At 41.2% G+C, this 55,137-nt stretch carries 71 protein-coding genes, 1 pseudogene and 2 other annotated features (1 of these 74 only partly in view); of the genes and pseudogenes, 69 read left to right on the top strand and 3 right to left on the bottom strand.

Annotated features, from left to right (window positions below; genetic code table 11):
• The 62 genes and pseudogenes from disA to rpsI all read left to right on the top strand — a co-directional run.
• Positions 1-364: the 3' end of a DNA integrity scanning diadenylate cyclase DisA gene (disA, locus tag J7I90_RS19230; RefSeq protein ID WP_063595517.1), read on the top strand. It extends 710 nt beyond the left edge of the window; 364 of the gene's 1,074 nt are visible here — the last part of the coding sequence; its start codon lies off the left edge, out of view; it ends in the stop codon at positions 362-364.
• A 226-nt stretch (positions 365-590) separates the two neighbouring features.
• On the top strand, positions 591-1,688 hold the full coding sequence (locus J7I90_RS19225) for a PIN/TRAM domain-containing protein (RefSeq protein WP_214773331.1): 1,098 nt from the start codon (positions 591-593) through the stop codon (positions 1,686-1,688).
• 21 nt (positions 1,689-1,709) lie between these two features.
• Positions 1,710-2,399 carry a 2-C-methyl-D-erythritol 4-phosphate cytidylyltransferase gene (gene ispD, locus J7I90_RS19220; RefSeq protein WP_214773330.1) on the top strand — a complete coding sequence of 230 codons (690 nt, stop codon included), beginning with the start codon at positions 1,710-1,712 and terminating at the stop codon, positions 2,397-2,399.
• A gap of 14 nt (positions 2,400-2,413) precedes the next feature.
• The gene (ispF, locus tag J7I90_RS19215) at positions 2,414-2,893 is read left to right on the top strand and encodes a 2-C-methyl-D-erythritol 2,4-cyclodiphosphate synthase (RefSeq protein ID WP_057276469.1); all 480 of its coding nucleotides are present in this window, start codon (positions 2,414-2,416) and stop codon (positions 2,891-2,893) included.
• 89 nt (positions 2,894-2,982) lie between these two features.
• Entirely contained in the window at positions 2,983-4,440 is a 1,458-nt protein-coding gene (gene gltX / locus J7I90_RS19210; protein ID WP_095394230.1) for a glutamate--tRNA ligase, read from the top strand.
• Between the two features lie 42 nt (positions 4,441-4,482).
• Positions 4,483-4,731 (top strand) — a binding site (T-box leader).
• A gap of 94 nt (positions 4,732-4,825) precedes the next feature.
• Complete coding sequence (gene cysE / locus J7I90_RS19205) at positions 4,826-5,467, top strand: serine O-acetyltransferase (RefSeq protein WP_194719511.1); 642 nt, start codon at positions 4,826-4,828, stop codon at positions 5,465-5,467.
• Position 5,468: 1 nt separating this feature from the next.
• On the top strand, positions 5,469-6,866 hold the full coding sequence (gene cysS, locus J7I90_RS19200; protein WP_214773329.1) for a cysteine--tRNA ligase: 1,398 nt from the start codon (positions 5,469-5,471) through the stop codon (positions 6,864-6,866).
• A 3-nt stretch (positions 6,867-6,869) separates the two neighbouring features.
• Positions 6,870-7,292 (top strand): Mini-ribonuclease 3, encoded by a 423-nt coding sequence (locus tag J7I90_RS19195; RefSeq protein ID WP_034305071.1) that lies wholly within the window; start codon positions 6,870-6,872, stop codon positions 7,290-7,292.
• Positions 7,289-8,032, top strand: coding sequence for a 23S rRNA (guanosine(2251)-2'-O)-methyltransferase RlmB (rlmB, locus tag J7I90_RS19190; RefSeq protein ID WP_034305069.1), 744 nt, complete (start codon positions 7,289-7,291; stop codon positions 8,030-8,032). Before J7I90_RS19195 ends, rlmB begins: the two co-directional genes overlap by 4 nt.
• Before the next feature lie 4 nt (positions 8,033-8,036).
• Positions 8,037-8,546 (top strand): NYN domain-containing protein, encoded by a 510-nt coding sequence (locus J7I90_RS19185; RefSeq protein WP_034305067.1) that lies wholly within the window; start codon positions 8,037-8,039, stop codon positions 8,544-8,546.
• Positions 8,547-8,631: 85 nt separating this feature from the next.
• The gene (gene sigH, locus J7I90_RS19180) at positions 8,632-9,264 is read left to right on the top strand and encodes an RNA polymerase sporulation sigma factor SigH (RefSeq protein ID WP_094246690.1); all 633 of its coding nucleotides are present in this window, start codon (positions 8,632-8,634) and stop codon (positions 9,262-9,264) included.
• Between the two features lie 194 nt (positions 9,265-9,458).
• Complete coding sequence (gene rpmG, locus J7I90_RS19175) at positions 9,459-9,608, top strand: 50S ribosomal protein L33 (RefSeq protein WP_072273931.1); 150 nt, start codon at positions 9,459-9,461, stop codon at positions 9,606-9,608.
• Positions 9,609-9,658: 50 nt separating this feature from the next.
• Positions 9,659-9,841: a preprotein translocase subunit SecE gene (secE, locus tag J7I90_RS19170; RefSeq protein ID WP_034305062.1), complete on the top strand. Its 183-nt coding sequence runs from the start codon at positions 9,659-9,661 to the stop codon at positions 9,839-9,841.
• A 257-nt stretch (positions 9,842-10,098) separates the two neighbouring features.
• Positions 10,099-10,632 (top strand): transcription termination/antitermination protein NusG, encoded by a 534-nt coding sequence (gene nusG, locus J7I90_RS19165; RefSeq protein WP_048677866.1) that lies wholly within the window; start codon positions 10,099-10,101, stop codon positions 10,630-10,632.
• 174 nt (positions 10,633-10,806) lie between these two features.
• Positions 10,807-11,232, top strand: coding sequence for a 50S ribosomal protein L11 (gene rplK / locus J7I90_RS19160; RefSeq protein WP_034305057.1), 426 nt, complete (start codon positions 10,807-10,809; stop codon positions 11,230-11,232).
• Positions 11,233-11,336: 104 nt separating this feature from the next.
• The gene (rplA, locus tag J7I90_RS19155; protein WP_048677868.1) at positions 11,337-12,029 is read left to right on the top strand and encodes a 50S ribosomal protein L1; all 693 of its coding nucleotides are present in this window, start codon (positions 11,337-11,339) and stop codon (positions 12,027-12,029) included.
• A 50-nt stretch (positions 12,030-12,079) separates the two neighbouring features.
• Positions 12,080-12,230, top strand: a sequence feature (ribosomal protein L10 leader region).
• Positions 12,231-12,269: 39 nt separating this feature from the next.
• The gene (rplJ, locus tag J7I90_RS19150) at positions 12,270-12,770 is read left to right on the top strand and encodes a 50S ribosomal protein L10 (protein ID WP_048677870.1); all 501 of its coding nucleotides are present in this window, start codon (positions 12,270-12,272) and stop codon (positions 12,768-12,770) included.
• 62 nt (positions 12,771-12,832) lie between these two features.
• Positions 12,833-13,192: a 50S ribosomal protein L7/L12 gene (gene rplL / locus J7I90_RS19145; RefSeq protein WP_048677872.1), complete on the top strand. Its 360-nt coding sequence runs from the start codon at positions 12,833-12,835 to the stop codon at positions 13,190-13,192.
• A 193-nt stretch (positions 13,193-13,385) separates the two neighbouring features.
• On the top strand, positions 13,386-13,991 hold the full coding sequence (locus J7I90_RS19140; protein ID WP_214773336.1) for a class I SAM-dependent methyltransferase: 606 nt from the start codon (positions 13,386-13,388) through the stop codon (positions 13,989-13,991).
• Between the two features lie 238 nt (positions 13,992-14,229).
• Complete coding sequence (gene rpoB / locus J7I90_RS19135) at positions 14,230-17,799, top strand: DNA-directed RNA polymerase subunit beta (protein WP_048677874.1); 3,570 nt, start codon at positions 14,230-14,232, stop codon at positions 17,797-17,799.
• Positions 17,800-17,984: 185 nt separating this feature from the next.
• Positions 17,985-21,581, top strand: coding sequence for a DNA-directed RNA polymerase subunit beta' (gene rpoC, locus J7I90_RS19130; protein ID WP_053537043.1), 3,597 nt, complete (start codon positions 17,985-17,987; stop codon positions 21,579-21,581).
• 292 nt (positions 21,582-21,873) lie between these two features.
• Entirely contained in the window at positions 21,874-22,122 is a 249-nt protein-coding gene (locus J7I90_RS19125; RefSeq protein WP_034305040.1) for a 50S ribosomal protein L7ae-like protein, read from the top strand.
• A 104-nt stretch (positions 22,123-22,226) separates the two neighbouring features.
• Positions 22,227-22,649 carry a 30S ribosomal protein S12 gene (gene rpsL / locus J7I90_RS19120; RefSeq protein WP_034305038.1) on the top strand — a complete coding sequence of 141 codons (423 nt, stop codon included), beginning with the start codon at positions 22,227-22,229 and terminating at the stop codon, positions 22,647-22,649.
• Between the two features lie 41 nt (positions 22,650-22,690).
• Positions 22,691-23,161, top strand: a complete 471-nt coding sequence (gene rpsG, locus J7I90_RS19115; RefSeq protein ID WP_048677878.1) for a 30S ribosomal protein S7 — start codon at positions 22,691-22,693, stop codon at positions 23,159-23,161.
• Between the two features lie 44 nt (positions 23,162-23,205).
• The gene (gene fusA, locus J7I90_RS19110) at positions 23,206-25,284 is read left to right on the top strand and encodes an elongation factor G (protein ID WP_048677880.1); all 2,079 of its coding nucleotides are present in this window, start codon (positions 23,206-23,208) and stop codon (positions 25,282-25,284) included.
• 121 nt (positions 25,285-25,405) lie between these two features.
• A complete protein-coding gene (gene tuf, locus J7I90_RS19105; protein ID WP_054398381.1) occupies positions 25,406-26,593 on the top strand; it encodes an elongation factor Tu in 1,188 nt (395 codons plus the stop codon).
• A 410-nt stretch (positions 26,594-27,003) separates the two neighbouring features.
• On the top strand, positions 27,004-27,312 hold the full coding sequence (rpsJ, locus tag J7I90_RS19100) for a 30S ribosomal protein S10 (protein ID WP_019244375.1): 309 nt from the start codon (positions 27,004-27,006) through the stop codon (positions 27,310-27,312).
• Positions 27,313-27,352: 40 nt separating this feature from the next.
• A complete protein-coding gene (gene rplC / locus J7I90_RS19095) occupies positions 27,353-27,982 on the top strand; it encodes a 50S ribosomal protein L3 (RefSeq protein ID WP_048677885.1) in 630 nt (209 codons plus the stop codon).
• Positions 27,983-28,007: 25 nt separating this feature from the next.
• Complete coding sequence (gene rplD, locus J7I90_RS19090) at positions 28,008-28,631, top strand: 50S ribosomal protein L4 (protein ID WP_034305025.1); 624 nt, start codon at positions 28,008-28,010, stop codon at positions 28,629-28,631.
• Positions 28,628-28,915, top strand: a complete 288-nt coding sequence (gene rplW, locus J7I90_RS19085) for a 50S ribosomal protein L23 (protein WP_170946989.1) — start codon at positions 28,628-28,630, stop codon at positions 28,913-28,915. The genes rplD and rplW overlap by 4 nt, the downstream gene beginning before the upstream one ends.
• A gap of 26 nt (positions 28,916-28,941) precedes the next feature.
• Positions 28,942-29,772 carry a 50S ribosomal protein L2 gene (gene rplB / locus J7I90_RS19080; RefSeq protein ID WP_034305021.1) on the top strand — a complete coding sequence of 277 codons (831 nt, stop codon included), beginning with the start codon at positions 28,942-28,944 and terminating at the stop codon, positions 29,770-29,772.
• A 60-nt stretch (positions 29,773-29,832) separates the two neighbouring features.
• Positions 29,833-30,111 carry a 30S ribosomal protein S19 gene (rpsS, locus tag J7I90_RS19075; protein ID WP_034305018.1) on the top strand — a complete coding sequence of 93 codons (279 nt, stop codon included), beginning with the start codon at positions 29,833-29,835 and terminating at the stop codon, positions 30,109-30,111.
• 17 nt (positions 30,112-30,128) lie between these two features.
• The gene (gene rplV / locus J7I90_RS19070; RefSeq protein ID WP_034305017.1) at positions 30,129-30,470 is read left to right on the top strand and encodes a 50S ribosomal protein L22; all 342 of its coding nucleotides are present in this window, start codon (positions 30,129-30,131) and stop codon (positions 30,468-30,470) included.
• A gap of 3 nt (positions 30,471-30,473) precedes the next feature.
• Positions 30,474-31,130, top strand: coding sequence for a 30S ribosomal protein S3 (gene rpsC / locus J7I90_RS19065; RefSeq protein ID WP_034305014.1), 657 nt, complete (start codon positions 30,474-30,476; stop codon positions 31,128-31,130).
• Position 31,131: 1 nt separating this feature from the next.
• Positions 31,132-31,566, top strand: a complete 435-nt coding sequence (gene rplP, locus J7I90_RS19060; RefSeq protein ID WP_034305012.1) for a 50S ribosomal protein L16 — start codon at positions 31,132-31,134, stop codon at positions 31,564-31,566.
• Positions 31,556-31,759: a 50S ribosomal protein L29 gene (gene rpmC, locus J7I90_RS19055; protein WP_034305010.1), complete on the top strand. Its 204-nt coding sequence runs from the start codon at positions 31,556-31,558 to the stop codon at positions 31,757-31,759. The genes rplP and rpmC overlap by 11 nt, the downstream gene beginning before the upstream one ends.
• An 18-nt stretch (positions 31,760-31,777) precedes the next feature.
• Positions 31,778-32,041, top strand: a complete 264-nt coding sequence (gene rpsQ / locus J7I90_RS19050; protein WP_048677887.1) for a 30S ribosomal protein S17 — start codon at positions 31,778-31,780, stop codon at positions 32,039-32,041.
• Between the two features lie 41 nt (positions 32,042-32,082).
• Positions 32,083-32,451, top strand: coding sequence for a 50S ribosomal protein L14 (rplN, locus tag J7I90_RS19045; RefSeq protein ID WP_034305005.1), 369 nt, complete (start codon positions 32,083-32,085; stop codon positions 32,449-32,451).
• 43 nt (positions 32,452-32,494) lie between these two features.
• Positions 32,495-32,806 carry a 50S ribosomal protein L24 gene (gene rplX / locus J7I90_RS19040; protein ID WP_034305002.1) on the top strand — a complete coding sequence of 104 codons (312 nt, stop codon included), beginning with the start codon at positions 32,495-32,497 and terminating at the stop codon, positions 32,804-32,806.
• Between the two features lie 29 nt (positions 32,807-32,835).
• Entirely contained in the window at positions 32,836-33,375 is a 540-nt protein-coding gene (gene rplE, locus J7I90_RS19035) for a 50S ribosomal protein L5 (protein ID WP_048677889.1), read from the top strand.
• A 25-nt stretch (positions 33,376-33,400) separates the two neighbouring features.
• Positions 33,401-33,586: a type Z 30S ribosomal protein S14 gene (locus tag J7I90_RS19030; RefSeq protein ID WP_034304998.1), complete on the top strand. Its 186-nt coding sequence runs from the start codon at positions 33,401-33,403 to the stop codon at positions 33,584-33,586.
• A 30-nt stretch (positions 33,587-33,616) separates the two neighbouring features.
• Positions 33,617-34,015: a 30S ribosomal protein S8 gene (rpsH, locus tag J7I90_RS19025; protein ID WP_034304995.1), complete on the top strand. Its 399-nt coding sequence runs from the start codon at positions 33,617-33,619 to the stop codon at positions 34,013-34,015.
• A 30-nt stretch (positions 34,016-34,045) separates the two neighbouring features.
• Entirely contained in the window at positions 34,046-34,582 is a 537-nt protein-coding gene (gene rplF / locus J7I90_RS19020) for a 50S ribosomal protein L6 (protein ID WP_048677892.1), read from the top strand.
• A gap of 32 nt (positions 34,583-34,614) precedes the next feature.
• Positions 34,615-34,977, top strand: coding sequence for a 50S ribosomal protein L18 (gene rplR / locus J7I90_RS19015; RefSeq protein ID WP_034304989.1), 363 nt, complete (start codon positions 34,615-34,617; stop codon positions 34,975-34,977).
• A 22-nt stretch (positions 34,978-34,999) separates the two neighbouring features.
• The gene (rpsE, locus tag J7I90_RS19010; protein WP_034304987.1) at positions 35,000-35,500 is read left to right on the top strand and encodes a 30S ribosomal protein S5; all 501 of its coding nucleotides are present in this window, start codon (positions 35,000-35,002) and stop codon (positions 35,498-35,500) included.
• Positions 35,501-35,516: 16 nt separating this feature from the next.
• Entirely contained in the window at positions 35,517-35,699 is a 183-nt protein-coding gene (gene rpmD / locus J7I90_RS19005; RefSeq protein ID WP_034304984.1) for a 50S ribosomal protein L30, read from the top strand.
• Between the two features lie 32 nt (positions 35,700-35,731).
• Positions 35,732-36,172 carry a 50S ribosomal protein L15 gene (gene rplO, locus J7I90_RS19000; protein WP_034304982.1) on the top strand — a complete coding sequence of 147 codons (441 nt, stop codon included), beginning with the start codon at positions 35,732-35,734 and terminating at the stop codon, positions 36,170-36,172.
• Entirely contained in the window at positions 36,172-37,467 is a 1,296-nt protein-coding gene (gene secY / locus J7I90_RS18995; RefSeq protein ID WP_034304981.1) for a preprotein translocase subunit SecY, read from the top strand. The genes rplO and secY overlap by 1 nt, the downstream gene beginning before the upstream one ends.
• 58 nt (positions 37,468-37,525) lie before the next feature.
• Positions 37,526-38,179, top strand: coding sequence for an adenylate kinase (locus tag J7I90_RS18990; RefSeq protein ID WP_048677894.1), 654 nt, complete (start codon positions 37,526-37,528; stop codon positions 38,177-38,179).
• A 71-nt stretch (positions 38,180-38,250) separates the two neighbouring features.
• Positions 38,251-38,702, top strand: a pseudogene (locus J7I90_RS27505) (M24 family metallopeptidase); the annotation flags it as partial.
• A 42-nt stretch (positions 38,703-38,744) separates the two neighbouring features.
• Positions 38,745-38,963, top strand: coding sequence for a translation initiation factor IF-1 (gene infA / locus J7I90_RS18980; protein WP_028390440.1), 219 nt, complete (start codon positions 38,745-38,747; stop codon positions 38,961-38,963).
• A gap of 40 nt (positions 38,964-39,003) precedes the next feature.
• Positions 39,004-39,117, top strand: a complete 114-nt coding sequence (rpmJ, locus tag J7I90_RS18975) for a 50S ribosomal protein L36 (protein WP_003156543.1) — start codon at positions 39,004-39,006, stop codon at positions 39,115-39,117.
• A gap of 22 nt (positions 39,118-39,139) precedes the next feature.
• Complete coding sequence (rpsM, locus tag J7I90_RS18970) at positions 39,140-39,505, top strand: 30S ribosomal protein S13 (protein WP_034304978.1); 366 nt, start codon at positions 39,140-39,142, stop codon at positions 39,503-39,505.
• Positions 39,506-39,527: 22 nt separating this feature from the next.
• The gene (gene rpsK / locus J7I90_RS18965) at positions 39,528-39,917 is read left to right on the top strand and encodes a 30S ribosomal protein S11 (RefSeq protein ID WP_028390438.1); all 390 of its coding nucleotides are present in this window, start codon (positions 39,528-39,530) and stop codon (positions 39,915-39,917) included.
• A gap of 177 nt (positions 39,918-40,094) precedes the next feature.
• Positions 40,095-41,039, top strand: a complete 945-nt coding sequence (locus J7I90_RS18960) for a DNA-directed RNA polymerase subunit alpha (RefSeq protein ID WP_034304976.1) — start codon at positions 40,095-40,097, stop codon at positions 41,037-41,039.
• 83 nt (positions 41,040-41,122) lie between these two features.
• Positions 41,123-41,485, top strand: a complete 363-nt coding sequence (gene rplQ, locus J7I90_RS18955; RefSeq protein ID WP_034304973.1) for a 50S ribosomal protein L17 — start codon at positions 41,123-41,125, stop codon at positions 41,483-41,485.
• Positions 41,486-41,850: 365 nt separating this feature from the next.
• Entirely contained in the window at positions 41,851-42,690 is an 840-nt protein-coding gene (locus J7I90_RS18950; RefSeq protein WP_034304970.1) for an energy-coupling factor ABC transporter ATP-binding protein, read from the top strand.
• Positions 42,666-43,532, top strand: coding sequence for an energy-coupling factor ABC transporter ATP-binding protein (locus tag J7I90_RS18945; RefSeq protein ID WP_214773327.1), 867 nt, complete (start codon positions 42,666-42,668; stop codon positions 43,530-43,532). Before J7I90_RS18950 ends, J7I90_RS18945 begins: the two co-directional genes overlap by 25 nt.
• A complete protein-coding gene (locus J7I90_RS18940) occupies positions 43,532-44,329 on the top strand; it encodes an energy-coupling factor transporter transmembrane component T family protein (protein WP_048677921.1) in 798 nt (265 codons plus the stop codon). The genes J7I90_RS18945 and J7I90_RS18940 overlap by 1 nt, the downstream gene beginning before the upstream one ends.
• A 14-nt stretch (positions 44,330-44,343) precedes the next feature.
• Entirely contained in the window at positions 44,344-45,084 is a 741-nt protein-coding gene (gene truA / locus J7I90_RS18935) for a tRNA pseudouridine(38-40) synthase TruA (protein WP_251025378.1), read from the top strand.
• A 267-nt stretch (positions 45,085-45,351) separates the two neighbouring features.
• The gene (gene rplM, locus J7I90_RS18930; RefSeq protein WP_034304960.1) at positions 45,352-45,789 is read left to right on the top strand and encodes a 50S ribosomal protein L13; all 438 of its coding nucleotides are present in this window, start codon (positions 45,352-45,354) and stop codon (positions 45,787-45,789) included.
• A gap of 20 nt (positions 45,790-45,809) precedes the next feature.
• Positions 45,810-46,202: a 30S ribosomal protein S9 gene (gene rpsI, locus J7I90_RS18925; RefSeq protein WP_034304957.1), complete on the top strand. Its 393-nt coding sequence runs from the start codon at positions 45,810-45,812 to the stop codon at positions 46,200-46,202.
• 125 nt (positions 46,203-46,327) lie between these two features.
• On the opposite strand, the gene J7I90_RS18920 is transcribed toward rpsI, so the two are convergent.
• Positions 46,328-47,776 (bottom strand): DHA2 family efflux MFS transporter permease subunit, encoded by a 1,449-nt coding sequence (locus J7I90_RS18920; protein ID WP_214773326.1) that lies wholly within the window; start codon positions 47,774-47,776, stop codon positions 46,328-46,330.
• Positions 47,777-47,946: 170 nt separating this feature from the next.
• On the opposite strand from J7I90_RS18920, the gene J7I90_RS18915 reads away from it, so the two are divergent.
• The 5 genes from J7I90_RS18915 to J7I90_RS18895 all read left to right on the top strand — a co-directional run bounded on the left by J7I90_RS18915 (position 47,947) and on the right by J7I90_RS18895 (position 52,230).
• A complete protein-coding gene (locus tag J7I90_RS18915; RefSeq protein ID WP_214773325.1) occupies positions 47,947-48,495 on the top strand; it encodes a TetR/AcrR family transcriptional regulator in 549 nt (182 codons plus the stop codon).
• Between the two features lie 231 nt (positions 48,496-48,726).
• The gene (locus J7I90_RS18910) at positions 48,727-49,257 is read left to right on the top strand and encodes an ECF transporter S component (protein ID WP_214773324.1); all 531 of its coding nucleotides are present in this window, start codon (positions 48,727-48,729) and stop codon (positions 49,255-49,257) included.
• 550 nt (positions 49,258-49,807) lie between these two features.
• Positions 49,808-50,233, top strand: a complete 426-nt coding sequence (locus tag J7I90_RS18905) for a DUF2521 family protein (RefSeq protein WP_034304952.1) — start codon at positions 49,808-49,810, stop codon at positions 50,231-50,233.
• A gap of 82 nt (positions 50,234-50,315) precedes the next feature.
• On the top strand, positions 50,316-51,032 hold the full coding sequence (gene cwlD / locus J7I90_RS18900; RefSeq protein ID WP_214773323.1) for an N-acetylmuramoyl-L-alanine amidase CwlD: 717 nt from the start codon (positions 50,316-50,318) through the stop codon (positions 51,030-51,032).
• A gap of 139 nt (positions 51,033-51,171) precedes the next feature.
• Positions 51,172-52,230 (top strand): Mrp/NBP35 family ATP-binding protein, encoded by a 1,059-nt coding sequence (locus J7I90_RS18895; RefSeq protein WP_214773322.1) that lies wholly within the window; start codon positions 51,172-51,174, stop codon positions 52,228-52,230.
• Positions 52,231-52,273: 43 nt separating this feature from the next.
• On the opposite strand, the gene gerD is transcribed toward J7I90_RS18895, so the two are convergent.
• A complete protein-coding gene (gene gerD, locus J7I90_RS18890) occupies positions 52,274-52,834 on the bottom strand; it encodes a spore germination lipoprotein GerD (protein ID WP_214773321.1) in 561 nt (186 codons plus the stop codon).
• Positions 52,835-52,971: 137 nt separating this feature from the next.
• On the opposite strand from gerD, the gene J7I90_RS18885 reads away from it, so the two are divergent.
• Positions 52,972-53,652, top strand: coding sequence for a KinB-signaling pathway activation protein (locus J7I90_RS18885; RefSeq protein ID WP_214773320.1), 681 nt, complete (start codon positions 52,972-52,974; stop codon positions 53,650-53,652).
• A 92-nt stretch (positions 53,653-53,744) separates the two neighbouring features.
• On the opposite strand, the gene pdaB is transcribed toward J7I90_RS18885, so the two are convergent.
• Entirely contained in the window at positions 53,745-54,497 is a 753-nt protein-coding gene (gene pdaB, locus J7I90_RS18880; RefSeq protein ID WP_214773319.1) for a polysaccharide deacetylase family sporulation protein PdaB, read from the bottom strand.
• Positions 54,498-54,629: 132 nt separating this feature from the next.
• Here pdaB and J7I90_RS18875 point away from each other — a divergent pair, with 132 nt between their 5' ends.
• Positions 54,630-54,854: a hypothetical protein gene (locus J7I90_RS18875; RefSeq protein ID WP_214773318.1), complete on the top strand. Its 225-nt coding sequence runs from the start codon at positions 54,630-54,632 to the stop codon at positions 54,852-54,854.
• Positions 54,855-55,137 lie beyond the last annotated feature (283 nt).

The following is a 55,137-nucleotide window of genomic DNA, read 5'->3' as shown; positions in this document are numbered from 1 at the left end:
TATCAAGGATTATACCTCCAGTAACGATGAAAATCCCGAGGAAATCATTTTTAGGCTTCAAGAGTTGGCCATGCAGGAAAAATTGGATGAAAGCATTCTACTTAAGGTGTTGGGCTATCATGGATATATACATCTTGATGAGTCAGTACATCCCCGTGGTTACCGTATTCTTCATAAAATCCCACGCTTGCCGGGTTTGATCATCGAAAATTTGGTGAAACAGTTCGGAAGCTTTAGTGAAGTCAATAAAGCTACGGTTGAAAACCTTGACGATGTGGAGGGTATAGGTGAAGTCCGGGCCAATAAAATTAAAGAAGGACTCCGGATTTTGAAAAATCAGCTGGTCACAAATAGAAGGATGTAAGGTTCGGCCGGCTTTTATAAAACTCCTGAATGGGCTTGAAATTGATTGGTGTTTATTTTTGACACTCAAAACTCAGGGTGCTAGGCTAATATTACGAAAAAGAGATGAATTCATATTTGTAAATCCACTAATTCCTTAAGTGAATTTAACGTATATAGTGAAAACGAATTTTCGAAGGTTTCATTTTATTTTATTGGTCAATAATGAGTAGAAGGAGGTGAAAGGGATGTTAAAACGCATTATACAAGCATGCTTCTTAATAGTCGGCGGAACACTTGGTATGTTGCTTATTCCGGAATTATTAATTGTTTTACATGCAGACGATATTGCTTTATTAAACAATCCTTATGTAAGTGTACTGTTGGGTGCCATTATCTTTTATCTTATAACTTTTTGGGCAGTAGATCACGTGATCTATTTTATGAAATGGCTGGAGGAACAGCTTGTAAAGATACCAATTACGGATATAATCTTTGGCAGCGTAGGTCTTTTAGTTGGACTGCTGGCAGCGTTCCTGGTTGGATACGCATTCAGTGCCATCAAGGTTCCCTTTTTGAATACAGTGGTTCCTATCATCCTTACGCTTTTATTTGGATATCTTGGTTTTCAGGTAGGCTTTAAAAAACGTGATGAGCTATTGAGTTTATTCACGAAAAGCAATAAGAAAAAGAACACGGATGGTGAAGTCAGCGAAGAGGATGAAGAGGGGTATAGCAAGCGCCTGAAGATTCTTGATACAAGCGTCATCATTGATGGCAGAATTGCGGATATTTGTCAGACAGGCTTTTTGGAGGGTACCATAGTCATTCCTCAATTCGTATTGAACGAATTGCAGCACATTGCCGATTCATCTGATGCTTTGAAAAGGAATCGTGGAAGGCGGGGTTTGGATATCTTGAATCGGATTCAAAAAGACCTACCGATTAAAGTGGAGATGTACGAGGGGGATTTTGAAGACATTCAGGAAGTGGACAGTAAACTGGTGAAGCTTGCCAAAATATCCGGCGGAATGGTCGTTACCAATGATTTCAATTTAAACAAAGTATGCGAGTTTCAAAATGTGGCGGTACTTAATATCAATGACCTGGCCAATGCCGTAAAACCTGTTGTACTTCCTGGGGAAGAGATGAACGTTCAGGTCATAAAGGACGGGAAAGAGCAGAACCAGGGAATCGCTTATTTGGACGATGGAACCATGATCGTTGTCGAGGGTGGCCGTGACCATATCGGGAAACGGATCGATGTACTTGTCACAAGTGTATTGCAAACCTCTGCAGGCCGGATGATATTCGCTAAACCGAAACTATTAGAAAAAGCATTATAAAGAAGAGTAGGAGAAACCGTTATGTTTTATGAAGTAGTGATCCCTGCAGCAGGACAAGGCAAAAGAATGAAAGCGGGCAAGAATAAACTTTTTATTGAACTATCTGGTATCCCGATCATTGTTTATACACTGCGTGTCTTCGAAGAAGATCCTGACTGTCGGGGGATTATCCTTTCGATAAACCCGGCAGAAAAGGAATATTTCAATCAATTGATAGCAGCGTATGGTCTTAAAAAGATCAAGAAACTGGTCATGGGTGGCAAGGAGCGCCAACAAAGCGTTTATAATGGACTGCAACATGCAGAAGAAGACATCGTTCTGGTCCATGACGGTGCCCGCCCTTTTATTACCCTAGGTCAAATCGGTGAATTGACTACTGCCGCCTCCCTTCATGGAGGTGCCGTAATTGCAGTGCCCGTTAAGGATACGATTAAAAAAGCGGCAAACAAAAAGGTATTGGAAACAGTGGAACGATCAAGCTTGTGGGCGGTGCAAACTCCACAAGCTTTTCGTGTATCCATATTAAAAAGTGCGTATGAACAGGCAGAAGCAGAAGAATTTTTAGGGACGGACGATGCAAGTTTACTAGAGCGGATCAATGAACAGGTAGTTATTATTGAGGGCAATTATGATAATATTAAGATTACGACTCAAGAAGACCTTTATTTTGCAGAAGCGATTTTACATAAACAACAACATGGAAAACGATGATTGGGGAGAATGATATGTTTAGAATAGGACAAGGATATGACGTTCATCAACTAGTGGAAGGCAGGCCTTTGATAATTGGCGGGATTACGATTCCGTATGAGAAAGGGCTGCTGGGTCATTCGGATGCGGATGTCCTTCTGCATACTGTTGCCGATGCCTGCTTGGGGGCAATTGGTGCAGGGGATATCGGTAAGCATTTTCCGGATACCGACCCTGAATTTAAAGATGCCGATTCGGCAAAACTGCTGCAATATATTTGGGCGATCGTAAAAAAAGAAGGATATTCCCTAGGCAATGCGGATTGTACAATCATTGCACAAAGCCCTAAAATGGCACCGTATATCGAGGAAATGCGAGGCAGGATTGCAGAACTTTTAGATTCCTCGATTGACAGGATTAATGTAAAGGCGACCACAACGGAGAAACTAGGATTTACAGGCAGGGGCGAAGGAATCGCGGCACAGGCTGTTGTCTTATTGGTCAAATCAAACTAAATCGTTTTTAGAGTCGATGCCTTTATCCCAATGTATTTAAATGATAATATAAACAATAGAATAGAACGACTGGGAGGTCTATATATATCATGAGCAGCGATATTCGAGTTCGCTATGCACCGAGTCCGACTGGACATTTACATATTGGTAATGCACGGACTGCTTTATTTAATTATTTATACGCACGAAATAAAGGCGGGAAATTCATCATCCGTATTGAAGATACCGACCAGAAGAGAAATATCGAAGGTGGAGAGGAAAGTCAGCTTAAATATTTGAAATGGCTTGGCATGGATTGGGATGAAGGTGTTGATGTTGGCGGTGAATACGGTCCATATCGTCAATCCGAAAGGAACGACCTTTATCAGGAATTGTATCAAGAGCTTTTGGATAAGGGTTTAGCATATAAATGCTATTGTACGGAGGAAGAGCTTGAAGCGGAGCGTGAAGGACAGGTCGAACGCAATGAAACGCCAAAATATTCCGGGAAGTGCAAGCATTTAACTGAGGAAGAGCAAGCGGAATTAGTGGCACAAGGAAGAAAACCGAGCATTCGCTTTGCCGTTCCAGCTGGGAAGGTCCTTACTTTCAAAGATATGGTCAAGGATGAGGTTTCATTTGAAACAGATGGTTTTGGTGATTTTGTCATCGTTAAAAAAGATGGCATTCCAACTTATAACTTTGCAGTGGCCGTCGATGATCACTTGATGAAGATTTCCCATGTCCTTCGCGGTGATGATCATATCTCCAATACTCCAAAACAATTGATGATTTATGAAGCTTTCGGCTGGGAACCGCCGGTATTCGGACATATGACGCTGATTGTAAACGAAAGCAGGAAGAAACTGAGTAAACGTGATGAGTCGATCATCCAATTCATTGAACAATATGAAGAGCTTGGTTATGTGCCTGAAGCTTTATTCAATTTCATTACATTACTAGGATGGTCTCCGGTCGGGGAGGAAGAGATTTTCACGAAGGAAGAATTCATTAATCTTTTCGATGCTGACCGCCTGTCTAAATCACCTGCACTTTTCGATAAGCAAAAGCTTACATGGATGAATAACCAATATGTGAAGCAATTGGACGTCAATCGTGCGGTGGAATTGTCATTGCCTCACTTAATTAAAGCCGGGAAGGTTTCAGAGACACTGACCGCCGAAGAAGAAGAGTGGGTTCATGGGCTTGTTTCACTTTTTCAAGAACAGATGAGCTATGGAGCGGAAATAGTCGAGCTTTCTGAACTGTTTTTCAAGGATGAGGTCGAGTTCGAGCAAGAAGCTAAGGAAGTGCTGGCCGAAGAACAGGTACCTGAAGTCATGAAAGCTTTCCTTCAGGAGATCGAAGGGCTTGAAGAATTTAATGCGGATGAAATCAAGAAGTCGATTAAAGCCGTACAAAAAAGTACAGGGCATAAAGGAAAAAAATTATTCATGCCGATAAGGGCTGCCGTCACGGGTCAAACACATGGTCCTGACTTGCCTAAGGCAATTTCATTACTGGGCCAAGAAAAAATTAAACAGCGTATTCAGAGTATTTTATATTAACAATTTGTCAAAAATGTAATATAGTATTTAATAATCTTACAAAAGAACGCGTAGATGGGGAGAAGTAAGTTAACGAAGCTTTTTAGAGAGAACCATAACCTGCTGAAAGTGGTTCAGGCCTCTCGTTTTCTGAAATGCACCCTTGAGTCCTTTGCTGAACTAACCTATAGTAGGCACAGGCGGAATGTCCTCCGTTACAGGGATTAAAGTTGGGGATGAAGAAACAGGAAAAAGCTATACCTGGTTCGTACATTCCAAACAGAGTGGAACCGCGCTTCAAGCGTCTCTGTCTATTTGGACAGAGACGCTTTTTTATATGCTTTAAAAGCTTCAAAAGGGGATGTTGGAAAAGGACGGAACATAGGGGGGAATCATTTTGTTAAAGATGTTTAAAGAAGATATCGAAGTGGTTTTTGATCAAGATCCTGCTGCGCGCAGCTATTTGGAAGTCATATTGACGTACGCGGGTTTACATGCGATTTGGAGTCATAGGATGGCTCACGCACTATTTAAGAGGAAATTCTTTTTCCTGGCGAGAAGCATATCTCAAATCAGCCGGTTTTTTACCGGAATCGAAATTCATCCAGGGGCTACGATTGGCCGTCGTTTCTTCATTGACCATGGAATGGGGATCGTCATTGGCGAAACTTGTGAAATTGGCGACAATGTATCCGTCTTTCAAGGTGTAACCCTTGGGGGGACCGGAAAGGAAAAGGGAAAACGTCATCCCACGATAAAGGATAATGTTTTAATAGCTACAGGAGCAAAAGTGCTGGGTTCCATCACTGTTGGGGAAAACTCGAAAATCGGTGCGGGATCGGTCGTTTTAAAGGAAGTGCCACCTAATTCTACAGTGGTGGGCATTCCAGGTAAAGTGGTCATACAAGATGGTATCAAAATCAATAAAGATCTAAATCATTGTGATCTTCCTGATCCAATCGCTGATCGCTTTAAGGAATTGGATAGTGAAATCAGAGCCTTAAGGGCAAGGTTGGCCGAACAGAAGCAGGAAGAAAGGAGTCTATAATATGGCGATTAAAATATATAACACAGCAACGAGAAAAAAGGAAACCTTCGTCCCGATTGAAGAGGGAAAGGTGAAGATGTATGTATGCGGACCCACTGTCTATAATTACATTCATATTGGCAATGCAAGACCGGCAATCGTATTCGATACCGTTCGTAGGTATTTGGATTACCGTGGATATGATGTGCAATTCGTTTCGAACTTCACGGATGTGGATGATAAGCTGATTCGCGCGGCAAAAGAATTGGGGGAAGATGTCCCGACCATATCGGAGCGTTTCATCAAGGCGTATTTCGAAGACGTGTCGGCATTGGGCTGCAAAAAAGCGGATGCTCACCCGACCGTAATGGAGAATATGGATGCAATCATTGAATTCATCTCTGCATTAATCGAGAAAGGATTCGCTTATGAATCTGAAGGGGATGTGTATTACCGCACTCGCCAGTTTGAGGGATATGGCAAGCTTTCACATCAGTCCATCGATGAGCTTCGAGTGGGGGCGCGTATTGAAATAGGGGAGAAAAAACAAGATGCCCTTGATTTTGCCCTTTGGAAAGCGGCCAAGGATGACGAAATATCATGGGAGAGCCCATGGGGCAAGGGGCGTCCTGGCTGGCATATCGAATGCTCCGCAATGGTCAAAAAGTATTTGGGGGACACCATCGATATTCATGCAGGAGGTCAAGATCTGGCATTCCCGCATCATGAAAATGAAATTGCACAATCCGAAGCATTGACGGGTAAGACTTTTGCGAATTATTGGATGCATAATGGGTATATAAATATTGAGAATGAAAAAATGTCTAAGTCCTTAGGCAATTTCGTCCTTGTGCATGACATCATTCAGAAGCATGATCCACAAGTGTTGCGCTTCTTTATGTTATCAGTACATTACCGTCATCCGATCAATTATAGTGAAGAAGTGCTTGAAAATGTAAAAGCGTCCCTAGAACGCTTAAGGACATCATATCAAAATTTAAAGCATCGCCTTCAAGTAAGTGACGGGTTGACTGAGAATAATGATGTTTGGTTGGAGAAGCTGAATGATTTACATGAACAATTCATTAAGGAAATGGACGATGATTTCAACACAGCTAATGCAATATCCATGCTTTTTGAACTTTCCAAACAGGCAAATTATTACTTGATGGAGAAAAACACGGACACGGAAGTGATTGATGCTTTCCTTGATAAATTCAACACCTTATTTTCTGTCCTCGGTTTGTCCCTTGAAGAAGAGGGGCTTCTGGATGAAGAAATTGAAGGATTGATACAGCAAAGGATTCAAGCGCGGAAAGACCGCAATTTTGGATTATCCGATGAAATTCGCGATCGCTTGAAAAACATGAATATCATATTAGAGGATACCCCTCAAGGTACAAGATGGAAAAGAGGGTAATTAATGCTTCATTACGATAGTAAGGTAGATGCAAAAATGCTGAACAGTCTTGCTTTAGCATATATAGGTGATGCTGTATACGAAACGTATATACGGCATCACCTCATTCAAAAAGGGGCGGTCAAGCCCAATCTACTTCACAAAAAGGCTACATCTTTTGTAGCTGCTAAAGCGCAAAATAAAATCATCCACTTCTTTCTGGAGTCAGATTGGCTATCGGAAGAGGAATCCGCTGTCGTTCGGCGCGGCCGAAATGCGAAATCAGGTACGGTACCGAAGAATACAGATGTGCAAACGTATCGCTACAGTACAGCCTTCGAGGCTCTTATGGGATTTTTGTATTTATCCGGTCGAATAGAAAGAATGGAAGAACTCATCAAAAAATCCATTGAATACATTGAAGAAGAAAAGGGGAGTAACCCATGAGCGAAGAATATATCATTGGCAGGAACCCCGTATTGGAAGCACTTCGCTCCGAACGGGAAGTTAATAAAATTTGGATAGCCGAGGGCTCGCAAAAAGGCTCGATGCAACCGCTTATCGGTCTCGCGAAGGAAAAGAAGGTGCTCGTGCAAATCGTACCGAAGAAAAAAATTGACCAAATGGTAGAAGGCATCCATCAAGGCGTTATCGCACAAGTGGCTGCATATGAATATGTGGAGCTGGATGACTTATTCGCAAAAGCGGCTGAACGGGACGAGGCACCTTTTTTCATGATTCTTGATGAGGTTGAAGATCCGCATAATTTAGGTTCGATCATGAGGACGGCTGATGCAGTCGGGGCGCATGGAATCATCATTCCGAAAAGAAGAGCGGTGGGCTTGACGGCAACGGTGGCTAAAGCTTCGACTGGTGCAATCGAATATATTCCCGTAGCACGCGTGACAAATTTGGCAAGAGCGGTGGAAGAATTGAAAGAGCGAGGGGTATGGATAGTCGGTACCGATGCGAAAGGCAGCGATGATTACCGTAACATGGACGGAAAGATGCCTATCGGACTTGTTATCGGCAGTGAAGGAAAAGGCATGGCCCGGTTAATGAAGGAGAAATGTGATTTTCTCATCCGTCTTCCAATGGCAGGAAAAGTAACTTCGTTAAATGCATCGGTAGCAGCCGGTTTATTGATGTATGAGGTTTATAGAAAAAGAAATCCCCTAGGGCAATGACGAAATGAATATTCTGTTGGTGGACGGTTATAACATTATTGGAGCTTGGCCGGAACTGAGAGAATTAAAAGAACGGGATCTTGCTGCTGCAAGGGATCGATTGATAGAAATGATGGCGGAATATCAAGCGTTTACCGGATACCGTGTAATTGTCGTATTTGATGCTCAATATGTTCAGGGAATTGCCCGCATATTCAAAAATCACAAAGTTGACGTAATTTTTACAAAAGAAAATGAAACTGCGGATGAAAGAATAGAAAAGATGGCCATCGAACTGAATAACGTCAAAACGCAAATTCAAGTGGCAACCTCTGACTTCACGGAACAGTGGGTGATCTTTGGCCAAGGGGCCCTAAGGAAATCCGCTCGTGAACTGCTTATTGAAATGGAAGAAATTCAAGGTGAAATCAAGAAAGATGTAAGGAAAACAACAACCATAAGACCCGTTGCTAAAATTCCTTTAAGTGAAGAAGTGGCAGAAATTTTCGAAAAATGGCGCCGGGGGAAAATTTGAACCATTGACGGGTAAAATTTACCTGCTGTATAATATTTCTATCTGAGTCAGGTCAGGGGGATATAATGTGGGTCTCAAATTCGGAATGAAGCTGAACGAAAAGTATCTTCAGTTTGAGGATGATGAATTGATAGGGTTGGTGCACACTGGAGACAGTGAAGCGCTTGATTATTTGATCCAAAAGTATCGTAATTTTGTAAGAGCGAAGGCAAGGACTTATTTCTTGATTGGTGCCGATAAGGAAGACATCGTGCAAGAAGGTATGATTGGTTTATATAAAGCCGTCCGTGATTTTAAAGGGGATAAGTTATCTTCTTTTAAAGCATTTGCAGAACTATGCATTACGAGGCAGATCATTACAGCTATCAAAACAGCAACACGTCAAAAACATATTCCGCTCAATTCCTATGTTTCCCTGGACAAGCCAATTTATGATGAGGAATCGGACCGAACTCTAATGGATATCATATCGGGTACGAAGGTTTTGGACCCGGAAGAACTGATCATCAACCAAGAAGAGTTTGACGATATCGAACTAAAGATGGCCGAGCTCCTGAGTGATCTTGAGAGAAAAGTGTTAGCTCTTTACCTGGATGGACAAACCTACCAAGAAATTTCGGAAGAGTTGAACCGGCATGTTAAGTCAATCGACAACGCCCTTCAGCGGGTGAAAAGAAAGCTCGAGCGCTATCTGGAAGTAAGGGAAATCAGTTTATAATCCCTCCGCTTTTTCCGCTTAATTTCATCTGTCCCTTCTCCACATGGAAGTTTTTTATTCACTAAGATTTTTTAGATACAAGCCGATGTTTTGATTTACGTTGTCCATAATGGGTGAAACCCGCTTTGATATTGACAATAAAAAACAGTCGTGATAAGGTTTTATGGATATAGTAGATAGGATAGGTGTATCTAATGCGAAAAAAAATAGTTCTTGCCTGCAACGATTGCGGTTCAAGAAATTATAGTTATGAGAGCAAACAATCGACAAGCGGCGAACGGCTGGAAATCAAGAAATTTTGCAGTACTTGCAACTCACACTCGATTCATAAAGAAACGAAATAACCGTTTTATAAATAGATTGACAGAAGCTTCTAATGCTTGGAGGTACATTCATGAAACGTTTTACCGAATTTTTCAGCGGAGTCGCTCGCGAAATGCAAAAAGTAAGCTGGCCGAAACGCAAGGAGCTTACCAAATATACAATCGTGGTGGTAACGACTGTAGTATTTATGGCTTTATTCTTTACAGTGGTCGATTTGGGTATTTCCGAATTAATTCGCTTAGTTATTGAATAAGAGATTCGAAAATAAGGTATAATAGTGATAGAATAATATGTGTCAGCAGAAAAGCCCGGAAACGGGTTTTTTAATTTGTCTTTTTTAATAAGTGAAGAAGTTTAAAAACGAGTGCTGCTGTAATATGAATCATCACAATATATTCTAGTTAAGTTCGGGATGACGCCTGTTTGGTTTTTGGCTAAAACGTTCAAAGATAAAGATTAATAAAGAAAATGATTGATTGCAGGGAGGGAAGGACGTTAAAGTCCTAACACATGGAAAAGAATTGGTATGTAGTTCACACCTATTCAGGTTATGAGAACAAGGTTAAAGCTAACTTGGAAAAACGTGTTGAAACTATGGGGATGGAAGACAAGATCTTTCGCGTTGTAGTTCCAGAAGAAGAAGAAACAGAAGTGAAAGATGGCAAAAAGAAAGTGACCAAAAAGAAAGTGTTTCCAGGTTATGTGTTGGTTGAGATCATCATGACGGATGATTCATGGTATGTTGTCCGGAATACGCCTGGGGTAACAGGTTTCGTGGGTTCATCTGGAGCCGGGTCAAAACCGACTGCATTGCTTCCGGAAGAAATTGAAGTCGTTCTTAAACGAATGGGCGTAGATGAAAGCAAAATCGAAGTTGATTTTGAAATCGGTGATACGGTTCAAGTTAAAGAAGGACCATTTGCAACTTTTGCAGGACCGATTGAAGAACTTGATAAAGACAAAGGGAAAGTAAGGGTCCTAGTCAATATGTTCGGCCGTGATACACCGGTTGAACTTGATTTTAATCAAGTGGAAAAATTATAAACGGAAAAAAACTTGAAATTGCCTTTTGAAAGTGGTAAAATTTCAAAGGTCAGTATGTTTCAATTTTTAGGCCTCAACGATACAAGCATTCTTTATTAATATATAAAGAATTCAAGATGAGTGGGAGGGTATTACCCTATTACCACATCACGGACTTATAAGGAGGTGTGTCTCGTGGCTAAAAAAGTAATTAAAATGGTTAAATTGCAAATTCCTGCTGGTAAAGCGAATCCGGCACCGCCAGTCGGTCCTGCATTAGGTCAAGCTGGTGTAAACATCATGGGATTCTGTAAGGAGTTCAACGCTCGTACAGCAGATCAAGCTGGTCTAATTATTCCTGTTGAAATCACGGTATTTGAAGACCGTTCATTTACATTCATTACAAAAACTCCACCGGCTGCAGTATTGCTTAAGAAAGTAGCAGGTATCGAGTCTGGTTCTGGTGAACCTAACCGTAATAAAGTTGCTACAGTCAAGCGTGATCAAGTGCGCGAGATTGCTGAAACTAAAATGCCTGACCTAAACGCTGCAAGCGTCGAAGCTGCAATGCGTATGGTTGAAGGTACTGCTCGCAGCATGGGTATTGTCATCGAAGACTAATCCATGTAATTGCTATTTGTTTCTACGGGGTTGCGATTGATACTCGCAACCTTTATTCGTGGGAGGTCATTCCGTTAAAACCACAATTTAGGAGGATTTATATCATGGCTAAAAAAGGTAAAAAGTATCTTGAAGCAGCTAAGCTTGTAGAAGTTTCTAAGGCTTATGCTGTAACTGAAGCAATCGAAGTTGCTAAAAAAGCAAACTTCGCAAAATTCGATGCGACTGTTGAAGTTGCTTTCCGTTTAGGCGTAGACCCTAAGAAAGCTGACCAACAAATTCGTGGAGCTGTTGTTCTTCCGAATGGTACTGGTAAAACTCAACGCGTATTAGTATTCGCAAAAGGCGAAAAAGCAAAAGAAGCGGAAGCTGCTGGTGCTGACTACGTTGGCGAATCTGACTACATCAACAAAATCCAACAAGGATGGTTCGAATTCGATGTAATCGTTGCGACTCCAGACATGATGGGTGAAGTTGGTAAACTTGGCCGTGTATTAGGACCTAAAGGATTAATGCCTAACCCTAAAACTGGCACAGTAACTTTCGATGTAACGAAAGCTGTTAATGAAATCAAAGCTGGTAAAGTTGAATACCGCGTAGATAAAGCTGGTAACATCCACGCTCCAATCGGTAAAGTATCTTTCGAAGATGCTAAACTAGTGGAAAACTTCACTACTATCTATGATACATTATTGAAAGTTAAACCTGCGGCTGCTAAAGGAACTTACATGAAAAACGTTTCTGTAACAACTACAATGGGCCCTGGCGTGAAAGTTGATCCTTCTTCTTTCAAATAAATAATTGACATACCAAAACTATTATTGTTATAATAAGTTTTGTTGTGAATAAATGAATACTATTTGTACCGTAGACAGTAGGTGCTCATTACGAGCTTAATTCCCTGCCGAGGTAATTCGATAATAATAGTCCTTGACTATGACTTTTGAAATTACTGCCTTCATGTCTGCAATAGAGATGAAGGCTTTTTCTTTGAAACGGTATAAATGTTTTCAAGCAAATCTACAGGAGGTGTAAGGATGAACGCAATTATTGAACAAAAGCAAAAAATCGTTGCTGAGATTTCTGAAAAGTTAACTTCAAGCCAATCAACAGTAGTTGTTGACTACCGTGGATTGACTGTTGCAGAAGTAACAGAACTTCGTAAGCAACTTCGTGAAGCTGGCGTTGAGTTTAAAGTTTACAAAAACTCTATGACTCGCCGTGCTGCTGAAAGTGCTGAGCTTAGCGCTTTGAACGAATCATTAACAGGTCCAAACGCAATTGCATTCTCAACTGAAGATGTTATTGCGCCAGCAAAAATCCTTAACGATTTTGCGAAAAAACATGAAGCGTTAGAAATCAAAGCTGGAGTTATCGAAGGAAATGTTGCAACTGCTGAAGAAATTAAAGCTCTTGCAGAACTACCTTCACGCGAAGGCCTACTTTCAATGCTACTCAGCGTGCTACAAGCACCTATGCGCGGACTTGCTCTTGCTACAAAAGCTGTTGCAGAGCAAAAAGAAGAACAAGGCGCGTAAGCTAACCGCTTATTTAGCCTGCTGATTCAAAAAAAACCAACCATTTCGAGGAGGAAATAAAAATGACTAAAGATCAAATCATTGAAGCAGTTAAAAACATGACTGTTTTAGAATTAAACGACCTTGTAAAAGCAATCGAAGAAGAATTTGGCGTAACTGCTGCTGCACCTGTAGCTGTAGCTGCTGCTGGTGGCGCTGCTGCTGAAGAAAAAACTGAGTTTGATGTAGTTCTTACATCTGCTGGAGATCAAAAAATCAAAGTTATCAAAGCTGTACGTGAAGTTACAGGTCTTGGACTTAAAGAAGCAAAAGAACTTGTTGACAACACTCCAAAAGCAATCAAAGAAGGCGCTTCTAAAGAAGAAGCTGAAGAAATCAAAGCTAAACTTGAAGAAGTTGGAGCTGGCGTTGAAGTTAAGTAATCTTGCATAAACAAAAAGCTCGCTATCATTGGCGGGCTTTTTTTCTTCATTTTTAAAGAAATGACGGGAACTGGCCGTTAATGGTTTGGTAACGAGGATATCGTTACTGGACATTCCGGCGTGCAAGCATCCTTCTTCAATTCTCTTCTCTCATTAAATCTTCAATATTCCTTTCTGATAGGGGGAGATGACTCTGACAGAGCATTACTACTCACATAAACCGGATGTCGTAAGCAATCCGAAATTTTGGGATTTCACATTAAAGGGACGTACATTTCGCTTCAAAAGTGATAATGGTGTTTTTTCGAAAAAGGAAGTTGATTTCGGATCGCGTCTTTTGGTTGAGAGTTTCAACCTTCGTGAAGCTGTGGAAGGAAATATTCTCGATGTTGGTTGCGGGTATGGACCGATCGGAATATCGATTGCGGCAGCTTATCCCGATAGAACGATAGAAATGATTGATATAAATAGCCGGGCGGTTGAATTGTCAAAAGAGAATGCTGCTTCTAATGGGATCGCAAATGTGAAGATTTACGAAAGCGATCGTTTTGACAAAGTTGCCTCCAATCAATTCGCAGCGATTCTTACGAACCCTCCCATTCGCGCAGGTAAAAGTGTAGTCCACGAAATTTTGGAAGAAAGCTATCGCAGTTTGGTAGCTGGTGGAGAATTATGGGTTGTCATTCAAAAAAAACAAGGGGCTCCATCCGCAATGGATAAAATGGAGCAATTATTTGGAAAAGTTGAAGTGCCTGTTAAGAAAAAAGGTTACTATATACTATTATCCAAAAAGGTTTGACTCTAAATTTTTGCTATGTTAGTATTATAAAATGCATATATATAATTCCGTAACTATGCAATTTTTATACCATTGGTGTATAATCAATGGATAATATGGGAAAAATATATAAATAATAGTTCGTTTTATGAGAAATAGTGGTTTTTAAAATAAAAACCATTTTCTTTTTGTCTATGGAAATGATTCCTTTTCCGAGGCAAATGGATCCTTATAACGCTTGATTTAAGGGGTGAATCAGTTGACAGGTCAACTTGTTCAGTATGGACGACACCGCCAACGTAGAAGTTATGCAAGAATCAGTGAGGTTTTGGACCTTCCGAATCTGATTGAAATTCAAACAGCTTCTTATCAATGGTTTCTAGATGTAGGTTTAAAGGAAATGTTCCAGGATATTTCTCCTATTGAGGATTTTACAGGTAATTTATCGTTAGAATTCATCGATTACAGCTTAGCTGAGCCGAAGTATTCTGTGGAAGAAACAAAAGAACGCGATGTTACGTATTCTGCACCACTTCGTGTGAAAGTGCGCCTTGTTAACAAAGAAACAGGGGAAGTAAAAGACCAAGATGTATTTATGGGTGACTTCCCGCTGATGACTGAAACAGGTACATTTGTCATCAATGGTGCTGAACGGGTAATTGTATCCCAATTAGTGCGCTCACCGAGTGTTTACTACAATGGGAAAATGGATAAAAACGGTAAGCTTGGGTTCTCCGCGACCGTTATTCCTAACCGTGGCGCATGGCTCGAATACGAAACAGACGCCAAGGATGTTGTGTATGTTCGAATCGACCGCACCAGGAAATTACCGATCACGGTATTGATGCGTGCCCTTGGATTCGGAACTGATCAAGAAATCATCGATTTGATCGGTGACAACGAATACCTTCGCAACACTCTTGAAAAGGATAACACCGAGAGTGTGGAAAAAGCATTACTAGAAATCTATGAGCGTCTACGCCCAGGTGAACCGCCTACTGTCGAAAACGCGAAAAGTCTTTTAGTATCACGCTTTTTTGATCCGAAACGTTATGATTTAGCTAATGTAGGCCGTTATAAAATAAACAAAAAACTGCATATTAAGAACCGTTTATTCGGACAACGTATTGCAGAGACTTTGATTGATCCTGAAACGGGAGAAATCATTGTTGAAAAAGGTACAATGCTTGATCGTCGGACTCTTGATAGGATTCTGCCTCATATCGAAGGTGGAATTGGATTCAAAACATTCCATCCATCAGGTGGTGTAGTAGAGGAAGAAACTCTTCTTCAACCTATTAAAGTGTTTGCACCAAACGATGCTGAAGGCGAAAAAGTGATCAATATCATCGGTAATGCTTATGTGACCGACCAGGTCAAAAACATTACACCGGCTGATATCATTTCTTCCATCAGTTATTTCTTTAATTTATTGCATGGTGTGGGAATCACGGATGACATTGACCATTTAGGTAACCGTCGTCTGCGTTCCGTTGGTGAATTGCTGCAAAACCAATTCAGAATTGGTTTATCCCGTATGGAGCGTGTTGTCCGTGAAAGAATGTCCATTCAGGATACGAACACAATCACTCCACAACAACTAATCAACATTCGCCCGGTCATTGCATCCATTAAAGAGTTCTTTGGAAGTTCACAGCTTTCCCAGTTCATGGATCAAACGAACCCGTTGGCTGAGTTGACCCATAAACGTCGTCTATCTGCATTGGGACCTGGTGGTCTGACACGTGAGCGTGCTGGCTTTGAAGTACGTGACGTTCATTATTCCCACTATGGCCGCATGTGTCCGATTGAAACGCCTGAGGGACCGAATATTGGTTTGATTAACTCGTTATCCAGTTTTGCAAAGGTTAACCCATATGGCTTCATTGAAACACCATACCGCCGTGTGGACCCTGAAACAGGTAAAATTACAAGCCAAATCGATTACTTAACAGCTGATGAGGAAGATAACTATGTAGTTGCCCAAGCGAATGTACGACTGTCGGATGATGGCTCATTCCTTGATAACGATGTTGTTGCACGTTTCCGCGGTGAAAATACCGTTGTTCCGCGTGACCGTGTAGATTACATGGATGTATCTCCTAAACAGGTTGTATCTGCCGCGACTGCATGTATTCCTTTCTTGGAAAACGATGACTCCAACCGTGCCCTTATGGGAGCGAACATGCAACGTCAAGCAGTTCCTTTGCTTCAACCGGAAGCCCCTCGGGTAGGAACGGGTATGGAGTATGTTTCAGCGAAAGACTCCGGTGCTGCCGTAATCTGTAAACACCCTGGTATCGTAGAGCACGTTGAATCACGTGAAGTATGGGTACGTAGGGTAAGTGAAGTAGACGGGCAGCAGGTAAAAGGAAATCTTGATAAATATCGTCTATTAAAATTCATTCGTTCCAACCAAGGAACGTGCTATAATCAACGCCCTATCGTAAGCGTTGGCGACAACGTCGTAAAAGGTGAAATTCTTGCTGATGGTCCTTCAATGGAAAAAGGTGAGTTGGCACTTGGACGTAACGTATTGGTAGCCTTCATGACATGGGATGGATATAACTATGAAGATGCCATCATCATGAGTGAACGATTGGTTAAAGATGATGTGTACACTTCCATTCATATTGAAGAATATGAGTCTGAATCACGCGATACAAAATTAGGGCCTGAAGAAATCACACGTGATATCCCTAACGTAGGGGAAGATGCGCTTCGTAATCTTGATGAGCGCGGAATTATCCGTGTGGGTGCTGAAGTGAAAGACGGAGACCTTCTCGTTGGTAAAGTCACGCCTAAAGGTGTAACGGAACTGACTGCTGAGGAACGTTTATTACATGCAATCTTCGGTGAAAAAGCACGTGAAGTAAGGGATACATCACTTCGTGTACCTCACGGCGGCGGCGGAATCGTTCTTGATGTTAAAGTGTTTAACAGAGAAGACGGCGATGAACTGCCTCCTGGTGTAAACCAACTCGCACGTGTATATATCGTTCAAAAACGTAAAATCCATGAAGGCGATAAAATGGCCGGACGACATGGTAACAAAGGGGTAATCTCCAGGATTCTTCCTGAAGAAGATATGCCTTATCTACCGGACGGCACTCCAGTCGACATCATGTTAAACCCATTGGGTGTACCTTCACGTATGAACATCGGTCAGGTGTTGGAGCTACACTTAGGTATGGCTGCACGCGCACTTGGCATTCATGTAGCATCTCCTGTATTCGATGGTGCCACTGAGGAAGACGTTTGGGGTACGATTGAAGAAGCCGGTATGTCCCGTGATGCAAAAACTGTCCTTTATGATGGCCGTTCAGGTGAAGCATTCGATAACCGTGTATCAGTTGGTGTCATGTACATGATCAAACTGGCGCATATGGTCGATGATAAACTTCATGCACGTTCAACTGGACCTTACTCCCTTGTTACGCAGCAACCACTTGGTGGTAAAGCGCAATTTGGTGGACAGCGTTTCGGTGAGATGGAAGTATGGGCGCTTGAAGCTTATGGTGCCGCTTATACATTACAAGAAATCCTAACCGTTAAATCAGATGATGTCGTGGGCCGTGTTAAAACGTACGAAGCGATTGTCAAAGGTGAAAATGTCCCTGAACCAGGCGTTCCTGAGTCATTCAAAGTATTGATTAAGGAGCTTCAAAGTTTAGGATTGGATGTTAAAATCCTCAATGCCGAAGATCGTGAAATCGAAATGCGTGATTTGGAAGATGAAGATGAAGCCAACCAAGCAGACAAATTAAGCCTTGATTCAGAAACTAAAGATATGGTTGCTTCCGAAGTAGGGGCACCTGTCAAAGAATAAAATTAAATATAAACATATCCAGTTATATATTACCTGCTCTGACTGGCAGCGAGATGTTCATTAGAACATCATGCTGCCTTGTTAGAGCCTTATTGATTCAATCAACCATCATCCGGTGTAAGATTGCCTCATAACGTGACGGCAATCAAGGGTTAAACCTGGAGATTAAAAGGGAGGTAGGCCCCTTGTTAGACGTTAATAATTTTGAGTATATGAAAATTGGTCTTGCTTCACCAGACAAGATTCGTTCTTGGTCCCATGGAGAAGTTAAAAAACCAGAAACAATCAACTATCGTACGTTAAAGCCAGAAAAAGACGGTTTATTCTGTGAGAGAATTTTTGGACCTCAAAAGGACTGGGAATGTCATTGCGGAAAATATAAACGTGTTCGTTATAAAGGCGTAGTCTGTGACCGTTGTGGCGTTGAAGTCACCCGTGCTAAGGTGCGTCGTGAGCGTATGGGTCATATTGAGCTGGCAGCACCAGTTTCACACATATGGTATTTTAAAGGAATTCCTAGCCGTATGGGACTTGTTCTTGATATGTCTCCACGGGCTTTGGAAGAAGTTATTTACTTTGCATCTTACGTAGTAACTGAAACGGGCGATACGACTTTAGAAAAGAAACAGCTTCTTTCTGAAAAGGAATATCGTACATACCGTGAAAAATACGGTAAGAAATTCCAAGCTGCCATGGGTGCGGAAGCTATTAAGAAACTATTACAAGATATTGATACGGAAAAGGAAGTAGAGTCGTTGAAAGAGGAGCTTAAAACAGCCCAAGGACAACGCAGAACCCGTGCAATCAAACGCTTGGAAGTGCTTGAAGCATTCCGTAACTCCGGAAATGAGCCTTCATGGATGATCCTTGACGTGCTTCCGGTCATTCCACCGGAGCTTCGTCCTATGGTTCAACTTGATGGAGGACGTTTTGCCACATCTGATTTAAATGATTTATATCGCCGTGTTATCAACCGTAATAATCGGTTGAAAAGATTACTGGACCTTGGAGCACCAAGCATTATCGTTCAAAATGAGAAGCGTATGCTGCAAGAAGCTGTCGATGCTCTTATCGATAATGGCCGTCGTGGCCGTCCGGTAACTGGACCAGGTAACCGTCCGTTAAAATCTTTATCTCACATGTTAAAAGGTAAACAAGGTCGTTTCCGTCAAAACCTTCTTGGTAAACGTGTTGATTACTCTGGCCGTTCCGTTATCGTAGTCGGACCAAACCTAAAGATGTACCAATGTGGTCTTCCGAAAGAAATGGCGATTGAATTATTCAAACCATTCGTAATGAAGGAGCTTGTTCAAAGAGGTCTGGCGCATAACATCAAATCCGCTAAGCGCAAAATTGAACGTTTATCTCCTGAAATATGGGATGTCCTAGAAGAAGTCATTAGAGAACACCCAGTACTATTGAACCGTGCACCGACTCTTCATAGACTTGGGATCCAAGCATTTGAACCAACGTTGGTTGAAGGTCGCGCAATTCGTTTGCATCCGCTCGTATGTACAGCTTACAACGCTGACTTTGACGGTGACCAAATGGCGGTCCACGTTCCTCTATCTTCTGAAGCACAAGCCGAAGCACGCATGCTTATGCTTGCAGCACAGAACATTTTGAACCCTAAAGATGGTAAACCTGTCGTTACACCTTCTCAAGATATGGTATTAGGTAACTATTACTTAACGTTGGAAAGAGAAGGCGCTATCGGTGAGGGTATGATCTTTAAAGATACAAGTGAAGCATTACTTGCATACCAAAACGGATATGTACACTTACATTCCCGTTGTGCCGTACATGCATCGTCACTAAATAATGAAACATTCACTGAAGAACAAAACGGCCAACTTCTAATTACGACTGTTGGAAAATTGATCTTCAATGAAATTTTACCTAAATCATTCCCGTATATTAACGAACCGACACGTTATAATCTGGAAACCAAAACTCCAGAGAAATATTTTGTGGAAAAGGGCGCTAATATCCCTGAATTGATTAAGTCCCAACCTGCTATCGATCCTTTCAAGAAGAAAATTCTTGGAAATATCATCGCGGAAGTCTTTAAACGCTTTAAAATTACCGAAACATCCAAAATGCTTGACCGGATGAAAGATCTTGGATTCAAATATTCGACAAAAGCTGGTATTACCGTTGGTGTGGCTGATATTGTCGTTTTAAAAGAAAAACAAGAAATCATTACTGAGGCTCAAACCAAAGTGGATAACGTCTTGAAACAATTCAGACGCGGTCTTATTACTGAGGATGAGCGTTATGATCGCGTCATTTCGATTTGGAGTGCTGCCAAGGATACCATTCAGTCCAAACTTATGGACTCCCTGGACCGACGCAACCCAATCTTCATGATGAGTGATTCCGGTGCCCGTGGTAATGCTTCCAACTTTACGCAGCTTGCTGGTATGCGTGGTTTGATGGCCAACCCGGCTGGACGTATCATTGAATTACCGATCAAATCAAGTTTCCGTGAAGGTTTAACAGTGTTGGAGTACTTCATCTCTACACATGGTGCTCGTAAAGGTCTTGCCGATACAGCGCTTAAAACGGCCGATTCCGGTTACCTTACCCGTCGACTTGTTGACGTTGCCCAAGATGTCATCATCCGTGATGACGATTGTGGAACGGACCGCGGCTTGAAAATTTCAGCCTTGAGAGAGGGTACTGAAATAATTGAGCATCTTGAAGAGCGCCTAGTTGGCCGTTATGCAAGAAAAGCGATCAGACATCCAGAAACAAATGAAGTAATCGTGGCTGAAAATGATCTTATTACTGAAGATCTTGCTAACTATATTGAATCACTTGGAATCGAAACGGCATGGATTCGTTCTGCCTTTACATGTAACACCAGCCATGGTGTATGTAAAAAATGTTATGGTCGCAACTTGGCTACCGGTCAAGAAGTTGAAGTGGGCGAAGCAGTCGGTATCATTGCCGCTCAATCAATCGGAGAACCTGGTACACAGTTGACGATGCGTACATTCCATACAGGTGGGGTTGCTGGGGACGATATCACTCAAGGTCTTCCTCGTATCCAAGAAATATTTGAAGCAAGAAACCCTAAAGGTCAAGCTGTCATTTCCGAAATTGAAGGAACGATTGTTTCCATCAATGAAATCCGGGATAAACAACAGGAAATCGTCGTTCAAGGTGCTGTTGAATCACGCACATATACTGCGCCGTACACAGCACGTTTAAGAGTAACTGTCGATACACCTGTCCGTCGTGGTGAAGAGTTGACAGAGGGTTCCATCGATCCGAAAGAATTGCTGAAGGTTACAGACGTGCTTACTGTTCAGGAATACCTGCTTCATGAAGTTCAAAAAGTATACCGGATGCAAGGTGTTGAAATTGGTGATAAGCACATCGAGGTAATGGTTAGACAAATGATGCGTAAAGTCCGTGTGCTTGATGCAGGTGAAACTGAAGTGCTTCCAGGAACATTATTGGATGTCAACCAGTTCACTACTGCAAACACTGATGCATTGTTGACCAACAAATTACCGGCAACAGGCCGTCCTGTATTGCTAGGTATCACAAAAGCATCTCTTGAAACGGATTCCTTCTTGTCCGCCGCGTCATTCCAAGAAACAACTAGGGTCTTGACTGATGCAGCAATAAAAGGAAAACGTGATGAATTGCTTGGGCTTAAAGAAAATGTCATCATCGGTAAACTTGTCCCTGCAGGAACGGGAATGCTTAGATACAGAAAAGCAAACCCTGTCGTTGTTGACGAAAGTGCCGATACAGTAACAGTGGATTAATGGAAAAAGGACCAGCTCAATAATTTAAACTGAAAACCACACTCCCGTTTCCTATAGGAGATGAAGGATCAGAATTTATTGAGCTGGTCTCTCTTATTACTAAAGGCCGGCTGAAAAGCCTATGAGAATTTGATAATTTCCGTTTGGGCAAATTGAAAATCTTAATAGAATTATGTAAGGAAAACCTTTTGCTTGAATTATTTTTTTGAAAGAAGTTGACAGTATCCGACTTATAATGATACTATAGCAAAGGTGCTCCTATGTTACCCTGTAACTTTGGAGGATATGGACCATGTCTTATGAAAAAGTAATACAGGCAAAGTCAGTGATTATAGGGACGAAGCAAGCAGTTAGAGCTCTTAAAAACAATTTAATTCAAGAAGTTATCATCGCTGATGATGCAGATATATACTTGACTGGGCGTGTCGTTGAGACCGCCAAAGAATTGGATGTTCCTATCACATATGTTGATTCGATGAGAATGCTTGGCAAAGCATGTGGTATTGATGTCGGAGCAGCAACTGTTGCCATTAAAAAGTAAAAATGTTTTTGCAATAATATTTGCAAAGACTTTGTTTTTACCCATTTATGAACCACCTGGATGTGTGGTACTAGAAATGAAAACGTGAAGGGAGGAAAAATGTAATGCCTACTATTAATCAATTAGTGCGTAAAGGACGCGAGTCTAAAGAGGTTAATTCAAAATCTCCAGCACTTAACAAAGGCTACAACAGCTTTAAAAAAGCACAAACTAACGTATCATCTCCGCAAAAACGTGGTGTTTGCACTCGTGTGGGTACTATGACACCGAAAAAACCAAACTCCGCGTTACGTAAATATGCGCGTGTACGTTTAACAAACGGTATCGAGGTAACAGCTTATATCCCAGGTATCGGTCACAACCTACAAGAACACAGCGTGGTTCTTATCCGTGGCGGACGTGTAAAAGATTTACCAGGGGTACGTTACCATATCGTACGTGGTGCTCTTGATACAGCTGGAGTTAACAATCGTATGCAAGGCCGTTCTAAATACGGTACTAAGCGTCCGAAAGCAGCAAAAAAATAATCTAAAACCAAAATTGAACTTTCTTGAAAGGAGGAAATATAATGCCTCGTAAAGGACCTGTAACGAAAAGAGACGTATTACCAGATCCAATATATAATTCAAAACTTGTGACTCGCTTAATCAACAAATTAATGGTTGATGGACAAAGAGGTAAATCACAAAAAATTCTTTACTCTGCATTTGATTTAATCAAAGAACGTACTGGCAATGAGCCGATCGAAGTTTTCGATCAAGCACTTAAAAACATCATGCCTGTACTAGAAGTAAAAGCACGCCGTGTGGGTGGAGCTAACTACCAAGTACCAGTTGAGGTGCGTCCAGACCGTAAATCGACTCTAGGACTTCGTTGGTTAGTAAACTACTCTCGCCTTCGTGGAGAAAAAACGATGGAAGAGCGTTTAGCTTATGAAATCATGGATGCTGCCAACAATACTGGAGCAGCAGTTAAGAAACGTGAAGATACACACAAAATGGCTGAAGCCAACAAAGCTTTCGCTCATTATCGCTGGTAAGATTAATCACTATAAAATCCTTATAGAAGGAAGGAGAAAGACAAATGGCAAGAGAGTTCTCCTTAGCAAACACTCGTAATATCGGTATCATGGCTCACATCGATGCTGGTAAAACGACAACAACAGAACGTGTTCTATATTACACTGGTAAAATTCACAAAATTGGTGAAACGCACGAAGGTGCTTCACAAATGGACTGGATGGAACAGGAACAAGAACGCGGAATCACGATCACTTCCGCTGCAACAACTGCGCAGTGGAAAGGTCACCGTGTAAACATCATCGATACACCAGGACACGTAGACTTCACAGTTGAAGTTGAACGTTCTTTGCGCGTACTTGATGGAGCTGTAGCTGTACTTGATGCCCAATCAGGTGTTGAGCCTCAAACTGAAACGGTTTGGCGCCAAGCTACAACTTACGGTGTACCACGTGTCGTATTCGTAAATAAAATGGACAAAATCGGTGCAGACTTCTTGTATTCAGTTGGAACTATCCACGATCGTTTACAAGCTAACGCTCACCCAGTTCAGTTACCAATCGGAGCAGAGGATCAATTCTCTGCAATCATTGACCTAATTGAAATGAAAACTCATTTCTACGGTAATGACCTAGGAACTGATATCACTATCGGTGAAATTCCTGAAGAACACCGGGAATTAGCTGAAGAATACCGTGAAAAGTTAATTGAAGCAGTAGCAGAAGTTAATGAAGACTTAATGGAAAAATACCTTGGCGGCGAAGAAATCAGCATTGCTGAATTAAAAGCAGCCATCCGTACAGCAACCGTTAATGTTGAATTCTTCCCAGTTATCTGCGGATCGGCTTTCAAAAACAAAGGTGTTCAATTAATGCTTGATAACGTTATCGACTTCCTTCCTTCTCCATTGGATGTACCAGCTATCAAAGGTACATTACCGGATTCAGAAGATGAAGTTGAACGTCATTCAGATGATTCTGAACCGTTCTCTGCTTTAGCGTTTAAAGTTATGACTGACCCTTACGTTGGTAAACTTACATTCTTCCGTGTGTACTCTGGTACACTAGAATCAGGATCTTATGTAATCAACTCAACTAAAGGAAAACGTGAGCGTATTGGACGTATCCTTCAAATGCACGCAAACAGCCGTGAAGAAATTTCTACTGTATATGCAGGAGATATAGCAGCAGCCGTTGGTTTGAAAGATACTACAACTGGAGATACTCTATGTGATGACAAGAACCAAGTAATTCTTGAGTCCATGGTATTCCCAGAGCCAGTTATCTCTCTATCAGTTGAGCCGAAATCAAAAGCAGACCAAGACAAAATGTCTCAAGCTTTACAAAAGCTTCAAGATGAAGATCCAACATTCCGTGCGCATACTGACCAAGAAACTGGTCAAACGATCATCGCTGGTATGGGTGAACTTCACTTGGACATCCTTGTTGACCGTATGCGTCGCGAATTCAAAGTGGAAGCAAACGTTGGTGCTCCTCAAGTAGCATACCGTGAAACTTTCCGTGGTTCAGCTAAAGTTGAAGGTAAATTCGTTCGCCAATCTGGTGGTCGTGGACAATTCGGACACGTATGGATCGAATTTGGTCCAAACGAAGAAGGTAAAGGATTCGAATTTGAAAATGCTATCGTCGGTGGTGTAGTACCACGTGAATATATCCCTGCTGTACAAGCTGGATTAGTTGATTCACTTGACCGTGGTGTACTTGCTGGTTACCCGCTAGTCGACATCAAAGCTAAATTATTCGACGGATCTTACCATGACGTTGACTCCAATGAAATGGCATTTAAAATCGCTGCATCTATGGCACTTAAAAATGCGGCATCTAAATGTAGTCCTGTCATCCTTGAACCGATCATGAAAGTGGAAGTAGTTATTCCAGAAGATTACCTAGGCGACATCATGGGAGATATCACATCTCGTCGTGGTCGTGTAGAAGGTATGGAAGCTCGCGGCAACACGCAAATGGTTAAAGCGATGGTTCCACTATCTGAAATGTTCGGATATGCTACATCTTTACGTTCTAACACTCAAGGACGCGGAACATTCTCTATGCACTTCGATCATTATGAAGAAGTACCTAAGAGCATTTCTGAAGAAATCATCAAAAAAAATAAAGGTGAATAATTGATTTTCATCTCTTATTAAAGTATAACTATCTTATGTAAGCTGTGATGGAAGAATTAGTCTTCTTTCACAGCCCCTATATACTTAATTTTTTATTTATAATTTTAAGGAGGAATTCCTAATGGGAAAAGCTAAATTTGATCGTTCAAAACCGCACGTTAACGTTGGAACAATTGGTCACGTTGACCATGGTAAAACAACTCTAACTGCTGCAATCACAACTGTACTTGCTAAATCTGGTGGAGCTGAAGCTCGCGCTTATGACCAAATTGATGGTGCTCCAGAAGAAAGAGAACGTGGTATCACAATCTCTACTGCACACGTTGAGTACGAAACAGCTACTCGTCACTATGCACACGTTGACTGCCCAGGACATGCTGACTATGTTAAAAACATGATCACAGGTGCTGCACAAATGGACGGCGGAATCCTAGTAGTATCTGCTGCTGATGGCCCAATGCCACAAACTCGTGAGCACATCCTTCTTTCTCGTCAAGTAGGTGTACCATACCTAGTAGTATTCATGAACAAATGCGACATGGTAGATGACGAAGAACTTCTTGAATTAGTAGAAATGGAAATCCGTGATCTACTATCTGAATACGAATTCCCTGGCGATGACATTCCAGTTATCAAAGGATCTGCCCTAAAAGCTCTTCAAGGAGAAGCTGCTTGGGAAGAAAAAATTCATGAATTAATGACAGCTGTTGACGAGTACATCCCAGAACCAACTCGTGACACTGACAAGCCATTCATGATGCCAGTTGAGGATGTATTCTCAATCACTGGTCGTGGAACAGTTGCAACTGGTCGTGTTGAGCGTGGACAAGTTAAAGTCGGTGACGTTGTTGACATCATCGGTTTCAACGAAGAGTCTAAACCAACAACTGTAACTGGTGTTGAAATGTTCCGTAAACTTCTTGACTATGCTGAAGCTGGTGACAACATCGGTGCACTTCTTCGTGGTGTATCCCGTGAAGATATCCAACGTGGACAAGTTCTTGCTAAACCAAGCACTATCACTCCACACACAAAGTTCAAAGCTGAAGTTTATGTTCTTTCTAAAGAAGAAGGTGGACGTCACACTCCATTCTTTACAAACTACCGTCCTCAGTTCTACTTCCGTACAACTGACGTAACTGGTATTTGTAACCTTCCTGAAGGCGTAGAAATGGTTATGCCTGGAGACAACATCGAAATGACTGTAGAACTTATCGCTCCAATCGCTATCGAAGAAGGTACTAAATTCTCTATCCGTGAGGGTGGACGTACTGTAGGCGCTGGCGTAGTTGCTACAATCCAAGAATAATTGATTGATAAAACAATATTGGAAGGGACGCCTTCCGGAAGAAGCAGATGGGACGCCATCTGCTTCTTTTCTTTTTGTAAAGAATATTCATTCTTTCTTCTATAATAACTGGAGTTTATTTAATGGGTTTCTTGATAATTTCAAATGAAGAAAATGGATACGAAAGACCGCGTAGAATGTACTTGTAAATACTTGTGATAGTATGTATAATAATAAAAGTGTGTTGCACAAGAAAAAATCTAAGTTTGACTTGCATTTCACTTGTGTTATATGTATAATAGACAATGTTGGTCTTTGACTGCGATGATATGGAAGGTTGCTGACACACCCGGCCGCTTTGCCATGGCGAGTGTGTGGGAAATTTCCATTGAGAAGGTCTATTTTAAAATAGGCGAAAAGGAGGGAAAATTATGGCAAAACAAAAAATTCGTATCCGTTTAAAAGCATATGATCACAGAATCCTTGATCAATCTGCTGAGAAAATTGTTGAAACTGCAAAACGTTCTGGTGCGGCTGTATCTGGTCCGATTCCATTACCTACTGAAAGATCGGTTTACACGATCCTACGTGCGGTTCATAAATACAAAGATTCTCGCGAACAATTCGAAATGCGTACGCATAAACGTCTAATCGACATCGTTAATCCAACTCCACAAACAGTTGATTCATTGATGCGTTTAGATTTACCGTCAGGCGTTGACATTGAAATCAAATTATAATTCATATAAATATGAACAATTACTCTAGGAGGTGTGACTTATGACCAAAGGAATCTTAGGAAGAAAAATCGGTATGACTCAAGTTTTTGCTGAAAACGGTGAACTTATTCCGGTAACAGTTATCGAAGCTGCTAATAACGTGGTTCTTCAAAAGAAAACTGTTGAAACTGATGGCTATGAAGCAGTTCAAGTTGGTTTTGAAAACAAACGTGAAAAGCTTTCTAACAAACCTGAAAAGGGCCATGTTGAAAAAGCAAATACTACTCCTAAGCGCTTCATTCGCGAATTCCGCGGAACGGATCTTACTGAATATGAGATCGGTCAAGAAGTCAATGTTAGTATTTTCGCTGAAGGCGATTTAGTAGATGTATCAGGAATTTCAAAAGGTAAAGGTTTCCAAGGCTCTATCAAGCGTCATGGACAATCTCGCGGACCTATGTCTCATGGTTCTCGTTACCACCGTCGCCCAGGTTCAATGGGTCCTGTAGCTCCAAACCGCGTATTCAAAGGTAAACTTTTACCAGGACGTATGGGTGGAGATCAAATCACTGTTCAAAACTTAGCTATCGTTAAAGTTGATGTTGAACGTAACCTACTATTGATCAAAGGTAATGTACCTGGTGCTAGAAAAGCATTGATCAAAGTTAAATCTGCTGTTAAAGCAAAGTAATTTCTGAGAAAGGAGGAGCAATAGAATGCCAAAAGTTACATTGTTCAACCAAACAGGTTCACAAGTTGGCGACATCGAACTAAATGAATCCATCTTTGGTATCGAACCTAATAATCACGTATTATTTGAAGCAATCATCATGCAACGAGCTTCCTTACGTCAAGGAACTCATAAAGTTAAAAACCGTTCTGAAGTTGCAGGCGGTGGACGTAAACCTTGGAAACAAAAAGGAACTGGACGTGCGCGTCAAGGTTCTATCCGTTCTCCACAATGGCGTGGCGGTGGCGTTGTTTTTGGACCAACTCCAAGATCTTACGCTTACAAGCTACCTAAAAAGGTACGTCGTTTAGCTATTAAATCTGCATTGTCTGCAAAGGCATTGGAAGAGAACATTTTGGTACTTGAAAGCTTGTCTTTCGAAGCTCCAAAAACAAAAGAGTTTGTAGCGGTACTTAAAAACCTTTCTGTAGATACTAAAACGTTAGTCGTTACTGACGGTTTAGATGAGAAAGTTGCTCTTTCTGCACGTAACATCCCTGGTGTTACTGTAGTTGAAGCTGATGGTCTTAATGTTCTTGATGTTGTTTCACACAACAAATTGATCTTGACTAAATCAGCTGTCGAAAAAGTAGAGGAGGTGCTTGCATAATGGATGCACGCGATATCATTAAGCGCCCCGTAATCACTGAACGCTCTTCAGACATAATGGCTGAAAAGAAATATACTTTTGAAGTTGATGTTAGAGCTAATAAAACTCAAGTTAAAGATGCTGTTCAAGAAATTTTCGGCGTTAAAGTTGAGAAAGTAAACATCATGAACTACAAAGGTAAATTCAAACGCATGGGCAAACATGCAGGCTATACTAACAAGCGCCGTAAAGCTATTGTTAAATTAACTGCTGACAGCAAAGAAATCGAGCTATTCGAGGCTTAATTCATTAGAGAAGGAGGGAAATACAAATGGCGATTAAGAAGTATAAACCTACCTCTAACGGTCGACGTAATATGACAACTTCCGATTTTGCTGAGATCACTACAGACAAACCGGAAAAATCATTACTTGCTCCTTTACACAGCAAAGGCGGCCGTAATAACCAAGGTAAGTTAACAGTTCGTCATCAAGGTGGCGGCCACAAGCGTCAATACCGTATCATCGATTTCAAACGGAATAAAGATGGTATACCAGGACGCGTTGCTACTATTGAGTACGATCCAAATCGTTCTGCAAACATTGCATTAATTAATTACGTTGATGGAGAAAAACGTTATATCCTAGCTCCGAAAAACCTAGAAGTAGGTTTGGAAGTTATGTCAGGTCCAGAAGCTGACATCAAAGTGGGTAACGCACTACCTCTAATTAACATCCCAGTTGGTACAGTAATTCATAACATCGAGCTTAAACCAGGAAAAGGTGGACAATTAGTCCGTTCAGCAGGTACATCTGCTCAAGTACTTGGTAAAGAAGGCCGTTATGTACTTGTACGTTTAAACTCAGGTGAGGTTCGTATGATTCTTGCTACTTGCCGTGCTTCAATCGGTCAAGTCGGTAATGAACAACATGAACTTATCAACATTGGTAAAGCTGGCCGTAACCGTTGGTTAGGTAAACGCCCAACAGTTCGTGGATCTGTAATGAACCCGAATGATCACCCACACGGTGGTGGTGAAGGTAAAGCGCCAATCGGACGTAAATCACCAATGTCTCCATGGGGTAAACCTACTCTTGGATTCAAAACTCGTAAGAAGAAAAATAAATCCGATAAATTTATCGTACGTCGTCGTAAAAAATAACGGGATTGAGCTACGGTTCATAAATAGAACCGTAGAACAGTCACGAAGGGAGGTACTCGCATGGGTCGTAGCTTAAAAAAAGGACCTTTTGTTGATGATCATTTATTGGTAAAAGTTGAAAAATTAAATGAAGCTGACAAGAAACAGGTAGTAAAAACTTGGTCTCGTCGCTCAACAATCTTCCCGCAATTCATCGGACACACAATCGCCGTTTATGACGGTCGTAAGCACGTGCCGGTTTATGTAACAGAAGATATGGTAGGTCACAAACTAGGCGAATTCGCGCCTACACGCACTTATAAAGGTCACGCAAGTGATGACAAGAAAACAAGACGTTAATGAGAGGAGGGCATCTCATGCAAGCTAAAGCTGTCGCTAAAACAGTTCGTATTGCTCCTCGTAAAGTGCGTTTAGTCGCAGATTTAATTCGAGGAAAACAAGTAGGTGAAGCAGTGGCGATTCTTCGCTTAACACCAAAATCTGCTTCTCCAGTCGTAGAAAAAATTCTGAAATCTGCTATCGCAAATGCAGAACATAACTACGAAATGGATATTAATAACCTAGTCGTTTCAGAAGCATACGTTAATGAAGGACCAACATTAAAACGTTTCCGTCCTCGCGCTCAAGGTCGTGCGAGTGCAATTAACAAACGTACTAGTCATATTACAATCGTTGTATCAGAAAAGAAGGAGGGGTAATCTGTGGGTCAAAAGGTAAATCCAATCGGTATGCGTATCGGGATAATCCGTGACTGGGAATCCAAATGGTACGCTGATAAAGACTACGCAGTTCTTTTGCATGAAGACATCAAAGTTCGTGAATATATCGCGAAACGTCTAAATGATGCTTCTGTTTCAAAAGTTGAAATCGAGCGTGCAGCTAACCGTATCAATGTATCTGTCCACACTGCTAAACCAGGAATGGTTATCGGTAAAGGCGGTACTGAGGTCGAAGCACTTCGTAAAGCTTTGAACCAGTTGACTGGCAAAAGAGTTCATATCAATATCATCGAAATTAAAAGAGCAGATCTTGACGCAAAATTGGTTGCAGAAAACATCGCTCGTCAATTAGAAAACCGTGTTTCATTCCGTCGTGCTCAAAAGCAAGCTATCCAACGTACTATGCGTTCTGGAGCAAAAGGAATCAAAACTCAAGTTTCTGGTCGTCTTGGCGGTGCTGATATTGCTCGTGCTGAACATTACAGCGAAGGAACAGTTCCACTTCACACACTTCGTGCAGACATAGACTATGCTCATGCTGAAGCAGATACTACTTACGGTAAGCTAGGCGTGAAAGTTTGGATCTACCGTGGAGAAGTTCTTCCTACTAAGAAGAAATCTGAGGAAGGAGGAAAATAATATGTTATTGCCAAAACGCGTAAAATACCGTCGTGAACACCGCGGTAAGATGAGAGGGATGGCTAAGGGCGGCACTGAAGTTCACTTCGGAGAATTTGGACTTCAAGCTCAAGAAGCTTCCTGGATCACGAACCGCCAAATCGAAGCAGCTCGTATTGCGATGACTCGTTATATGAAACGTGGAGGTAAAGTTTGGATCAAAATCTTCCCAAGCAAACCTTACACAGCTAAGCCGCTTGAAGTACGGATGGGTTCCGGTAAAGGTGCTCCTGAAGGATGGGTAGCAGTTGTTAAACCGGGCAAAGTCATGTTTGAAATCTCTGGTGTATCTGAAGAGGTGGCAAGAGAAGCATTGCGCCTTGCAGCACACAAACTTCCAATCAAATGCAAGTTTGTAAAAAGAGAGGAAATTGGTGGTGAAACAAATGAAAGCTAATGAAATCAAAGATCTAACCACTGCTGAAATTGAACAAAAACTAAAATCTCTTAAAGAAGAACTATTTAATCTTCGTTTCCAGTTAGCTACTGGACAACTTGAAAATACAGCTCGCATCCGTGAAGTTCGCAAATCGATTGCTCGTATGAAAACAGTTGTTCGTCAAAGAGAAATCGGTGTCACTAATCGATAATGAATGGAGGTTTGCAGAATGAGCGAACGCAACCAACGCAAAATCTACACTGGACGCGTAGTATCCGACAAAATGGATAAAACAGTTACAGTTGTTGTAGAGACCTATAAAAAGCATTCTTTATACGGTAAACGCGTGAAATATTCTAAAAAGTTTAAAGCTCATGACGAGCTAAACGAAGCTAAAGCAGGCGACGTAGTACGTATCATGGAAACTCGTCCACTTTCAGCTACAAAACGCTTCCGTCTTGTAGAAGTAGTAGAAAAAGCAGTAATCATTTAATCTAGTTCGGATTAAGCTAATTCCGAAGGGAGGTACCGTACATGATTCAACAAGAATCTCGTTTAAAAGTCGCTGACAATTCAGGTGCTCGTGAAGTGCTAACAATTAAAGTCCTAGGTGGTTCAGGCCGTAAGACTGCAAACATCGGTGATATCATCGTTTGTACAGTTAAACAGGCAACACCAGGAGGCGTTGTTAAAAAAGGTGAAGTCGTTAAGGCTGTTGTTGTCCGTACAAAACGTGGTATGCGTCGTCCTGACGGTTCTTACATTCGTTTCGATGAAAACGCATGTGTAATTATCCGTGACGATAAGAGCCCACGTGGAACTCGTATTTTTGGACCTGTTGCTCGTGAATTACGTGACAATAGTTTCATGAAGATCGTTTCTCTTGCTCCAGAAGTTCTATAATATGTAAAATTTGTATAAAGCCTTTCAAGGAGGTGCCAAGCTAATGCATGTTAAAAAAGGTGACAAAGTCGTAGTCATCTCTGGTAAGGACAAAGGCAAACAAGGAACAATTCTTTCTGCATATCCGAAACAAAATCGTGTACTTGTTGAAGGAATTAACATCGTGAAAAAGCATTCAAAGCCATCTCAACTTAATCCACAAGGTGGAATTATCAGTAAAGAAGCTGCTATTCACGTATCCAATGTAATGCCACTTGATCCTAAATCAGGTAAACCGACTCGTGTTGGATATAAGATCGAAAATGGTAAAAAAGTACGCGTAGCTAAAATATCAGGTGAATCTTTAGATAAATAAGTCATAAATGAAGGGAGGTACACTAAGCAATGAGCCGCCTTAAAGAAAAATTCAAAAGTGAAATTACACCATCATTGATGGGTAAATTCAACTATCAATCAGTAATGCAAGTACCAAACATTGAGAAAATCGTTATTAACATGGGTGTGGGTGACGCAGTTTCTAACTCGAAAGCTTTAGATACAGCAGTTGAAGAACTTACATTGATCACTGGTCAAAAACCCGTTATAACAAAAGCAAAAAAATCAATCGCAGGTTTCCGTTTGCGTGAAGGTATGCCTATCGGAGCGAAAGTTACATTACGTGGTGAGCGTATGTATCAATTCCTTGATAAGCTAGTATCTGTATCTTTACCGCGTGTACGTGATTTCCGTGGCGTTTCAAAGAAATCCTTTGACGGACGTGGAAACTATACATTAGGCGTTAAAGAACAACTTATCTTCCCTGAGATTGATTACGATAAAGTGAGCAAAGTTCGTGGTATGGACATCGTTATCGTAACGACTGCCAACACTGACGAAGAAGCTCGTGAACTACTTACTCAAGTTGGAATGCCGTTCCAAAAGTAATCTCTAAATAAAGGGAGGCGAAATCGTGGCTAAAAAGTCTATGATCGTAAAGCAAAAACGCGAACAGAAGTTTAAAGTACAAGAATATACACGTTGCGAACGTTGCGGACGTCCACATTCTGTATTACGTAAATTTAAACTTTGTCGTATTTGTTTCCGCGAACTTGCATATAAAGGACAAATTCCTGGCGTTAAAAAAGCTAGCTGGTAAAACCCGAGTTTGGGAAGGAGGTAAAATATAATGGTCATGACAGATCCTATTGCAGATATGCTTACTCGCATCCGTAATGCGAATATGGTTCGTCACGAAAAACTGGAAGTTCCTGCTTCAAAGATCAAAAAGGAAATTGCTGAGATCTTAAAAAGTGAAGGCTTCGTACGTGACTTTGAATTAATCGAAGACAACAAACAAGGTATCATCCGTATCTTCTTAAAATACGGTGCAAACAACGAACGTGTTATCACTGGTCTAAAACGTATCAGCAAACCTGGTTTGCGTGTATATGCTAAAACTGGAGAGGTACCACGCGTTCTTAACGGTTTAGGTATCGCAATTGTTTCTACTTCTCACGGAGTTTTAACAGACAAAGAAGCTCGCTCTAAACAAGTTGGCGGAGAAGTTTTAGCATACGTTTGGTAATACATTTTCACAAGAATGGAGGTGCACATTATGTCTCGTATAGGTAAAAAACCTATTGAAATCCCTGCAGGCGTAACAGTTACTGTTACTGGAAGTGAAGTAACTGTTAAAGGACCTAAAGGTGAATTATCTAGATCATTCAGTCCTGACCTTTCAATCGTTGTTGAAGAGAACGTGTTAACTGTTACACGTCCGTCTGACGAGAAGACTCACCGTTCTTTACACGGTACTACTCGCGCGCTTATCTCTAACATGATCGAAGGTGTATCAACAGGTTTCGTAAAATCACTTGAACTTATTGGGGTTGGGTACCGTGCACAAAAGCAAGGTAACAAGCTTATCCTTAACGTAGGATATTCCCACCCTGTAGAAATAGAGCCAGAAGCTGGCGTTGAAGTAGAAGTTCCTTCTAATACAAAAGTAATCGTCAAAGGTGCAAGCAAAGAACGTGTAGGAGCTCTAGCAGCTAATATCCGTGATGTTCGCCCGCCTGAACCGTATAAAGGTAAAGGTATCCGTTACGAAGGCGAATTCGTTCGTCGTAAAGAAGGTAAAACTGGTAAGTAATGCCGCATAAGTAAACGAAAGGAGTGACGTAAATGATTACGAAGCTTGATAAAAATGCTACTCGTCAGAAAAGACATGCGCGTGTACGTGCTAAGCTTTCTGGAACAGAAGCTCGTCCTCGTTTAAATGTGTTTCGTTCAAACAAACACATTTACGCACAATTAATTGACGATGCAAAAGGCGTAACATTGGCAAGTGCTTCAACTCTTGATAAAGAGATCGGTATCGAAGCAGGTAGCAATGCTGAAGCAGCTCAAAAAGTTGGCGAACTTATTGCGAAACGTGCTGTTGAAAAAGGTTTCAAAGCTGTGGTTTTTGACCGCGGTGGTTACCTCTTCCATGGTCGTGTTAAAGCATTGGCTGACGCTGCTCGTGAAAACGGCTTAGAATTTTAATGGATAAGGAGGGACATAACAGATGCGTAGCATTGATCCTAATAAATTAGAACTTGAAGAACGCGTAGTTACAGTAAATCGTGTAGCTAAAGTTGTTAAAGGCGGACGTCGTTTCCGTTTCACTGCACTAGTTGTTGTTGGTGATAAAAATGGTCATGTTGGATTTGGTACTGGTAAAGCTCAAGAAGTTCCGGATGCTATCCGTAAAGCTATTGAGGATGCTAAGAAAAATCTAATTACTGTACCAATGGTTGGTACTACTATTCCTCACCTTGTGAACGGTCGCTATGGCGCAGGTCACATTCTATTGAAACCAGCTTCTGAAGGTACAGGAGTAATTGCTGGTGGTCCTGTTCGTGCGGTACTTGAATTAGGCGGAGTTAGCGATATCTTGTCTAAATCACTAGGTACTAATACACCTATTAATATGGTTCGCGCAACAATTGAAGGATTGAAGCAATTGAAACGTGCTGAAGACGTAGCTAAGTTACGTGGAAAATCAGTACAAGAACTGTTAGGATAAGGAGGGAAATCGAATTATGGCTAATAAATTAGAAATCACCCTCACTCGCAGCTTGATTGGTCGTCCTGAAGATCAACGTGTTACAGTTAACACTTTGGGTTTACGCAAAATGCATCAAACGGTTGTTCAAGAAGATAACCCTGCGATTCGCGGTATGATTACCAAAGTTGCTCATCTTGTTACTGTAAAAGAACAATAAAATAATTTTTAACTTAACAAGGAGGTGCCAACATGAAACTTCATGAGTTAAAAGCTGCAGAAGGTTCTCGTAAAGAACGTAAACGTAAAGGTCGCGGTATTGGATCTGGTAACGGTAAAACAGCAGGTAAAGGACACAAAGGACAAAACGCTCGCTCCGGCGGCGGTGTGCGTCTTGGATTTGAAGGGGGTCAAACTCCTCTATTCAGACGTTTACCTAAACGTGGATTTACCAACATCAACCGTAAAGACTATGCTATCGTAAACCTTGATACGTTGAATCTTTTCGAAGACGGTACTGAAGTAACACCAGCTCTTTTACTTGAGACTGGGGTTGTAAGTAAAGAAAAAGCAGGAATCAAGATTCTTGCCAAAGGAAGCATTGAGAAAAAGCTTACTGTTAAAGCTCACAAATTCTCGTCTACTGCTAAAGAAGCTATCGAAGCTGCTGGCGGTAATACAGAGGTGATCTAATGTTTCGCACGATCTCCAATTTTATGCGCGTGGGTGAAATAAGGAATAAGATTATTTTTACCCTTCTAATGTTAATCGTCTATCGCATCGGTACATTTATACCTGTACCGCATGTGAATGCCGATTTTCTCGCTGAACAGGACCAGCTGAGCGTCATCGGGCTTTTAAATACCTTTGGCGGTGGGGCACTGCAAAACTTTTCCATATTAGCGATGGGTATCATGCCGTACATCACGGCATCCATCATCGTTCAGCTGTTACAGATGGATGTTGTTCCTAAGTTCACTGAATGGTCTAAACAAGGGGAAGCAGGGCGCCGTAAATTAGCTCAATTTACTCGTTACTTCACTATTATCCTAGGATTTATCCAAGCAGTTGGTATGTCCTATGGGTTCAATAATATGTCAGGTGGACAGTTGATTGAAAATCCTGGGATTGCAACATACTTGCTTATTGCGACTGTCTTAACGGCAGGAACAGCTTTTCTTTTGTGGTTAGGGGAGCTGATCACTGCTAAGGGTGTGGGTAATGGGATTTCCATCATTATCTTTGCTGGTATCGTAGCTAGTTTGCCTACTACGGCAAATCAGATTTACGCACAGCAATTTGAAAATGCCGGGGATCAATTATTCTTACGAATCATAACGATTATCCTCATTGTTTTAGCAGTATTAGCAATCGTGGTTGCTGTTATCTTCATTCAGCAGGCATTACGTAAAATTCCTATTCAGTATGCGAAACGTGCTGCGGTAGGTCGTACGCAAATGGGTGGCCAGTCTACTCATTTACCATTGAAAGTAAATGCTGCGGGGGTTATTCCGGTAATCTTTGCAATGGCATTTATCATTACTCCCACTACAATCGCTTCTTTCTTTGGAAAGAACAGCGTGACTAGCTGGATTTCAACAAATCTTGATTACACCAAACCAATTGGTATGATCATATATGTTGCTCTTATCATTGCTTTTGCGTATTTTTATGCTTTCATTCAGGTTAATCCAGAACAAATGGCTGAGAATTTGAAAAAGCAAGGTGGCTATGTGCCGGGGATTCGTCCAGGTAAGAGTACACAAGAATATTTAACACGTGTTTTATACCGTTTGACGTTTGTAGGCTCGATATTCTTGGCCATCATTGCCGTTTTACCGGTATTTTTCATTAAGCTTGCTGATCTGCCTCAATCTGCACAGATTGGTGGTACCAGTTTGCTGATCGTAGTCGGGGTTGCCCTTGATACGATGAAGCAGCTGGAATCACAACTTGTGAAGAGACACTATAAAGGCTTTATAAAGTAATGAGTTTTGGGAACGGCTTGTTCCCTTTACCCATTATAGAGTTTGAGGGGGAAGAAAATTGAATCTAGTGTTAATGGGTCTGCCGGGTGCTGGTAAAGGCACTCAAGCTGAACAAATCGTAGAAAAATATAATATCCCTCATATCTCTACTGGAGATATGTTCCGAACAGCTATCAAAGATGGAACAGACCTAGGTCTAAAGGCGAAATCATTCATGGACAAAGGCGAATTGGTACCTGATGAAGTTACCATTGGCATCGTACGTGAGCGTTTAAGCAAGGAAGACTGCCTAAGAGGATTTTTGCTTGATGGATTTCCACGTACTGTGGCACAGGCAGAGGCACTTGAAAGCATTCTAACTGATTTAGATCGCAATATGAATTTTGTCATTAATATCGATGTTGATAAAAGCATCTTAATGGAAAGATTGACAGGACGTCGTATTTGCAAATCATGTGGTGCGACATACCATCTTGTATTCAATCCTCCTGCTAAAGATGATGTATGCGACCGCTGCGGCGGAGAATTATATCAACGTGCCGACGATAATGCTGAAACGGTTCAAAATCGCTTAGATGTGAATTTGAAACAAACCAAGCCACTTCTTGATTTCTACGGAGACAAAGGTTACTTGGTCAACATTAACGGACAGCAAGATATTAATAAGGTATTTGAAGATATCGATGTGTTGCTTGGTGCTTTACAAAATTAATCATATGTATTGATTTATGAAATTCATACCATTTTTATAACTTACTAGTTAAACTTGGTGCATTCCTATAATACAAAGGGTATAATGGATTTCGCGAGAGCATTCGCACATTTATTAATCAGGTTCTTGTACTTGGTATTCCCTGAATTGGGCGATTACTTTTTAAGTGATCTTCATGGACATATCCGGTCGGCAAAATTGATGAAGAAATGCAGTGACTCTATTGGGATTCCTAAAGAGTCGTGATATAGAGGGTTGAAAGAAGCTATGTCAGGCGTGCGCCTTTCAAACATCTCCCATGCTATTCAAACCTATGTCGAGACTAATTGCTTCTCTATTTCGAGAGTATGTCGGTCACGGAATCGGTCAAGACTTACATGAGGACCCATAAAATCCTCATTTCGGTCCAACTGATAAAGGTCCTCAGTTAAAGCCTGGTTCTACAAAATGGTGAATACTTGATGCAGAATTGTAAGACTTATGAGGATAATTGGACTGTAGTAATGTTGACGGAAAGATGTGCACCTTTAATAGGTTCACGCATAGAGAAGGGAGAATCACTTTAATGGCGAAAGATGATGTAATTGAAGTAGAAGGCACAGTACAAGAGACTTTGCCAAATGCAATGTTTAAGGTAGAATTAGAAAATGGTCATACTGTTTTAGCTCATGTATCCGGTAAAATTCGTATGCACTTTATTCGCATTTTGCCTGGAGATAAAGTTACGGTTGAGCTTTCCCCGTATGATCTAACTCGCGGCAGAATCACATACCGGTTCAAATAATCCGGTTACGCTCCGATCTGTATAAGGAGGTTAGATAGCAATGAAAGTCAGACCATCAGTCAAACCAATCTGCGAAAAGTGTAAAGTTATCCGCAGAAAAGGTAAAGTAATGGTTATTTGCGAAAACCCTAAACATAAACAAAAACAAGGCTAAATAGAAGGAGGTGCACTCAAGCATGGCACGTATTGCTGGAGTAGATATTCCCCGTGACAAACGTATTGTTATCTCATTAACATATATATATGGTATTGGAAAACAAACAGCGATCAAGATTCTTGCAGAAGCAGGCGTTTCTGAAGAAACTCGCGTTCGTGACTTAACGGAAGACGAATTGAACAAAATTCGTGATATCATTGACAAGCTTAAAGTAGAAGGCGACCTTCGTCGTGAAATCTCCCTAAACATCAAACGTTTAATGGAAATCGGTTCTTACCGTGGTTTACGTCACCGTCGTGGTCTTCCTGTTCGCGGTCAAAATACAAAAAACAATGCTCGTACGCGTAAAGGACCTCGTCGTACTGTAGCTAACAAGAAAAAATAATTAGTAAAGGAGGTTACTTTTCATGGCACGTAAAACTAATACACGTAAACGTCGTGTGAAAAAGAATATAGAAACTGGTATTGCACATATTCGTTCAACTTTCAATAACACTATCGTTACGATCACTGACTCTCATGGTAATGCTATTTCTTGGTCAAGTGCTGGAGCTCTAGGATTCCGTGGATCTCGTAAATCCACTCCATTTGCTGCACAAATGGCTGCTGAAACAGCTGCTAAAACATCAATTGAACATGGTATGAAAACTCTTGAAGTTACAGTTAAAGGACCTGGTGCTGGACGTGAGGCTGCCATTCGTGCACTTCAAGCTGCTGGCCTAGAAGTAACTGCAATTAAAGATGTAACTCCAGTTCCACATAACGGATGCCGTCCACCAAAACGTCGCCGTGTTTAATTTTTCTGTATAGATTTTGTATTCCTGTCAATAATGGGATATAATACTGAGTTTGCGTTCTTACAGAGGATTAATTTTCAGTTGTTGCGCACAGCGGGAACGTATACATGGGGAATTTCGGTTTAAGTGACTTCGTTTACTTGCCGGGGTTTTGACGTTTTGAAGGAGGGTTTATTGATGATCGAAATAGAAAAACCAAAAATCGAAACGGTTGAAATCAACGACGATACCAAGTACGGTAAATTCGTCGTAGAGCCACTAGAGCGTGGGTATGGTACTACATTGGGTAACTCCTTACGTCGTATCCTTTTATCCTCACTCCCAGGTGCTGCTGTCACAGCTATACAAATTGATGGAGTGCTACATGAGTTCTCAACAATTGAAGGCGTCGTGGAAGATGTAACATCTATCATTCTTAATGTGAAAAAACTAGCTCTTAAGATTTACTCTGATGAAGAGAAGACGCTGGAAATTGACGTTCAGGGTGACGGAGTCATCACGGCTGCTGATATCACTCATGATAGTGATGTAGAAATTCTTAATCCGGATTTATATATTGCTACAATTGGTAAAAACGGTCATATGCGTATGCGTTTATCTGCACGTCGCGGCCGCGGCTACACTCCTGCTGTTCAAAACAAGAGAGAAGACCAGCCAATTGGTGTAATTCCAATCGATGCTCTTTACACTCCGGTTTCACGCGTATCTTTCCAAGTTGAAAATACACGTGTTGGACAGTTGTCTAACTTTGACAAGTTAACGTTTGATGTTTGGACTGATGGCAGTACTGGTCCGCAAGAAGCGGTAGCACTTGGAGCTAAGATTTTAACAGAGCATTTAAATATCTTTGTTGGTTTAACCGATGAAGCTCAAAATGCTGAAATCATGGTTGAAAAAGAAGAAGATCAAAAAGAAAAAGTTCTTGAGATGACGATCGAAGAATTGGACCTTTCTGTTCGTTCTTACAACTGCTTGAAGCGTGCTGGAATCAATACCGTTCAAGAGCTAGCTCATAAAACGGAAGAAGATATGATGAAAGTACGTAATCTAGGTCGTAAATCACTTGAAGAAGTGAAAGCGAAACTAGAAGAATTAGGCTTAGGTCTTCGTAAAGACGACTGATAACATGGCGGAATCAATCCATTATGTTGTGAGCCTTGTTATTGACACACAATATAGAACTTCAACAAAGGAGGGAATCTCTAATGGGTTACAGAAAGTTAGGACGCACTAGCGCACAACGTAAAGCATTACTTCGTGATTTAGCTACGGATCTTATTATCCATGAGCGCATTGAAACTACTGAAGCACGTGCAAAAGAATTACGTTCTGTAGTAGATAAAATGATCACTCTTGGTAAACGTGGTGACTTGCATGCACGCCGTCAAGCTGCATCTTTCATCCGTAACGAAATCGCTGACGCTGAGAATGGCACAGATGCCCTTCAAAAACTATTCAGTGACGTGGCTCCACGTTATGAAGAACGTCAAGGTGGATACACTCGTATCATGAAAGTTGGTCCACGCCGCGGTGACGGTGCACCAGTCGTGGTTATTGAATTAGTTTAATAACAACGATGAAAAAGGGCGGGACAAATGAATATACTCACTTGTTCTATGCCCTTTTTCTTTTTTTTAATAGAAATTCTGTACTTTAGAAATTCGCATTGAGTGTTACGATGGCTGGCGGAACCTGTACATACGGGGAGCCTTCACGTCTAGCTCAAGCATCCCTTCCCGCTTTTGATAAGCGATTATAAGATAACCTGTTTTTCGTAACAGGCCCGCTGTTAGCTGCTCTTAATTTACCGAAAATTCTTTCGGTGGAAGGGGTGCAGCGTTTTTTTATATTTTCAGAAGGAAAAACTACTATTTTTATATTGAGTGAGCAGAGATTAGTTTAGGCGAGTGCAGTCGAGGATGAGGAGGGCCACATGGTGAAGAAGCTGGTTTCTTTAAATAATATTGTTTTTAAATATGAGGGTCAGTCTCGAAACGCCTTGGATGATGTTTCTTTTGATATTCATCAAGGGGAGTGGCTAGCGATTGTCGGACATAATGGTTCTGGCAAGTCGACATTAGCGAAGTTATTGAATGGCCTTCAGTTCGCTAACTCAGGTACCATTACGATTAATGATCAACTTTTGACAGAAGAATCCGTTTGGGATGTACGCCAGAAAATTGGCATGGTTTTTCAAAACCCAGATAATCAATTTGTAGGCACTACAGTTCAGGATGATGTGGCTTTTGGTTTAGAAAACGCCGGTGTTTCTCAGCAGGTTATGGTGGAGCGTGTTCATGGTGCGTTAAATAAGGTTAAGATGAATGCCTTTCTTAATCAAGAGCCGCACCATCTATCCGGCGGTCAAAAGCAAAGAGTGGCCATCGCGGGTGTAATAGCCTTGCAGCCAGACATAATCATCTTAGATGAAGCAACCTCCATGCTTGACCCAAGAGGCCGTGAAGAAGTGCTTGAAACAGTTAGGGAATTAAAACAGGAAAACGAGATCACTGTCATATCAATCACCCATGATCTTGAGGAAGCTGCGAAAGCTGATCGAATGATAGTCATGAACCAAGGTCGGTTATATCGTGAAGGATCGCCTCAGGATATTTTTGAGTTAGAGGAAGAATTGATTGCTCTTGGTCTGGATATTCCCTTTTCAGTGAAACTAACCAAGGAGTTACAAAAAAATGGTGTTCGTGTAGTTGATGGGCATTTGACAGAGGAAGAGTTGGTGAAGGATTTATGCGAATTACACTCGATGATGTAGAATACCGCTATCAGGTGAATACTCCTTTTGAACATCTAGCCCTTCATGATGTCAATATTTCAATGGAGCCGGGAACCTATACCGCAATCATCGGGCATACAGGGTCCGGGAAATCCACGCTACTGCAGCATTTGAATGCTCTTTTAAAACCGACGAAGGGTCGGGTTTTCATTGGGGATCGGACGATTGAAGCCGGAAGAAAAGAAAAGGCTTTGCGGCCAATAAGACAAAAGGTCGGAATTGTTTTTCAGTTTCCGGAACATCAGTTATTTGATGAAACGGTTGAAAAGGATATATGTTTCGGTCCTATGAATTTTGGCGTTTCTGAAATCGATGCAAAGAAACTGGCCAGGAAAGCCATTGCGCAAGTCGGATTGAATGAGGAAGTTCTTGAGAAGTCTCCATTCGACTTATCCGGCGGACAAATGCGACGGGTGGCCATCGCTGGGGTACTTGCCATGGAGCCGGAAGTATTGGTCCTTGATGAGCCCACAGCGGGACTGGATCCGCGAGGACGCAAAGAAATCATGGATATGTTTTATGAGCTCCATAAAGCAAGGGGCATTTCAACGATTCTGGTGACCCATAGCATGGAGGATGCAGCCAAGTACGCGGATGACATCATTATCATGCATAAGGGTACGGTGTTCAAAAAAGGAACCCCCCAGGAAATTTTCTCAGAGCCGGAACAATTAATGGAGCTAGGCCTGGATGTTCCTGATACGGTCCGCTTTCAGCTAAAGCTCCAGAAGGAACTTGGTGTTCGATTTGATCATCCATGTCTTAATATTGGTGATTTAGCGATAGAAATAGATAAAGCCATGAAACGGGGGAACCGCTGATGCTGGATAAAATGATTATCGGGCGTTATGTCCCTGCGAATTCATTGATGCACAAGATGGACCCAAGGGCTAAACTGCTCCTCGTGTTCCTGTTTGTTTGTGTCGTCTTTTTGGCGAATAATGTCGTTTCTTACGGTTTGCTTGCTGTATTCACCATCCTTTTGATCAGTCTTTCCAAAATACCGCTTCGTTATCTTTATAATGGGTTGAAGCCAATTTTTTTCTTGATCGTATTTACATTCCTTCTCCATATATTGTTTACGAAGGAAGGGGAATTGCTTTTTGAATACGGGTGGTTTGAAATCTATGAAGGCGGTTTGATTCAAGGTTTTTTCATATCCATTAGATTTACTTTACTAATCCTTGTTACGTCACTTTTAACTTTGACGACATCCCCGATTTCCATTACAGACGGGATGGAAGAGCTGTTGGGACCTTTGAAAAAGTGGAAGATGCCTGTACATGAACTGGCATTGATGATGTCCATTGCCCTTCGATTCATCCCAACGCTAATGGAGGAAACGGAAAAAATCATGAAGGCCCAAACTGCAAGGGGCGTTGATTTTTCTTCTGGCCCGATAAAGGACAGAGTTAAATCGATTGTACCTCTGCTGGTTCCTTTATTTGTTAGTTCGTTCAAACGGGCCGAGGAATTGGCAACTGCCATGGAATCAAGAGGATACCGTGGCGGGGAAGGCCGCACGAAATATCGCCAATTGAACTGGAAGACGAGTGATAGTCTTTTGATGGTCTCAATAGGTGTTCTAACGGTCATGTTATTTTTATTACGTTCATAATAAGGAAGAGAACTATGCCAAAATATAAATGTGTGATCGCTTATGACGGCACGGATTTTGCTGGCTATCAGGTGCAGCCTGAGAAACGCACCATACAAAGTGAATTCGAGGCAGTCTTGGCCCAAATGCATAAAGGCACAATTATAAAAGTGACTGCTTCAGGCAGGACAGATTCTGGGGTCCATGCAAAGGGGCAGGTACTTCACTTTGAGTCACCCCTTACATTCCCTACTGAAAATTGGATAAAGGCGTTCAGCGCGCTTCTTCCGACCGATATCATCGCTCTGGAAGTCGATATCGTGCCTGACGATTTTCATGCGAGGTTCCATACCACTGGGAAAGAGTACCGTTATATCGTAGCCCGTTCGAAACTGCGGGATCCGTTTAAGCGGAATTACGCCTATCATTATCCGTACCCGTTAAATGTGAAGGCGATGAGGGAAGCAATCTCCTATTTGATAGGGACACATGACTTTACAAGTTTTTGTTCGGCAAAAACGGAAGTGGTCGATAAAGTTCGAACCATAAAAGAAATGGATTTTGAAGAGAGCGATGATTTCCTGGTTTTCCGCTTCGTTGGCGAAGGCTTTTTATATAATATGGTGCGTATCTTGGTTGGGACGCTCCTGGATGTCGGCAGCGGCAAGATGTCACCCCAAGATATGAGCGGGATTTTGGACAAAAAGGACCGCAGCTTTGCAGGGAAAACAGCACCTGCCCAAGGCTTGTATTTATGGAAAGTATTTTACAAATAAAAATATTTTCAAAGTGATACCAGTTTTTTTACAAATGGGTAATGGGCTGAAATCAGTAATGGAGCGGTTTGATGCGATACTGAGCTTTTCCTGGAGTTGCAGAGAGTGTTTTATAGACAACTTATCCTAGTGTAACATTCCCTTGACAATGAATCTGGGAGAAGTTAATATAATATGGTATGTATTTTAATCCCACGATAAGCCCCGGAAGTTTATTGTGATTGAAAATAAATATAAAAAATTAAAAAGTTTTTTAGGAGGTTAACCATGCGTACGACATTTATGGCGAAAGCTAATGAAGTAGAACGTAAATGGTATGTGATTGACGCTGAAGGCAAAACTTTGGGTCGCCTTTCTACTGAAGTAGCATCCATCTTACGTGGTAAACATAAACCAACTTTTACACCGAACATTGACACTGGTGATCATGTAATTCTTATCAATGTTGAAAAAATCCATTTGACTGGTAAAAAATTGACTGACAAAATTTATTACCGTCACACTATGCATCCAGGCGGTCTTAAAACTAGAACTGCTCTTGAAATGCGTACAAACTACCCTGAGAGAATGCTTGAACTTGCTATCAAAGGTATGCTTCCAAAGAATTCTCTTGGTCGTCAAATCTACAAAAAATTACACGTATACGCTGGAGCTGAGCACCCACACGCTGCTCAACAACCAGAAGTATACGAATTACGCGGATAATTACTAAGGAGGTTACTATCTTGGCACAAGTTCAATATTATGGTACTGGTCGCCGTAAGAGCTCAGTAGCTCGTGTACGTTTAGTACCAGGCGAAGGTCGCATCGTTATTAACGGTCGTGACATCAATGAATACATTCCTTTTGCAGCATTACGTGAAGTTGTTAACCAACCACTAGTTGCAACAGAAACTACTGGAAATTACGACGTTCTAGTAAATGTTAGCGGTGGTGGATATACTGGTCAAGCTGGAGCAATCCGTCACGGTATCGCTCGTGCATTGCTACAAGTTGATCCAGAATACCGTCCATCTCTTAAAACTGCTGGTTTACTAACTCGTGACCCACGTATGAAAGAACGTAAAAAATACGGTCTTAAAGGCGCACGTCGTGCACCTCAGTTCTCAAAACGTTAATTCTATTACCGTTTCGAAAGGCTCTCAACCATATTGGTTGGGGGCTTTTTTTTTGACTGGAATATTAAAAAGCATATCCGTGATCTCCCGGATATGCTTTATTTTAACTACTTCAGTTAACAATCTTAGTTTTGAGATTCACCTTCACCTTTATTGATTGCGGCTCTTTTCGGCATGAAGCATGCAATTATTAATGCGACAAAAGATAAGGCCAGCATGAAAACATAGGCATCGCTTGAGCCAAGAATGGAAGCTAATGCCTCTAGTTGTATAGCTGTATTGTTTTCATTTTCCATTGATAGCTCAGTGGCATGTGATGTTGCCTGCATGGTATATACTGTGATGATAACTGCTGTCCCGATGGCACCTGACAATTGGCGAATGGTATTATTTACAGCTGAACCATGGGAACCCAATTCTCTTGGTAAAGCATTCAACCCTGCTGTATTTAATGGCATGGTAATGAAGCTCAAACCAACTCGTAATATTATGGTACGAACCATGATATAGATATACGGCGTTGAGTCGCTTATATCTATGACTCCCCACATCGAAACAATGATGAATACCAAACCTGTAATAAAGAGTGGCTTAGCACCATATTTATCAAACATTTTACCTGTGACAGGGGATAAGAAGGCATTGATCACAGCTCCTGGTAATAGCAGTAAACCTGCTTCAAATGCTGTAAAACCTCGTCCATTCTGCAAGTAGATTGGCAAAAGGATTAAATCCGCATACATGATCATCGTAATTAGTACATTGATGAAGGATGTAAGCGTGAAAACTTTATACTTGAATACAGTTAAATTTAATAGTGGTTCGCTCGATTTCATTTGACGCAAACAGAAAAGAGTCGACACGATCATTCCGGCGATTATTGCAGTGATGACAACGGGGTCATTCCATCCCTTGCTTCCTGCGCTACTAAATCCAAATAATATACAGCCGAAACCAATCGTTGATAAAATGACACTTGTGATATCCAATTTTGCTTTTGTTGTCTCTGCAACATTCATTAAGTATTTGAACGCTAGAACGATGACGATCAGTAAGAATGGGATTAACCCAATGAATAGCCATCTCCATGAAACATATTCAATGATAAAACCAGATAAGGTCGGGGCTATGGCCGGGGCAAAAATTATCGCAAAGCCGATCGTCCCCATGATGCTTCCGCGCTTTTCGCTAGGATATAAATATAAAATTACCGTCATCATTAGAGGTATAATAATCCCGGCACCGATTGCTTGAATCATTCTGCCCGTTAACAGCATGCCAAAATTCCCCGCACATGCGCAAAGTACAGAGCCGATGAACAAAAAGAACATCGAGCTAATAAAAAGCTGTCTTGTTGTAAACCGTTGCATTAAAAAGGCAGTGATTGGCACTAAAACACCGTTCACTAGCATAAACCCTGTAGATAACCATTGTACAGTTGCTGCCGTTACATGAAATACTTCCATTAAACCGCTCAATGCGACATTTAATAAAGTCTGATTCAATGTTGATAAAAAACAACCGGCAATCAGCACAATTAATAAAACTTTTTTATTTCTTTCAGTTATGTCCATTCGTAAACCCCTTCATTTTTGGCTTGCATTCTCAACACTGTGTCGATAAAATCGATGGTAACAAAAATATATGTTACTTACCATGAACAGTTTTCTTGAAAATGTTCACTAATCGACATAGAAATATATGCTGTTGAGAAAGTTAAAGAAAATCTATAAAGGAGATTAAAATGTCTATATCTAAAAAAGAAGATCCTCGTACAATTCGCTCAAGGGAAATGTTTAAAAATGCGGTAATTGCTCTCTTATGCGAGGACCCCATCATTTCAAATTTAACGGTCCGGGAAATCGCAGCCAAAGCAGGGCTGAATCGGACAACATTTTACCTGCATTTTCAGGATATTCAAGATTTACTAACGCAAATCACCGACGAGATTCTAAATGAGCTATCGGAGAAAATTTTTGCTTTAATGCATGCAAAAGACTTATCGGAAAAACAACAGCTGACACAATTGCTTGATTATTTATATATCCATCGAAGTTATTTACTTATTTTATTTAAAACGAATCAGTTTGAAGAACAATTGTTTTCATTATTAAAGCAGTTAGTAGAAATAAGAAGGAAGAATACCAAGAAGGATTTACCTGCTGATTATGTTGATATTGACATTAAAACGGCATCTTTGGCAGGCATTATAATATGGTGGTTAAGAAAGGGGCTTCATTTTAGTTCAGATTATATTGCCAATCAAATTCATTTAATGTACAGAGTGCAATGATTCTTAATCCGTTAGAATGAATGGCCGCATCACGCCCCATGAACCTTCTGTGTCATGATATAAATCCTTATTTAACGCCGTGGGGAGGGTGCTTCGGATGTTGGGGATGGTAGGTCCCATTTGTATACACATGAGTTTATTTGTGGAATACAGAATTATTTGTAAAATCGATATTTATTAAGTCTTTGTTTAGGAGTATGATAATACTTAAAAAAAGAAAGAGGACTTCATATGAATTCAACATACTCACCGATTGAAACAACTAAAACAAAAGCCTTGGTCATCAATGCACTATTCATTGCGTTAACCCTTGTAGCGACAATGTTCATCAACATCAAGCTTCCGATAATGGGTAACGGCGGCCTGGTCCATTTGGGCAACGTTCCCCTTTTTATAGCAGCACTGGTATATGGGAAAAAAACAGGGGCGATAGCAGGTGCCTTCGGTATGGCCTTCTTCGATCTTTTCTCCGGGTGGGCAGCATGGGCACCGTTTACATTCGTCATCGTTGGAACAATGGGCTTTCTAGCAGGCCTAATATCCGAAAGGGTACCGGGCAAAAGAGAACTTGTATACACTTTGGCCGTTGCTGTTGCATTGATCATAAAAATCGTGGGCTATTATTTTACTGAAGTTATCCTTTACGGTAACTGGATCCAGCCATTCGGCTCCATCCCCGGAAACGTAATGCAGGTCGTAATAGCCGGAATAATCGTCGTGCCGCTAGCTGGCCGATTAAAGAAAAGGGCTGGACAGATATAAAATGAAACGAATATAGGAAGCCATACCAACTTTGTGTTGCACCATCAACTGGATATTGTACAAAGCTTTATGAACCTCTGGCAGTTCATCCTGGCAAGTAGGTGTGTATTAAATAAATTCGCTATTATAAAATGTAATATCATGTTAGATAAGGACATCCATTTCCCAAGGATGTCCTTTTTATCGATACATAACAAAGCTGGCTTGAATTTAAAAGAACACGACATGAATAATCAGTTGTGATCAATGTAAGACATGCGCAGTGAGCTACCCAAGTCGCAAGGTCTGCCTCGGGTAGCATCCTAAAGTGACGGGTTACGGGTGATAGTATCAATTTTTTCTGCGAGTAAACTTCATCTCGAATGTTTGGGCTGTCCTTTTAAGCTTCTTATGGAAGATAGCCTAGGATAGGCATTTCAATTACCTGCCGAACCTATCCTCATTAATTTTTGCCAATGGAATAAATGAATGGTTCAAAATAGAACGCTAAAACTAAATTATGTCTTGGGAAATAATTTTGGGAAATGGGGAATTGCCCCGGAGGTGAATTATGGCTGTGATATTAGGTTTACAGGAGATGCAAAGGGAAAGGCAATTGAAGTTCGAACGCAGGTTGCTCAGGGAACTTTCTATCGAGGATATGAAGGGGAGGATTCAGCGTTATTTCGGACAGGATTTGATGGATGTTTTGGAGGAAGGCTACTTCGATGTTGCCATCGAGGCTTATTTATTAGGAGCGAACTATAGTAAGTTTGGCTATTATGGGGAGTCGGAAGATGATGTAAGGTCCAGGTGCTGGAAGGAAGAGAAGTTTTTGGTCGATACTCTTTTTAACTTTATTTTGTATTGGCGGGAAGTTACAGCGAATAACGCTTTCGATGAAGGATTGTTTTATTGTTGTGAAGGATTTGTAGGCGATTGGTGGCTGGACGGTTTTAAGACTGGAGAAAAACGATATAAAATGAAACTGCATTAAGAAGGCAAAATCCCATTCCTTGTTCTAATTCCATGGTTTGTCCCATACTTTTTAGTAGAGAGATCATGGAAGGGGAACGGTCATGCGCAGAAAGCTGAAGTATACAGGAATAGCTATGGGATTGTTTGTCCTTTTTTTAATTGTGACTTTTAAATTCGTTGAAGATGATTCTTGGGACTCCTGGAACCTCCCGTTGGCAGGGAAGGTCATCATTCTTGATGCGGGTCACGGAGGAATGGACGGCGGGGCAAATGTACAAGAGATAATGGAAAAGGAAATTGCCCTTTCCGTTTCATTAAAGGTCAGGGACTATTTGCAGGAACAAGGTGCACTTGTCATCATGACCCGTGAGAAGGATGAGGATCTGGCACAGGGTAATACAAAGGGAATCCGCCAGCGAAAACAGGAGGACTTACGGAATCGGGTTAAAATGATCAATGATTCGGAAGCGGACTTATTCTTAAGCATTCATCTGAACTCTTTTCCATCGGCGTCATCTAAAGGTGCCCAAACCTTTTATACAAGCAGGTTTGAGGAAAATGAACAGGTCGCTAAATTCATTCAGACTGAAATCATCAGAAACCTGGAAAATACAAAGCGTGATGCAAGAACGATCAATCATGTGTATTTGTTGAATTATGCTAAGAAACCAGGAGCGCTTGTGGAAATTGGCTTTCTTTCCAATTCTGAGGAAAGGGAACGCCTTATCAGCGATAAATACCAAGAAAAGATTGCCAGTTCAATTTATATGGGGATTTTACGGTACTTCACAGAAGAAAAACTATCGGATGACGAGTGATGTCGGGGTCTTGTAAGGTACAAGGCCTTTTTATCATGGCGAAATAATCTGGTCTCGCATGCAAGGCAGATAATAAGTTTTCTTTCGGTAATATGTTATACTGAAAAATGGGAAAATAAAATTCAAAGGGGTGCTCGACTTGTTAACAGAAGAGAAAGTACTGAATTTATTAAAGGATCTTAAAGACCCTTTTCTACATAAAAACCTTGAAGAGACAAATGGAATTATAGAAATCAAAATAAAACCTGAAAAGAATCATGTAAGCGTTAAACTTGCGATTGCGAAAACGGGGACTGCCGAGCAAATGCAAATGCAATCCGAAGTTGTGGACTTGCTGAAAACGAACGGAGCGGAATCGGTAGGCATCCGTTTCACGGAACTTTCAGAAGAGGAATTAGCCAAGCATCGTGAAAGCATTCCCCAGGGTGAGGCGGACCAAGGTTTGCTTGGACCTAACAGTAAGACACAATTCATCGCGATCGCCAGTGGTAAAGGCGGAGTGGGAAAATCTACGATCTCAGTGAATTTAGCCACTTCACTTGCTCGTCTAGGCAAAAAGGTCGGACTGGTTGATGCCGATATTTACGGATTCAGCGTACCTGATATGATGGGGATAACAAAACGACCGGTTGTTCGCGGGGAAAAAATCATTCCTGTAGAACGGTTTGGCGTCCAAGTTATCTCAATGGGCTTTTTTGTAGAGGATAACGCGCCGATCATCTGGAGAGGGCCGATGCTGGGTAAAATGCTTAACAGTTTCTTTAATGAAGTGGAATGGGGAGATTTGGACTATTTGGTCCTTGACTTACCGCCGGGTACAGGCGATGTTGCATTGGATGTACATACGATGCTCCCTTCATGTAAAGAAATCATTGTTACGACACCGCATCCGACTGCAGCCTTCGTTGCTGCAAGAGCTGGTGCCATGGCCATCAAGACAGAACATGAAGTCATTGGTGTCATAGAGAATATGTCATTTTTCGAAAGTAAAACGACCGGTGAAAAAGAATATGTATTCGGAAAAGGCGGCGGAAAGAAGCTTGCAGAAGAGCTTCGTACAGAAGTTTTAGGTCAACTTCCCCTGCAACAGCCAGATTGGAACGAAGAGGACTTTGCTCCATCCATTTACGCAGCGGACCATAGGCTTGGCGGGATTTACGAAGATATTGCTAAAAAGGTCATTGAAAAACTGCATTAAAAGAAGGCTGATTCCGATTGGGAATCAGCCTTCTTGCATTTTTTTACTTTTTCTCCTTCTCGGCAGCTTTTGTGGCTGCTTTATCCAATTTCTCTTGCATTTTCGCTTGGACGAGAGGGCTCTCCATGGTCTCGATGATCAGCTCTTTATAAACCGATCGCATTTCCTTGGTTTTTAATAATTTATTCATTTCTTTTTCCATATCCGGTTCTTTCATTATTTCCATGAGCATTCCACGATACTGAGGATCAGCAGTTAAGTCCTTCAATATCTTTTTATGTTCGTCTTCTAATGCTTTAGCATAAGCGGAAGCAAATTCAGGATCATTGAATGTCTTTTTCCAAAATTCCTTCCCTTTATCTGAAGTGACCATATCTTCAATGGATTTCTTAATGGCATCCGAATCCATAATAAGTTCAGCTTTCGTTTTATCATCAGTAATGATATCCTGGATGGCCTTTTTTCCATCATCTGTCTTCAAGATATCGACGACCATTTTCTTTGTCTCTTCGTACTCCATTTTTTCTGCGCCTGCTCCATTTTGGGCACAACCGGAACAAACGAGTAAGAATGACGTGAAAAGCAAAGCAACTCCCACTCTCATACGCAGGGCCCCTTTCATCCTTCTTACTGTTAATATGGTTCCAATCGGCGATATTATTCCTTGGTGGAATAAGTGGATTTTTCCAAATTTGGTTGGTACAATTAAGGAAATGAAATAGAAATGTATGGAGGAAAACAATGAACAGCCGTAATTTAGTTAAATTGTTTTTAACAACATTGCTTATTGGTGGCGTAACTGGCGGAGTTGTAGGTTTCTTGGCTCGATGGAGTGAGTTTAAGCCTTATTTTTCTTCATTTGAAGTCAGTGCCATCCTATCAACTTTTATTTGGTTATTCGGTGTTGGATTAATTTTCAGTGTCATAAGCCAAGCCGGCTTTTTTGCCTATTTAACGATACATCGTTTTGGTCTGGGGATATTTAAAAGCGCTTCCTTATGGAATGCCGTTCAACTTGTACTCATTCTTTTTGTTGTATTCGACCTTGTTTACCTGCGATATCTTAGCTTTGGTTCAGGCGAGGGAATCAGTTCGTATATCGTGTTAGCATTGGTTGTATTGGCCGCAGGGCTTATTACCGCTTATTTCAAAATGAAACAAACGAATAAACAGTTTTTCATACCGGCCTTGTTTTTCATGGTTGTGGTCACGGTTTTGGAATGGGTACCTGTCCTGAAAACCAATGATGAAGGCTGGCTTTACTTCATGCTGTTTCCATTGCTAGTTTGCAATGCGTATCAATTATTGGTCCTTGGTAAATTGATTGAAATTTCACAAAAGGAATTGGCCGATAGGAGAGGGCGCAAGCAAACTCCAGCAAAGGGAAAGATGAAAGCCGGTCAATTAGGTAAAGGAAGCTAACCCATATGAAAGCCGGACCTTACATAATGAAGTCAAAACATAAAAAATGCGTACTAAAGGTTTAAGGAGACCATTAGTACGCATTTTTTTCATCAGTGGACTTCCTCACTGCTTGCCGAGGAATTGGAAATCATCTCTGAGACGTTAACGAAGTTTAAATTTTTTGATCGAAGTTCACTTAATAACTCCGGTAATGCTTTATTCGTTTGTTTTGCTGAGTCTGAAGCATGTAATAAAATGATATCCCCTTTTTGGGCCTTGGTGATGTTCTGTACGATCCGATCCACACCTGGATTGGTCCAATCCTTCGAATCGATACTCCAATGGACAACGGTATATCCGAATTTCTCGCTGATCTTCAAGAGTCGTTTATCAAAGTGGCCGGTGGGAGCGCGTAAAAGTTCTATATTCTTTACATTAAGTTTTTTGAATGCTTCCTGGGCTTTAGAAATATCCCGGATGATTTCTTGATCTTCCATTTCGGTATAATCCTTATAATCGTAACCAAGCATGCCGATTTCATATCCTTCTTTCACAATTTCAGCTACTATGTCAGGGTGGCGTTCTGCCCAAGATCCCGAAAGGAAAAAAGTGGCCGATTCAATCTTTTCTCTTTTTAATGTCTCTATTATCGGAGCTGCTTTCTCATCACCCCAGCCAATATTGAACGTGATCGCAACATTCTTTTCCCCTTTATAAACCGCTTTTGGCCCATCTTCCGTTGAAAAAACGGGAGCATGAAGAATGTTTTGTACAAAAAGAAACCAAGCGGTAAAAAGTGCGGTAAGCAAAATTAACGAATAATACTTGATGTTCTTGGCTTGAAGCACCATGAAAAATTTCATTAATCCATCCCCTTGTCCAAAGTACTCTTGTCTTCAAATTTATGCGCGAGGATTATTGTTATGCAAAAAAACGGGTTGAAAATTCATAAAATTGATGGGAATGGGGAAAGATGTCTGATGGAGGTGTGAACCATGCTCGGCTTATTGATCAATGACAAAGAAAAGATGGAATTGGAGTACCTTTTAAAAAGAGAGATGGATGAAATACTATTCGATTTGCAGGATGAAAGAATCGACCACATAGTCAAAAGGGCAATAAACGAGAAATATAATATCCTTTTCAGGCTGTTTAAAAGGGTGGGCACCGAGGAGGAAATCCTAATGTATATGAAGGGAAAATTGAATTTATCCAAGTGAAATCAATCATGAAATTTTAAAAGTGAATTAAATTCAAAAAACCTATTGACTATTGATTTATACGCTGGTATATTATAAAAGTTGCTGCAACGTCAAAGCGTTTGAAAAAGAATGATAAAAACTTTTTGAAAAAAGTTATTGACGAAGTGGTAATAAGATGTTAAGATATTAAAGTCGCTAAGAGAGATGGCGAACAAATTGCTCTTTGAAAACTGAACAAAACAAAGCGCCAACGTTAAATTTTAAGTGAGCACACACTATCAAAAAGCAAATGAGCAAGTCA

The organism is Bacillus sp. ISL-57, assembly GCF_018613135.1.
Taxonomy (GTDB): domain Bacteria; phylum Bacillota; class Bacilli; order Bacillales; family DSM-1321; genus Peribacillus; species Peribacillus frigoritolerans.
Note: the sequence above shows the minus strand (reverse complement) of the source record. Positions and strands in the feature narration are given on the sequence as shown.

What these genes read in the sequence shown, in the direction of transcription:
- secE (WP_034305062.1), top strand. Translation starts at nt 9,659, where the DNA reads ATGAAACGTTTTACCGAATTTTTCAGCGGAGTCGCTCGCGAAATGCAA.
- J7I90_RS18915 (WP_214773325.1), top strand. Translation starts at nt 47,947, where the DNA reads ATGTCTATATCTAAAAAAGAAGATCCTCGTACAATTCGCTCAAGGGAA.
- sigH (WP_094246690.1), top strand. Translation starts at nt 8,632, where the DNA reads ATGAAGCTGAACGAAAAGTATCTTCAGTTTGAGGATGATGAATTGATA.
- rplF (WP_048677892.1), top strand. Translation starts at nt 34,046, where the DNA reads ATGTCTCGTATAGGTAAAAAACCTATTGAAATCCCTGCAGGCGTAACA.
- J7I90_RS18950 (WP_034304970.1), top strand. Translation starts at nt 41,851, where the DNA reads ATGGTGAAGAAGCTGGTTTCTTTAAATAATATTGTTTTTAAATATGAG.
- J7I90_RS19225 (WP_214773331.1), top strand. Translation starts at nt 591, where the DNA reads ATGTTAAAACGCATTATACAAGCATGCTTCTTAATAGTCGGCGGAACA.
- rpmD (WP_034304984.1), top strand. Translation starts at nt 35,517, where the DNA reads ATGGCTAATAAATTAGAAATCACCCTCACTCGCAGCTTGATTGGTCGT.
- J7I90_RS18910 (WP_214773324.1), top strand. Translation starts at nt 48,727, where the DNA reads ATGAATTCAACATACTCACCGATTGAAACAACTAAAACAAAAGCCTTG.
- gerD (WP_214773321.1), bottom strand. Translation starts at nt 52,834, where the DNA reads ATGAGAGTGGGAGTTGCTTTGCTTTTCACGTCATTCTTACTCGTTTGT.
- rplP (WP_034305012.1), top strand. Translation starts at nt 31,132, where the DNA reads ATGTTATTGCCAAAACGCGTAAAATACCGTCGTGAACACCGCGGTAAG.
- rplC (WP_048677885.1), top strand. Translation starts at nt 27,353, where the DNA reads ATGACCAAAGGAATCTTAGGAAGAAAAATCGGTATGACTCAAGTTTTT.
- rpmJ (WP_003156543.1), top strand. Translation starts at nt 39,004, where the DNA reads ATGAAAGTCAGACCATCAGTCAAACCAATCTGCGAAAAGTGTAAAGTT.
- gltX (WP_095394230.1), top strand. Translation starts at nt 2,983, where the DNA reads ATGAGCAGCGATATTCGAGTTCGCTATGCACCGAGTCCGACTGGACAT.
- J7I90_RS19195 (WP_034305071.1), top strand. Translation starts at nt 6,870, where the DNA reads ATGCTTCATTACGATAGTAAGGTAGATGCAAAAATGCTGAACAGTCTT.
- rpsK (WP_028390438.1), top strand. Translation starts at nt 39,528, where the DNA reads ATGGCACGTAAAACTAATACACGTAAACGTCGTGTGAAAAAGAATATA.
- rpsE (WP_034304987.1), top strand. Translation starts at nt 35,000, where the DNA reads ATGCGTAGCATTGATCCTAATAAATTAGAACTTGAAGAACGCGTAGTT.
- rpmC (WP_034305010.1), top strand. Translation starts at nt 31,556, where the DNA reads ATGAAAGCTAATGAAATCAAAGATCTAACCACTGCTGAAATTGAACAA.
- rplB (WP_034305021.1), top strand. Translation starts at nt 28,942, where the DNA reads ATGGCGATTAAGAAGTATAAACCTACCTCTAACGGTCGACGTAATATG.
- ispD (WP_214773330.1), top strand. Translation starts at nt 1,710, where the DNA reads ATGTTTTATGAAGTAGTGATCCCTGCAGCAGGACAAGGCAAAAGAATG.
- truA (WP_251025378.1), top strand. Translation starts at nt 44,344, where the DNA reads ATGCCAAAATATAAATGTGTGATCGCTTATGACGGCACGGATTTTGCT.
- pdaB (WP_214773319.1), bottom strand. Translation starts at nt 54,497, where the DNA reads ATGAAATTTTTCATGGTGCTTCAAGCCAAGAACATCAAGTATTATTCG.
- rpsJ (WP_019244375.1), top strand. Translation starts at nt 27,004, where the DNA reads ATGGCAAAACAAAAAATTCGTATCCGTTTAAAAGCATATGATCACAGA.
- cwlD (WP_214773323.1), top strand. Translation starts at nt 50,316, where the DNA reads ATGCGCAGAAAGCTGAAGTATACAGGAATAGCTATGGGATTGTTTGTC.
- rplQ (WP_034304973.1), top strand. Translation starts at nt 41,123, where the DNA reads ATGGGTTACAGAAAGTTAGGACGCACTAGCGCACAACGTAAAGCATTA.
- infA (WP_028390440.1), top strand. Translation starts at nt 38,745, where the DNA reads ATGGCGAAAGATGATGTAATTGAAGTAGAAGGCACAGTACAAGAGACT.
- rpsS (WP_034305018.1), top strand. Translation starts at nt 29,833, where the DNA reads ATGGGTCGTAGCTTAAAAAAAGGACCTTTTGTTGATGATCATTTATTG.
- rpmG (WP_072273931.1), top strand. Translation starts at nt 9,459, where the DNA reads ATGCGAAAAAAAATAGTTCTTGCCTGCAACGATTGCGGTTCAAGAAAT.
- rplR (WP_034304989.1), top strand. Translation starts at nt 34,615, where the DNA reads ATGATTACGAAGCTTGATAAAAATGCTACTCGTCAGAAAAGACATGCG.
- secY (WP_034304981.1), top strand. Translation starts at nt 36,172, where the DNA reads ATGTTTCGCACGATCTCCAATTTTATGCGCGTGGGTGAAATAAGGAAT.
- rpsL (WP_034305038.1), top strand. Translation starts at nt 22,227, where the DNA reads ATGCCTACTATTAATCAATTAGTGCGTAAAGGACGCGAGTCTAAAGAG.
- rplJ (WP_048677870.1), top strand. Translation starts at nt 12,270, where the DNA reads ATGAACGCAATTATTGAACAAAAGCAAAAAATCGTTGCTGAGATTTCT.
- rplE (WP_048677889.1), top strand. Translation starts at nt 32,836, where the DNA reads ATGAGCCGCCTTAAAGAAAAATTCAAAAGTGAAATTACACCATCATTG.
- rplA (WP_048677868.1), top strand. Translation starts at nt 11,337, where the DNA reads ATGGCTAAAAAAGGTAAAAAGTATCTTGAAGCAGCTAAGCTTGTAGAA.
- rplD (WP_034305025.1), top strand. Translation starts at nt 28,008, where the DNA reads ATGCCAAAAGTTACATTGTTCAACCAAACAGGTTCACAAGTTGGCGAC.
- J7I90_RS18960 (WP_034304976.1), top strand. Translation starts at nt 40,095, where the DNA reads ATGATCGAAATAGAAAAACCAAAAATCGAAACGGTTGAAATCAACGAC.
- rplM (WP_034304960.1), top strand. Translation starts at nt 45,352, where the DNA reads ATGCGTACGACATTTATGGCGAAAGCTAATGAAGTAGAACGTAAATGG.
- rplO (WP_034304982.1), top strand. Translation starts at nt 35,732, where the DNA reads ATGAAACTTCATGAGTTAAAAGCTGCAGAAGGTTCTCGTAAAGAACGT.
- rpsH (WP_034304995.1), top strand. Translation starts at nt 33,617, where the DNA reads ATGGTCATGACAGATCCTATTGCAGATATGCTTACTCGCATCCGTAAT.
- cysS (WP_214773329.1), top strand. Translation starts at nt 5,469, where the DNA reads ATGGCGATTAAAATATATAACACAGCAACGAGAAAAAAGGAAACCTTC.
- rpsQ (WP_048677887.1), top strand. Translation starts at nt 31,778, where the DNA reads ATGAGCGAACGCAACCAACGCAAAATCTACACTGGACGCGTAGTATCC.
- cysE (WP_194719511.1), top strand. Translation starts at nt 4,826, where the DNA reads ATGTTTAAAGAAGATATCGAAGTGGTTTTTGATCAAGATCCTGCTGCG.
- J7I90_RS18945 (WP_214773327.1), top strand. Translation starts at nt 42,666, where the DNA reads ATGCGAATTACACTCGATGATGTAGAATACCGCTATCAGGTGAATACT.
- tuf (WP_054398381.1), top strand. Translation starts at nt 25,406, where the DNA reads ATGGGAAAAGCTAAATTTGATCGTTCAAAACCGCACGTTAACGTTGGA.
- J7I90_RS18905 (WP_034304952.1), top strand. Translation starts at nt 49,808, where the DNA reads ATGGCTGTGATATTAGGTTTACAGGAGATGCAAAGGGAAAGGCAATTG.
- ispF (WP_057276469.1), top strand. Translation starts at nt 2,414, where the DNA reads ATGTTTAGAATAGGACAAGGATATGACGTTCATCAACTAGTGGAAGGC.
- J7I90_RS18885 (WP_214773320.1), top strand. Translation starts at nt 52,972, where the DNA reads ATGAACAGCCGTAATTTAGTTAAATTGTTTTTAACAACATTGCTTATT.
- rlmB (WP_034305069.1), top strand. Translation starts at nt 7,289, where the DNA reads ATGAGCGAAGAATATATCATTGGCAGGAACCCCGTATTGGAAGCACTT.
- nusG (WP_048677866.1), top strand. Translation starts at nt 10,099, where the DNA reads ATGGAAAAGAATTGGTATGTAGTTCACACCTATTCAGGTTATGAGAAC.
- J7I90_RS18940 (WP_048677921.1), top strand. Translation starts at nt 43,532, where the DNA reads ATGCTGGATAAAATGATTATCGGGCGTTATGTCCCTGCGAATTCATTG.
- J7I90_RS19125 (WP_034305040.1), top strand. Translation starts at nt 21,874, where the DNA reads ATGTCTTATGAAAAAGTAATACAGGCAAAGTCAGTGATTATAGGGACG.
- J7I90_RS19185 (WP_034305067.1), top strand. Translation starts at nt 8,037, where the DNA reads ATGAATATTCTGTTGGTGGACGGTTATAACATTATTGGAGCTTGGCCG.
- rpsM (WP_034304978.1), top strand. Translation starts at nt 39,140, where the DNA reads ATGGCACGTATTGCTGGAGTAGATATTCCCCGTGACAAACGTATTGTT.
- rpsG (WP_048677878.1), top strand. Translation starts at nt 22,691, where the DNA reads ATGCCTCGTAAAGGACCTGTAACGAAAAGAGACGTATTACCAGATCCA.
- fusA (WP_048677880.1), top strand. Translation starts at nt 23,206, where the DNA reads ATGGCAAGAGAGTTCTCCTTAGCAAACACTCGTAATATCGGTATCATG.
- rplV (WP_034305017.1), top strand. Translation starts at nt 30,129, where the DNA reads ATGCAAGCTAAAGCTGTCGCTAAAACAGTTCGTATTGCTCCTCGTAAA.
- rplX (WP_034305002.1), top strand. Translation starts at nt 32,495, where the DNA reads ATGCATGTTAAAAAAGGTGACAAAGTCGTAGTCATCTCTGGTAAGGAC.
- rplL (WP_048677872.1), top strand. Translation starts at nt 12,833, where the DNA reads ATGACTAAAGATCAAATCATTGAAGCAGTTAAAAACATGACTGTTTTA.
- J7I90_RS18875 (WP_214773318.1), top strand. Translation starts at nt 54,630, where the DNA reads ATGCTCGGCTTATTGATCAATGACAAAGAAAAGATGGAATTGGAGTAC.
- rplN (WP_034305005.1), top strand. Translation starts at nt 32,083, where the DNA reads ATGATTCAACAAGAATCTCGTTTAAAAGTCGCTGACAATTCAGGTGCT.
- J7I90_RS18920 (WP_214773326.1), bottom strand. Translation starts at nt 47,776, where the DNA reads ATGGACATAACTGAAAGAAATAAAAAAGTTTTATTAATTGTGCTGATT.